This is a genomic window from Thermoanaerobacter sp. X514, assembly GCF_000019065.1.
Lineage (GTDB): Bacteria > Bacillota > Thermoanaerobacteria > Thermoanaerobacterales > Thermoanaerobacteraceae > Thermoanaerobacter > Thermoanaerobacter pseudethanolicus.
Genome location: NC_010320.1, coordinates 1 through 42,500 on the forward strand (window position 1 = coordinate 1; position 42,500 = coordinate 42,500).

Annotated in this window: 36 protein-coding genes, 5 tRNA genes, 1 other RNA gene, 2 pseudogenes, 2 riboswitches and 2 other annotated features (1 of these 48 running past the window's edge); of the genes and pseudogenes, 38 read left to right on the top strand and 6 right to left on the bottom strand. The window is 34.3% G+C overall.

All coding sequences use genetic code 11. The features are described from left to right. Nucleotides 1-194: 194 nt before the first annotated feature. The 6 genes from dnaA (at nt 195) to TETH514_RS00030 (ending at nt 6,740) form a co-directional block, all read left to right on the top strand. Complete coding sequence (gene dnaA / locus TETH514_RS00005; protein ID WP_009052052.1) at nt 195-1,526, top strand: chromosomal replication initiator protein DnaA; 1,332 nt, start codon at nt 195-197, stop codon at nt 1,524-1,526. Nucleotides 1,527-1,761: 235 nt separating this feature from the next. Continuing rightward, the gene (gene dnaN, locus TETH514_RS00010; protein ID WP_003867408.1) at nt 1,762-2,874 is read left to right on the top strand and encodes a DNA polymerase III subunit beta; all 1,113 of its coding nucleotides are present in this window, start codon (nt 1,762-1,764) and stop codon (nt 2,872-2,874) included. Between the two features lie 20 nt (nt 2,875-2,894). Then, complete coding sequence (gene yaaA, locus TETH514_RS00015; RefSeq protein ID WP_003867407.1) at nt 2,895-3,101, top strand: S4 domain-containing protein YaaA; 207 nt, start codon at nt 2,895-2,897, stop codon at nt 3,099-3,101. Nucleotides 3,102-3,111: 10 nt separating this feature from the next. After that, nucleotides 3,112-4,200, top strand: coding sequence for a DNA replication/repair protein RecF (gene recF / locus TETH514_RS00020; protein WP_003867406.1), 1,089 nt, complete (start codon nt 3,112-3,114; stop codon nt 4,198-4,200). A gap of 11 nt (nt 4,201-4,211) precedes the next feature. Next, nucleotides 4,212-4,469 (top strand): extracellular matrix regulator RemB, encoded by a 258-nt coding sequence (remB, locus tag TETH514_RS00025; RefSeq protein ID WP_003867405.1) that lies wholly within the window; start codon nt 4,212-4,214, stop codon nt 4,467-4,469. 12 nt (nt 4,470-4,481) lie between these two features. Then, complete coding sequence (locus tag TETH514_RS00030) at nt 4,482-6,740, top strand: glycoside hydrolase family 31 protein (protein ID WP_003867404.1); 2,259 nt, start codon at nt 4,482-4,484, stop codon at nt 6,738-6,740. Between the two features lie 17 nt (nt 6,741-6,757). On the opposite strand, the gene TETH514_RS00035 is transcribed toward TETH514_RS00030, so the two are convergent. Both TETH514_RS00035 and TETH514_RS00040 read right to left on the bottom strand, forming a co-directional pair. Next, entirely contained in the window at nt 6,758-7,489 is a 732-nt protein-coding gene (locus tag TETH514_RS00035; protein ID WP_009052051.1) for a type 1 glutamine amidotransferase, read from the bottom strand. Between the two features lie 11 nt (nt 7,490-7,500). Continuing rightward, entirely contained in the window at nt 7,501-8,841 is a 1,341-nt protein-coding gene (locus TETH514_RS00040) for a Mur ligase family protein (protein WP_009052050.1), read from the bottom strand. Between the two features lie 353 nt (nt 8,842-9,194). Here TETH514_RS00040 and gyrB point away from each other — a divergent pair, with 353 nt between their 5' ends. After that, complete coding sequence (gyrB, locus tag TETH514_RS00045; RefSeq protein ID WP_009052049.1) at nt 9,195-11,096, top strand: DNA topoisomerase (ATP-hydrolyzing) subunit B; 1,902 nt, start codon at nt 9,195-9,197, stop codon at nt 11,094-11,096. A gap of 14 nt (nt 11,097-11,110) precedes the next feature. Further along, entirely contained in the window at nt 11,111-13,534 is a 2,424-nt protein-coding gene (gene gyrA, locus TETH514_RS00050; RefSeq protein WP_009052048.1) for a DNA gyrase subunit A, read from the top strand. A gap of 25 nt (nt 13,535-13,559) precedes the next feature. On the opposite strand, the gene namA is transcribed toward gyrA, so the two are convergent. Next, on the bottom strand, nt 13,560-14,573 hold the full coding sequence (gene namA, locus TETH514_RS00055) for an NADPH dehydrogenase NamA (RefSeq protein WP_009052047.1): 1,014 nt from the start codon (nt 14,571-14,573) through the stop codon (nt 13,560-13,562). 275 nt (nt 14,574-14,848) lie between these two features. After that, nucleotides 14,849-15,087 (top strand) — a binding site (T-box leader). Nucleotides 15,088-15,126: 39 nt separating this feature from the next. On the opposite strand from namA, the gene ilvN reads away from it, so the two are divergent. The 12 genes from ilvN to ribE all read left to right on the top strand — a co-directional run bounded on the left by ilvN (nt 15,127) and on the right by ribE (nt 27,660). Beyond that, nucleotides 15,127-15,630, top strand: a complete 504-nt coding sequence (ilvN, locus tag TETH514_RS00060) for an acetolactate synthase small subunit (protein ID WP_003867397.1) — start codon at nt 15,127-15,129, stop codon at nt 15,628-15,630. After that, entirely contained in the window at nt 15,630-16,625 is a 996-nt protein-coding gene (ilvC, locus tag TETH514_RS00065) for a ketol-acid reductoisomerase (RefSeq protein WP_009052046.1), read from the top strand. Before ilvN ends, ilvC begins: the two co-directional genes overlap by 1 nt. A gap of 18 nt (nt 16,626-16,643) precedes the next feature. Then, the gene (locus TETH514_RS00070) at nt 16,644-17,840 is read left to right on the top strand and encodes a 2-isopropylmalate synthase (RefSeq protein ID WP_009052045.1); all 1,197 of its coding nucleotides are present in this window, start codon (nt 16,644-16,646) and stop codon (nt 17,838-17,840) included. Further along, a complete protein-coding gene (gene leuC, locus TETH514_RS00075; RefSeq protein ID WP_009052044.1) occupies nt 17,831-19,087 on the top strand; it encodes a 3-isopropylmalate dehydratase large subunit in 1,257 nt (418 codons plus the stop codon). Before TETH514_RS00070 ends, leuC begins: the two co-directional genes overlap by 10 nt. Further along, nucleotides 19,087-19,569, top strand: a complete 483-nt coding sequence (leuD, locus tag TETH514_RS00080; RefSeq protein WP_009052043.1) for a 3-isopropylmalate dehydratase small subunit — start codon at nt 19,087-19,089, stop codon at nt 19,567-19,569. Before leuC ends, leuD begins: the two co-directional genes overlap by 1 nt. Before the next feature lie 2 nt (nt 19,570-19,571). Beyond that, the gene (leuB, locus tag TETH514_RS00085; RefSeq protein WP_009052042.1) at nt 19,572-20,639 is read left to right on the top strand and encodes a 3-isopropylmalate dehydrogenase; all 1,068 of its coding nucleotides are present in this window, start codon (nt 19,572-19,574) and stop codon (nt 20,637-20,639) included. 5 nt (nt 20,640-20,644) lie between these two features. Further along, entirely contained in the window at nt 20,645-22,315 is a 1,671-nt protein-coding gene (gene ilvD, locus TETH514_RS00090; protein ID WP_038016318.1) for a dihydroxy-acid dehydratase, read from the top strand. Further along, entirely contained in the window at nt 22,312-23,976 is a 1,665-nt protein-coding gene (gene ilvB / locus TETH514_RS00095; protein ID WP_009052040.1) for a biosynthetic-type acetolactate synthase large subunit, read from the top strand. The genes ilvD and ilvB overlap by 4 nt, the downstream gene beginning before the upstream one ends. Then, nucleotides 23,974-24,088: riboswitch (FMN riboswitch) on the top strand. (Overlaps the previous gene by 3 nt.) Before the next feature lie 85 nt (nt 24,089-24,173). Further along, the gene (ribD, locus tag TETH514_RS00100; protein WP_009052039.1) at nt 24,174-25,256 is read left to right on the top strand and encodes a bifunctional diaminohydroxyphosphoribosylaminopyrimidine deaminase/5-amino-6-(5-phosphoribosylamino)uracil reductase RibD; all 1,083 of its coding nucleotides are present in this window, start codon (nt 24,174-24,176) and stop codon (nt 25,254-25,256) included. Between the two features lie 10 nt (nt 25,257-25,266). Beyond that, entirely contained in the window at nt 25,267-25,890 is a 624-nt protein-coding gene (locus TETH514_RS00105) for a riboflavin synthase (protein WP_009052038.1), read from the top strand. Between the two features lie 37 nt (nt 25,891-25,927). Beyond that, a complete protein-coding gene (locus TETH514_RS00110; RefSeq protein ID WP_009052037.1) occupies nt 25,928-27,118 on the top strand; it encodes a bifunctional 3,4-dihydroxy-2-butanone-4-phosphate synthase/GTP cyclohydrolase II in 1,191 nt (396 codons plus the stop codon). Nucleotides 27,119-27,195: 77 nt separating this feature from the next. Continuing rightward, nucleotides 27,196-27,660 carry a 6,7-dimethyl-8-ribityllumazine synthase gene (gene ribE / locus TETH514_RS00115; protein ID WP_009052036.1) on the top strand — a complete coding sequence of 155 codons (465 nt, stop codon included), beginning with the start codon at nt 27,196-27,198 and terminating at the stop codon, nt 27,658-27,660. Nucleotides 27,661-27,678: 18 nt separating this feature from the next. Here the strand turns inward: ribE and ytvI are convergent, their stop codons facing one another. The 3 genes from ytvI to TETH514_RS12655 form a co-directional block, all read right to left on the bottom strand. After that, nucleotides 27,679-28,746 (bottom strand): sporulation integral membrane protein YtvI, encoded by a 1,068-nt coding sequence (gene ytvI, locus TETH514_RS00120; protein ID WP_012268564.1) that lies wholly within the window; start codon nt 28,744-28,746, stop codon nt 27,679-27,681. A 147-nt stretch (nt 28,747-28,893) separates the two neighbouring features. Continuing rightward, complete coding sequence (locus tag TETH514_RS00125; protein WP_232195923.1) at nt 28,894-30,279, bottom strand: IS200/IS605 family accessory protein TnpB-related protein; 1,386 nt, start codon at nt 30,277-30,279, stop codon at nt 28,894-28,896. Nucleotides 30,280-30,586: 307 nt separating this feature from the next. After that, a complete protein-coding gene (locus TETH514_RS12655) occupies nt 30,587-30,757 on the bottom strand; it encodes a hypothetical protein (RefSeq protein ID WP_003867384.1) in 171 nt (56 codons plus the stop codon). A 137-nt stretch (nt 30,758-30,894) separates the two neighbouring features. Between TETH514_RS12655 and lepB the strand changes: the two genes are divergently transcribed. The 18 genes and pseudogenes from lepB to TETH514_RS00205 all read left to right on the top strand — a co-directional run. Next, complete coding sequence (lepB, locus tag TETH514_RS00130) at nt 30,895-31,425, top strand: signal peptidase I (protein ID WP_009052034.1); 531 nt, start codon at nt 30,895-30,897, stop codon at nt 31,423-31,425. A 48-nt stretch (nt 31,426-31,473) separates the two neighbouring features. After that, nucleotides 31,474-31,664: a binding site (T-box leader), on the top strand. 36 nt (nt 31,665-31,700) lie between these two features. After that, entirely contained in the window at nt 31,701-32,972 is a 1,272-nt protein-coding gene (gene serS / locus TETH514_RS00135; protein ID WP_009052033.1) for a serine--tRNA ligase, read from the top strand. A gap of 82 nt (nt 32,973-33,054) precedes the next feature. Further along, nucleotides 33,055-33,144, top strand: a tRNA-Ser gene (locus TETH514_RS00140). A 33-nt stretch (nt 33,145-33,177) separates the two neighbouring features. After that, a tRNA-Ser gene (locus tag TETH514_RS00145) sits at nt 33,178-33,271 on the top strand. Nucleotides 33,272-33,456: 185 nt separating this feature from the next. After that, nucleotides 33,457-33,533, top strand: a tRNA-Arg gene (locus TETH514_RS00150). A gap of 280 nt (nt 33,534-33,813) precedes the next feature. Continuing rightward, on the top strand, nt 33,814-34,539 hold the full coding sequence (locus TETH514_RS00155) for an SGNH/GDSL hydrolase family protein (RefSeq protein WP_003867381.1): 726 nt from the start codon (nt 33,814-33,816) through the stop codon (nt 34,537-34,539). Nucleotides 34,540-34,554: 15 nt separating this feature from the next. Continuing rightward, nucleotides 34,555-34,764 (top strand): annotated as a pseudogene (locus tag TETH514_RS12145) (DUF1646 family protein); the annotation flags it as partial. A gap of 118 nt (nt 34,765-34,882) precedes the next feature. Then, complete coding sequence (gene tadA, locus TETH514_RS00160; RefSeq protein WP_003867379.1) at nt 34,883-35,329, top strand: tRNA adenosine(34) deaminase TadA; 447 nt, start codon at nt 34,883-34,885, stop codon at nt 35,327-35,329. A 4-nt stretch (nt 35,330-35,333) separates the two neighbouring features. Then, nucleotides 35,334-35,424: transfer RNA gene (locus tag TETH514_RS00165), tRNA-Ser, on the top strand. 14 nt (nt 35,425-35,438) lie between these two features. Further along, a tRNA-Ser gene (locus TETH514_RS00170) sits at nt 35,439-35,532 on the top strand. 19 nt (nt 35,533-35,551) lie between these two features. Next, nucleotides 35,552-35,818: signal recognition particle sRNA large type (gene ffs, locus TETH514_RS12150), an RNA gene on the top strand. Between the two features lie 133 nt (nt 35,819-35,951). Beyond that, on the top strand, nt 35,952-37,850 hold the full coding sequence (locus TETH514_RS00175; protein WP_003867378.1) for an HD domain-containing phosphohydrolase: 1,899 nt from the start codon (nt 35,952-35,954) through the stop codon (nt 37,848-37,850). 58 nt (nt 37,851-37,908) lie between these two features. Next, nucleotides 37,909-39,465: a DNA polymerase III subunit gamma/tau gene (gene dnaX, locus TETH514_RS00180; RefSeq protein WP_009052032.1), complete on the top strand. Its 1,557-nt coding sequence runs from the start codon at nt 37,909-37,911 to the stop codon at nt 39,463-39,465. A gap of 66 nt (nt 39,466-39,531) precedes the next feature. After that, nucleotides 39,532-39,867 (top strand): YbaB/EbfC family nucleoid-associated protein, encoded by a 336-nt coding sequence (locus TETH514_RS00185; RefSeq protein WP_003867376.1) that lies wholly within the window; start codon nt 39,532-39,534, stop codon nt 39,865-39,867. 9 nt (nt 39,868-39,876) lie between these two features. Then, nucleotides 39,877-40,476, top strand: a complete 600-nt coding sequence (gene recR / locus TETH514_RS00190; RefSeq protein ID WP_003867375.1) for a recombination mediator RecR — start codon at nt 39,877-39,879, stop codon at nt 40,474-40,476. Nucleotides 40,477-40,524: 48 nt separating this feature from the next. Next, nucleotides 40,525-40,583, top strand: a riboswitch (Fluoride riboswitch). A 61-nt stretch (nt 40,584-40,644) separates the two neighbouring features. Next, entirely contained in the window at nt 40,645-41,049 is a 405-nt protein-coding gene (gene crcB / locus TETH514_RS00195; RefSeq protein WP_009052031.1) for a fluoride efflux transporter CrcB, read from the top strand. Beyond that, nucleotides 41,046-41,429: a fluoride efflux transporter CrcB gene (gene crcB / locus TETH514_RS00200; protein ID WP_009052030.1), complete on the top strand. Its 384-nt coding sequence runs from the start codon at nt 41,046-41,048 to the stop codon at nt 41,427-41,429. Before crcB (TETH514_RS00195) ends, crcB (TETH514_RS00200) begins: the two co-directional genes overlap by 4 nt. A 54-nt stretch (nt 41,430-41,483) precedes the next feature. Further along, a pseudogene (locus TETH514_RS00205) lies at nt 41,484-42,500 on the top strand (HD-GYP domain-containing protein); it runs 157 nt beyond the window's last position.

The following is a 42,500-nucleotide window of genomic DNA, read 5'->3' on the forward strand; positions in this document are numbered from 1 at the left end:
TTTTTTATCAGTTTTTTTATCAAAATATTTTTTATCAACAATATCTGCACATGTGTTTTTGCAAAAGTTATCAAATTAAAAAATTCACAAAACTAAATTTAACTTATTAACAACTAAATTATACCGATAATATATTATGCCACCCTTTTAAATAAATTATCCACATTTTATTGATGGGCTTAGGAGGTCATATAATGTATGGAGATCATCGTCAAATATGGGAGAGGATAGTGGAGGTCATAAAAAGCGAGCTTACCCCCACCAGCTACAACACCTGGCTAGTTCACATAAAACCCTTAGCAATTATTGATGATGTGTTATTTTTAAGCACTCCTAATACTTTTACAAAAAATATAATAAATGGAAGATATATAAATATTATCTACGACGCTGCTTCAAAAGCTACAAATAAATTATACGAGATAAAAATATTATCAGAAGACGAAGAAGAATATAGAGAAATCAAAGAATCTATTGAAAAAGAAAACCTAACTGAATCCACTACTCTTTCCACTCTAAATCCAAAATATACTTTTGATACTTTTGTAGTTGGAAACAGCAATAAACTTGCTCACGCTGCATGTCTTGCAGTAGCTCAGGCTCCAGCAAAAGCCTATAATCCTTTATTTATCTATGGAGGAGTAGGTTTAGGCAAAACCCATTTAATGCATGCAATAGGGCACTTTATCAATAAACATCAAAGTGGCTACAAAATAATGTACGTTACGTCAGAAACGTTTACAAACGAGTTAGTTAACTCCATAAAAGACGACAAAAATGAAGAATTTAGAAACAAGTACAGAAATATTGATGTTCTTCTAATAGATGATATTCAATTTATAGCCAAAAAAGAACGAACTCAAGAAGAATTTTTCCATACTTTTAACACCCTTTACGAAGCCAACAAGCAAATAGTTATTTCCAGTGACAGACCACCAAAAGAAATTCCAACTTTAGAAGAAAGGCTAAGGTCAAGGTTTGAGTGGGGTTTAATCGCGGATATACAGCCACCAGATTATGAGACAAGAATTGCAATACTTAAGAAAAAGGCTCAAACAGAAAATCTAAATATACCCGACGAAGTTTTAGCTTATGTGGCAGAAAAAATTCAATCAAATATAAGAGAGTTAGAAGGAGCATTAATAAGAATCGTAGCTTTTTCAAATCTTACAAAAGCCAATATAGACTTAGAATTAGCTAAGCATGCCTTAAAGGAAATTGTATCTAATAAAACGAGAGAAATAACTGTAAAACTCATACAGGAAGAAGTTTGCAAGTACTATAACATAAAACTAGAAGATTTCAGGTCCCGCAAGAGAACAAAAAACATAGCTTATCCGCGACAAATCGCCATGTACTTAGCAAGAGAACTGACAGATTTATCTCTTCCAAAAATAGGAGAAGAATTTGGAAAAGACCATACTACTGTAATACATGCTTATGAAAAAATTTCTAATGAAATAAAACAAGATGAACTTCTCTCAAGGCAGATTGAGGAACTTAAAAAGAGGATAAAAGGTTATTGACATATAAACAGGGATAACCCTGTTTATATGTTTTAAAATTTTTTGTCTGTGAATATTGTTAATAAATTTAACTGTTTACTCAGAAATTATTCACAGACAATTATCGACTTTTTCTCCGCTTCACAAACTATTACTAACAAACTAACATCTTCTATTACTATGACTACTAAACGCTTATCTTATCTATTATATGATTTGACTCAAAAAAATATTCTCAAAAACAGGAGTGAAAAAAATGAAATTTGTGTGTGATAAAAATTCATTATTTGAAGGAGTAAATATTGCAATAAGGGGGGTATCTTCCCGCACTACTCTTCCTATTCTTCAAGGTATAAAAATTTCGGCTTTGAAAGGTCAAGTCAAATTTTCAGGAACTGATCTGGACATAGGAATAGAGTGTCAAATTCCTGCAGTGATAGAAGAAGAGGGAGAAATAGTAGTACCTGCAAAAATTTTCTCAGAATTAGTTCGTAAATTGCCTGAGGGAGATGTAAAAATAGAAAGTGATTCTCAAAACACGGTAAATGTAGTTTGCGATAGTATAAATTTCACTATTGCAGGAAGTGACGCTGTAGAGTTTCCTGAAATTCCTCTAGTATCTAAAGAAAATTCTTTTAAGTTGACGCAAAATATTCTAAAAGACTTAATAAGAAAAACAGTCTTTTGTATTGCCCAGGAGCAAACAAGACCTATTTTGACAGGTGTTCTATTTGAAGTGTTTCAAACTGAAGTTAAAGCAGTAGCTTTAGATGGATTTAGAATGGCTATATATTCTTATCAGAGTGAGGAAAAATTCTTTGACGAGGATATAGAAAAATATTCTATAGTAATTCCAGGTAAAACTTTAGAAGAGATATACAGAATCTTAAAAGATGAGGAAACAGAGATAGAAATATACCACACTGCTAATCAAGTGTTATTCCAAATTGAAAATACAAAGGTAATATCGAGGCTTTTAGAAGGAAGCTTTATAAACTACAATGCTGTTTTACCAAAGGATTATAAGACTGAAGTGGTAGTCAAAAGAGAAGTTTTAACTGAAAGTATTGAAAGAGCTTCACTAATTGCAGAAAGCAAAAATAATTTGATTAAGTTTGAGATTGGTGATAAATTTATTACTGTCTCTTCTAATTCTGAAAAGGGCAAGATGATAGAAAAAATAGAAGTTGATGTAAAAGGAATGTTTCTTGAGATCGCTTTTAACTCAAGATATTTATTAGATTCTTTAAGAGCCATCGATGAAGAAGAAATAACGCTTTATTTCATAAATAGTATAAATCCGTTAATAATAAAACCTATAGGAAGTAAAGATTATCTTTATATGATACTTCCTGTAAAGCTCAATTGAAAATAAGAGGTGTTTTTTAAATGATAGAAGTGCCTATAGAGACGGAATATATTACCTTAGGGCAATTTTTAAAGTATATGAAAATATGTCAAACTGGAGGACAAGCAAAGCAATTTATTTTAGAAGGAAAAGTTAAAGTAAATGGCGCAATAGAATTAAAAAGAGGTAAAAAACTTCACAAAAATGATATAATTGAGGTAGATGGTAAAACTTATATCATAAAGTGAGGAATTTAACTTGTATGTGAAGGAGCTATTTGTCGACAATTTTAGAAATTTACAAAAGCAAAAAATAGAATTTTGCGAAGGAATAAATATATTTTATGGTTTAAATGCACAAGGAAAGAGCAATTTATTAGAAAGTATTAGGCTTTTAAGTATGGGAAGGTCTTTTAGAGGGAGCAAAACGACAGAACTAATAAAATTTGGAGAAGATTATTTTTATGTAAAAGCTATAATTTGTCAAGAAAATAACGATAAAAAAATAGAATTTGGATACAAGAAAAATGAAAATAAAGTCATTAAAGTAAATGGCAATAAAATAAAGTCGACTTCCGAACTTTTAGGTCAACTTTTGACAGTCATTTTTTCTCCTGAAGATTTAAACATAATAAAAGAAGGACCTTCCCATCGCAGAAAATATCTGGATTCTTGTATATCTGTTGTTGAAAAGAATTATCTTTATAACCTCATGCAATATAACAAAATACTAATGAATAGAAATAAACTATTAAAGAGCATAAAAGAAGGGAAAAGTAAAAGTATACTAGAAATTTTTGATGACCAATTAGTAGAATACGGGGCAAAAATAATTGTGATGAGACAAAATTATTTAAAAAACGTAGAAATTAATATAAAAAAATTTTTACTTGAAATTTCCAATGAGACAGCAGAAATTGTCTACCTAAATAGTGTAGGACTTAAAGATGCTTCAGATGAAGAAATAGTTAAAAAAAGATTAAAAGAAAAACTATCAAAGAATATAGATGTGGATTTAAGGTATTTTACAACACAAGTTGGGCCTCATAGGGAAGATTTTAAAATTATTATAAACGGCTATGATTCAAGAGTATATTCTTCTCAAGGTCAACAGCGAACAGCGGCTTTATGCCTTAAATTATCAGAGTTTGAAATTTTAAAAAAGGAGACTAGTGAAAAACCAGTACTGCTTTTAGATGACGTAATGTCAGAATTAGATGAAAATAGAAAAAAATATGTCCTAGAAAGATTAAAAGGTTTTCAGACTTTTATAACCCATACTACAAAAAGAGATTTAAAAGGAGATTGTTATTTTAAGATATCTAATGGGGTTGTTATTAAAGAATAGGGGGTCAAAAAATGTATGTCCATTTAGGCGGCAACGTGGTAGTTCCTGACAAAGACATTATAGCTATTTTTGACATGAGTGTTGTAACTACTTCGGAGGCTACTGTGCAATTTTTAAAAATAGCGGAAGAAGAAGGATTTGTGGTCAGAATTTCTGACGAAAAGCCAAAGTCTTTTATAATCACAGAAAGGGATAAGAGGAGTATTATTTATTTATCACCAATTTCTGCTTTTACCCTTATAAGAAGGACACAAAAAATAGAGGATTAGGGAGGTATTAAATTGTATCAAAAAACATCAGAAGGAATTGTTGTGAGAAATGAAGGAAAGAAGTTAGAGCTTAGAGTATTAGGTGATAAAATTATTAACGTTTTTGTAAGTGATAAAGAGGAAAAAAGAAAGGATACAATTGCGATAGAAAGGAAAGAATACGATATTCCTGAGTTCAGTGTAAGAAAAGAATTAGAAAGTATATTAATTGAAACTGATTCTTTAAAAGTAAAAATAAATAAAAATGACCTTTCTGTGAGTTTCTTAGATAAAAATGAAAATATAATTAATGAGGATTACAATGGAGGAGTAAAATTTAGTGAAACAGATGTTAGATGCTATAAAAAGTTAAGAGAAGACCATTTTTACGGTTTTGGAGAAAAAGCAGGATATCTCGACAAAAAAGGCGAAAGGTTAGAGATGTGGAATACAGATGAATTTATGACTCACAACCAGACTACAAAACTTTTATATGAGTCTTACCCTTTTTTCATAGGAATGAACGATTATCACACTTATGGAATATTTTTAGACAATAGCTTTAGGTCTTTTTTTGATATGGGACAGGAATGCCAAGAATACTATTATTTTGGGGCCTATGGAGGTCAAATGAATTATTACTTTATTTATGGAGAAGACATAAAAGAGGTTGTAGAGAATTATACATATCTCACTGGAAGGATAAATCTTCCACCTTTATGGGCATTGGGAAATCAGCAGAGCAGGTACAGCTATACTCCACAAGAGAGAGTACTGGAGATTGCAAAAACTTTTAGAGAAAAAGATATTCCTTGTGACGTGATATATCTCGATATAGATTACATGGAAGGATATAGAGTTTTCACATGGAATAAAGATACATTTAAAAATTATAAGGAAATGCTAAAGCAGCTTAAAGAAATGGGATTTAAAGTAGTGACGATTGTAGATCCAGGAGTTAAGAGGGATTACGACTACCATGTTTACAGAGAAGGAATTGAGGAGGATTATTTTGTAAAGGATAAGTATGGTATAACCTATGTTGGAAAAGTATGGCCAGGGGAAGCTTGTTTTCCTGACTTTTTACAAGAAGAAGTGAGATATTGGTGGGGGGAAAAGCACAGAGAATTTATAAAGGATGGAATTGATGGTATATGGAATGATATGAATGAGCCAGCTGTGTTTGAAACTCCTACTAAAACTATGCCAGAGGATAATATTCATATTTTAGATGGAGAAAAGGTACTTCACAAAGAAGCCCATAACGTTTATGCTAATTATATGGCTATGGCCACAAGAGATGGTTTACTAAGGATAAGACCTAATGAAAGGCCTTTTGTGTTGACAAGAGCTGCTTTTTCAGGAATACAAAGGTATGCGGCAATGTGGACAGGAGACAACAGAAGCTTGTACGAACACCTTCTTATGATGATGCCTATGTTGATAAATATTGGGCTTTCTGGACAACCGTTTGCAGGAGCCGATGTAGGGGGATTTGAGGGAGATTGTCACGAAGAACTTTTTATAAGGTGGATAGAGGCAGCTACCTTTACTCCCTTTTTAAGAGTGCATTCTGCAATAGGTACTAAAGACCAAGAGCCCTGGTCTTTCGGAAAAAGGTGTGAGGATATATCGCGAAAGTACATAAAAATGAGATATGAGATTTTACCTTACTTATACGATTTGTTTTACATCGCCTCCCAAAAAGGTTATCCTATAATGAGGCCATTGGTTTTTGAGTATCAAGAAGATGAAAATACTCATAAAATATACGATGAATTTCTGTTAGGAGATAATTTATTGGTTGCGCCTATATACTTACCTTCTAAAGAAAAAAGAGAAGTGTATTTGCCAAAAGGAATATGGTATGATTACTGGACTGGAAAAGAATTTAAAGGAGAAAGCTATTATCTTGTGGATGCTCCTATAGATATAATACCTCTTTTTGTAAAAGAAGGAGGAATATTATTAAAGCGTGAGCCTCAGTCCTTTGTAGAAGAAAAGGAAATAAAAGAGATAATAGTGGAAATTTATAGAGGAGAAGAAGGGCATTATCTCCATTATGAAGACGATGGAAAGTCCTTTGATTATACTAAAGGGGTTTATAACCTCTTCGATATAAGTTTTTGTTATAAAGAAGGAAGGATGGATATAAAATTTGATAAAATTCACTTTGGCTATGACAAAGGAGTTAAAAAGTATAAATTTATATTTAAAAATTTTGGTGATATTAAAGAGATTAAGATAAATGGTGAAAAAGTTGGGAAGGAAAATTGTGAAATTGAATTATAAAATAGAGGCAAAAGCCTCTATTTTTTTACAAATCTTTCTATTAAAGATTGTTTAGCTTGTTGTTCTAAGGAGTCATCCAAAGGAGTTAATTCTACTTTGCCATATTTTCTCTTTAAAGCAGTTTCAATTAAAATATCTGCAAATTCAGGATTTTTAGGAAGTACTGGGCCATGGAGATATGTTCCATACACATTTTTATAAATACATCCTTCTGTTTTATCTTCTCCGTTATTTCCCCTTCCAATTATTACTTTCCCTAAAGGACTAGATTTTCCAAGATATGTTTTCCCAGAGTGATTTTCAAAGCCCACCATTTTAAAGTTTTTTTCATTTATATTCGCATCGATTACTACATTTCCTATCATCCTTTTGGTACCAGCAACAGTCCACATATCTAATACACCAACGCCTTCTATTTTCTCACCTTTTGAGGTTTGATAATAATTTCCTAAAAGTTGGTATCCACCACATATACCTAATACAGTCAAACCGTCTTCAATAGCTGATTTAAGATTTTTACCCTTTTTGATTGTCAAGTCGTCGCTTACAATTTTTTGTTCTCTATCAGATCCGCCTCCTAAAAAAAGTATATCTATATCAGTAAAATTCGTATTTGAATCTACCGTAATTGATTTTACTTCGGTTTCAATGTTTCGCCATTCACTTCTTCTTTTTAATGTCAAAATATTCCCTAAGTCTCCATATAAATTTAATAAGTCTGGATACATATGGCCAATGACAAGTTTCATTCTTTTTCCTCCTATGAGTTTAAGTATTTATTTACATCATAAAGAGATGTATAATTGGGAAGTACTGCTATTAATTCTTCCTTAGTTAGTTCAGATATTGTATCAAGAGCTTTATCTACAGAGTTTATGACTTTTACTTTATTAATATCGAAATTTGCATATTTGAGTCTTACTGCCATGTCTTCAGCTCTTAAACCAGAAGTTATTATATAATTTACCTTTGTTTTTGATAAAAAGTCTTCTAGGTTTACGTCCCACAACCAAGATACATCTCTTCCATCCGCGTAGTTATCATTTATAGAGATTAAAAGGTTTAAAGGTTTGCTAAATTGAGATAGCATATTTAAGGTGCTTTCAAAACCAATAGGGTTTTTAATTAAATTTATTATAGCTTTTTTGTTTTTTATTTTAGTTTTTTGCAATCTTCCTTCTATTGGCCAATAGTTTTCTGTTGCTTTTGATATAGTGTTAAAGTCTATGTTCAACAAAATGCTAGCAGATATAGCTGCTAATAAATTATAAACGTTGTATATGCCTATTAATCTACTTTTAAATGTAAAGATTTTATCTTTATAGTATAGATTAAAATTTATTCCATCTTCATTTAAAAATATATTAGTAGCTTTAAAATGAGGATTTGGTCGCTTTTTGCCACAATTGGGGCAGTAATAGTCTCCCAGTTGCCCGTAATATATTCTTCTATATTCGTATTTGTGGCCACAAATAGGACAGTATTTTTGTTCAAAAGAAGATGAGTTAATTCCTTCAATGTTGTCATCAATTCCATAGTAAAAGACTTTTGATTTTATCTCATCTCCTATTGAAGCTGTAAAAGGTTCATCAGCATTTAGTAATATTATAGATTCTTGTGGCAGTTTTAAAAGGGCGTTTTTTACTTTTTCTACTGTTATATCTAATTCTCCGTATCTGTCTAATTGGTCTCTAAAAAAGTTAGTTATTATTACTATATTAGGATTTATATCTTCAATTACAATTGGCATGTTTGCTTCGTCTACCTCAAAAACGGCTGCTTCTTTTTTTAAATTTCCTAAAAAATCGCTGCTTTTTATTAAAGCAGTTGCAATTCCTGTTTTCATATTCGCTCCTTCTTTATTATGTACGACACTTTTTCCAGCGGTATTCAAAATATGGGCTATTAATCCAGAAGTTGTAGTTTTGCCATTTGTACCTGTTATCATCACTTTGCTTTCTTTTAGAGGTTCAATTAACTTTTTTATTAATCGAGAATCAGATTTAAGCGCTATTTTTCCAGGTAAAGATGTTCCACCTTTTCCTGTTATTTTACAAGATATGTTCACAAGTTTACCTAAGTTGACACTTAAAAATTTCACTATTTACCACCTTCTAGTAAATTTTATTTCCTATTTTTACTCTTCTTTCTGGTTAAAGCAATACTACATTTCCTTCTTCATCATCTACTCCTAAAACTTCGGATACGAAGTCAGCAATTTGTATATTCCTATGTCAAGTTTTAAAAAATCTTCAGAGGTAGCCATTGAATTCCCTCCAATTTAAGTATATTATATTATAGGTACATGTGTTAAGTATTATTATATTATAGGTAATAATAAAAATAAAATTATCTCATTTCCCGGGAAAATTTTTCGGGAAATATTTTGAATTGAGCAATTTTTAAAATAATGATAAAATAAAACTGTTGGATAAATTTGCGGAGGTTGTGAATATGGCAAAGGATGAAACTTATACTGCGAGTCAAATTCAAATATTAGAGGGTTTAGAAGCCGTAAGAAAGAGGCCAGGAATGTATATAGGTTCTACTGGCAGCAGGGGATTGCATCACCTTGTATACGAGGTAGTAGATAATAGTATAGATGAAGCATTGGCAGGGTATTGCAAAAATATAGTAGTTACTATACACAAAGATAATTCCATAACGGTTGAAGACGACGGGAGAGGTATACCTACAGATATACACCCAAAAGTTGGAAAACCGGCTGTAGAAGTAGCTTTAACGATGTTACACGCAGGTGGAAAATTTAATAATGATGCTTACAAAGTATCTGGAGGATTACACGGAGTAGGTGTTTCTGTTGTAAATGCATTATCTGAAAAATTGGAAGTTGTTGTAAAACAGCGTGGGAAAATTTTCAGGCAAACATATGAAAGAGGAGTACCAAAAACTGATTTAGAGATTATTGGGGAAACAGAAGAGACGGGTACGACTATTACTTTTAAGCCAGATAAAGAAATTTTTGAGGAAACTGTATTCAATTATGATGTATTAGCTCAAAGATTAAGAGAATTAGCTTTTTTAAATAAAGGTATAAATATCAGGCTTATAGATGAAAGAGACGGAAAGGAAGAGGTCTTTAACTACGAAGGTGGAATTATATCTTTTGTGAAATATCTCAATAGAAATAAAGAAGTTTTACATGAGGAACCTATATACATGGAAGCAAAAAACACTGATTATGAAGTAGAGGTTTGCATGCAGTATAATGATACGTATACTGAAAATATTTTTAGTTTTGCCAATAATATTGATACTAGAGAAGGTGGTACTCATCTTGTTGGATTTAAAAGTGCTCTTACTAAAGTTATCAATGACTATGCTAGAAAATACGGAATTATAAAAGATAACGAGAAAAATTTGCAGGGTGAAGATGTAAGAGAGGGCTTGACTGCTATTGTAAGTGTAAAGTTAAAAAACCCACAGTTTGAAGGCCAGACTAAAACAAAATTAGGAAATTCTGAAATGAGGTCTATTGTAGAAAATGTAGTGATAGAGAAACTATCGGCTTTTTTAGAAGAAAATCCCTCGGTTGCAAAAGTAATAGTAGAAAAGGCTACACAAGCTGCAAGGGCGAGAGAAGCAGCGAGAAAAGCCAGAGAACTCACTAGAAGAAAATCTGCACTTGAAAATACTACTTTACCGGGAAAACTTGCTGACTGTTCGGAAAAAGACCCTTCTAAGTGTGAGCTTTTCTTGGTAGAAGGTGATTCTGCTGGAGGTTCTGCTAAAACAGGTAGAAATAGTAGATTTCAAGCGATACTTCCACTACGAGGGAAAATTTTAAATGTGGAAAAGGCGAGACTTGACAAGATACTCTCTAATGAAGAGATAAGAGCAATGATAACTGCTTTAGGTACTGGAATAGGAGATGAATTTGATATAAGTAAGTTAAGGTACCACAAAGTAGTCATAATGACAGATGCGGACGTAGATGGAAGTCATATTAGGACACTGCTTTTAACATTTTTCTATAGGTTTATGAGACCTTTAATTGAAAATGGAAATGTGTACATTGCTCAACCGCCTTTATATAAAATTACAAAAGGCAAAAAGGTGTATTATGCTTACTCGGATAGAGAATTAGACAGGATTTTAAATGAAATTGGAAGGGAAAATTATACTGTTCAAAGGTATAAAGGTCTTGGAGAAATGAATGCTGACCAGTTATGGGATACAACTATGGATCCAGAGAAGAGGACGATGCTTAAAGTTACATTAGAGGATGCGATAGCTGCAGATGAAATTTTCACCATTTTAATGGGGGACAAAGTCGAACCAAGAAGGGAATTTATAGAAAAGCACGCAAAAACAGTTAGAAATTTAGACATATAAAAGAGGTGAAATAGATGAGTGAAGAAAAAGAGAAGGTAATCCCAGTAGGCATTGAAGATGAAATGAAAAAATCTTATATAGATTATGCAATGAGTGTAATTGTTGGAAGGGCATTGCCAGATGTAAGAGATGGTTTAAAACCAGTTCATAGAAGAATTCTTTATGCGATGAATGAGTTAGGATTAACTCCTGATAAGCCATATAAAAAAAGTGTTGCAGTTGTTGGTGAAGTTTTAGGGAAATATCATCCTCATGGTGATGCGGCTGTTTATGATACTTTAGTGAGACTAGCACAGGATTTTTCAATGAGAGAAACTTTGATAGATGGGCATGGAAACTTTGGAAGCATAGATGGAGACCCCCCAGCTGCCATGAGGTATACAGAAGCGAGGCTTTCAAAAATTGCCCTTGAAATGCTTACGGATATAAATAAAGAAACAGTAGATTTTGTGCCAAACTTTGACGAAACATTAAAAGAACCGGTAGTGCTTCCTTCAAGATTTCCTAATCTTTTAGTTAACGGGTCTCAAGGAATTGCCGTAGGTATGGCTACCAATATTCCTCCTCACAATTTAGGAGAAGTCATAGACGGAATTATCGCTTATATAGACAATCCTTATATTTCAGTAGATGAACTAATGAAATATATAAAAGGGCCTGACTTTCCTACAGGAGGAGTAATTTTAGGAAGAGACGGTATAAAAGAGACTTATGAGACAGGAAGAGGCAAAATTGTCGTTAGAGCAAAGGCAGAAATTGAAGAACACCACGGTAAGACGAGAATTGTAATTACTGAAATTCCTTATATGGTGCTTAAAGCTAAGTTAATTGAAAAAATTGCTGAGCTAGTTCGCGAAAAGCACATAGAAGGAATTTCTGATTTGAGAGATGAATCTGATAGAAATGGAATGAAAGTTGTAATAGAACTAAAAAAAGATGTCAATCCAAAGGTGATACTTAATAAACTTTACATGCACACGCAAATGCAGCAGACCTTTGGAGCTATAATGTTGGCTCTTGTAGACGGGGAGCCTAAGATATTAAACCTCAAGCAAATTATAGAAAAGTATGTAGATCATCAAGCGGATGTTGTAACGAGAAGGACTAAGTTTGACTTAAGAAAAGCGGAAGAAAGAGCACATATTTTAGAAGGGCTAAAAATTGCTCTTGACCACATTGATGAAGTTATAAACATAATAAGAAGTTCAAAGACAGAAGCAATTGCTAAGCAAAATTTAATGGACAAGTTTGGATTGAGCGAAAAACAAGCACAAGCGATAGTTGATATGAGATTAGGAAGACTGACGGGGCTTGAAAGGCAAAAAGTAGAAGATGAGCTTGAAGAGTTAATGGAAAAGATAAAAGAATTAAAAGGAATTTTGGCAGATGAAAGAAAAGTACTGGAAATAATTAAAAAAGAGCTTTTAGAAATAAAAGATAAATACGCTACTCCGAGAAAGACAAACATTGTGGCAAAAGAAGAAGAGCTAGATTTAGAGGATTTGGTTCAATTGGAAGATGTAGTTGTGACAATGACTCATTATGGATATATAAAGAGAATGCCTCTTGATACTTATAAGGCGCAAAAACGTGGGGGAAAGGGCATATTAGGTATATCAACAAGAGAAGATGACTTTGTACGGGATATTTTTATTACTACAACTCATGACAGATTGTTGTTCTTTACAAACAAAGGGAAGGTATATAGTTTAAGAACTATAGATATTCCTGAAACAGGAAGGCAGGCAAAAGGCACAGCTATTGTCAATCTCATACAGATAGGTCAAGGAGAAAAAGTCACAGCGGTTATTCCTCTTAAAAAGTCTCAAGATATTAAATATGTTGTTATGTGTACTAAAAAAGGCATAATTAAAAAGACTTCTATAGAAGAGTTTAGGTCAATTAAGAGAAATGGTATAATAGCTATCACGTTGGAAGAAAGTGATGAGCTTATAAATGTAAAATTAACAAATGGAGAAAGAGAAATAATAATAGGGACTGCCAGAGGCTATGCTATAAGATTTAATGAAAAAGACATAAGGCCTATGGGAAGGGTGGCAAAGGGTGTAATAGCTATTTCCTTGAGAGAAGATGATGAAGTGGTAGAAATGGACCTTGTTCACCCGGGTAGCGAAATTTTGGTAGTTACAGAAAAAGGATTTGGAAAAAGAACTGATTTAGAGGAATACAGGCTTCAAACAAGAGCGGGAAAAGGAATAATTGCAATAAGACTTAGTGAAAAAACTGGTAAATTAGTATCTATAAGGTCGGTAAATCCGGAAGATGAATTTATGATAATTTCTGCAAATGGAATTCTTATAAGAATGAAAGTGTCCGATATTTCTAAGATGCACAGAGATACAAGAGGAGTAACTCTTATGAAACTTGATGATGGGGACAGGGTTGTTTCTACTGCAAGAATAGAAAATGAAGAATAAAATAAGCCCTCAAATTTGTGGGGGCTTATTTTTTAAAAGCTCTTTCATATTGTTTTGGCCAGTCTTCCTTAGAAGTGTACGTATGTAAAACCCAATAGGGATTTCTTAAAAGTTCTCTTCCGAGTGCAACCAAGTCTGCCCTTTCATTTGAAAGAATTTCTTCTGCAAGCTCTTGTGTCGTTATTAATCCTACTGCAGAAGTTTTTATATTACAGCGTTTTTTAATTGTTTCAGCATATTTAACTTGATATCCGGGATATAGGTTTATATCAACATTTAAAAGTCCTCCACTGCTTACATCAATTAAATCAACTTTGTCTTTTATCATGTTGATATATTCTACCATCATATCTATGTTTATTCCGCCTTCCATGTAATCATCTGCAGATACCCGCACGAAAATAGGTTTGTTTTGAGGCCAATTTTTTCTAACTTCATCTATCACTTCAATTAAAAATCTTGCTCTATTTTCAATGCTATTGCCGTATTCATCTTTTCGTTTATTTGAAAGAGGAGAAAGAAATTCGTGGATTAAATAGCCGTGAGCTGCATGTATTTCAACTATATCATAGCCTGCTAAGTTAGCCCTTTTAGCAGCTTCTCCAAAAGCTTTTACTATAGATTTTATATCCTCAACTGATAATTCTCTCGGAAGTTTGTAGTGGTCTCCTGCTTTGATAGGGGAAGGCCCTACGACATCCTCGTAGGATATATTACATTTTCTTCCTGCATGAGCAAGCTGTATTCCCATCACAGCGCCATTTGCTTTACAAATGTCTACAATTTTTTTTAATTCTTTAACTTGTTCATCATTCCATATACCAAGGTCATGGTCAGTTATTCTTCCTCTGCTTTCAACAGCTGTAGCTTCTTGCATAATAAGTCCTACTCCACCAATAGCCCTTGTGGCATAATGAACTATATGCCAGTCATTTGGCATCCCATTTGTAGAAGCTGTGTACATACACATAGGAGACATCATGATTCTATTTTTTATTGTAATATCCTTTATCTTTAAAGGTATATGTAAAATACTCATAAACACTCTCCTTTCTTGAACTTTCTAATTTTAATCATAATACATATCTTTTTAAAAACCAAATTTAGCAAAAATGTTTAAGCTGCATGTGATTAAAGCAATTTTTAATGATAGTTAAAAAAAGAGCAATTTTTTTGGGAGATATTTAAAATTTTTTAGTAAATGTAAACGATAGATTATTGAAAATTTACAAATAATTTAGTTGACTAAAGTAAAAGATGCTGTTAAAATAACAAGTAACTTTATTCGGATTTGCATTTTTAAAATGATAAAGGATAAAAGCGATGAAGGTGAGTGGTATGTGCGTAGGCTTAAGAGAGCCGGTGGGTGGTGCAAACCGGTGCCAAGGCGCATATTAGCTCGCACTGGAGCTGTATAGCTGAACGGCGAGTTGCTTATTAGGCTATACCGGGATTGCCCGTTACAGTTCAAGTTGTAAAACTTGGTGAGGCTATTGCCGTGAGGTAATAGCGAAAACAGGTGGTACCGCGTGGAGAAAATCCTCGCCCTGTAATTTAGGGCGGGGATTGATTTTTATATAGGGGGTGATAATTTGCACATTATATCTGTCCTTGTGAACAATCATCCAGGAGTCTTGTCAAGGGTAGTAGGTCTTTTTTCAAGGAGAGGCTACAATATTGAAAGCCTTGCAGTAGGAACGACTGAAAGAGAAGATGTATCCAGAATAACTTTGACGGTGGGAGGAGATGATTACACCGTCACACAGATGATAAGGCAACTTAATAAACTTATAGATGTGTTGAAAGTACAAAACATAGGAGCAAGAGATAATGTTTCTCGAGAATTGCTGTTAGTTAAAGTAGGTTACGATTCAAATACAAGGGATGACATAATGCATATTGTAGATACTTTTAGAGCAAAAGTTATAGACATTTCCATCGACTCATTAATCGTAGAACTTACCGGAGATAGTGAAAAGATAAACGCTTTTATAAATTTAATTAATAAGTTTGAGGTAAAAGAACTTGTCAGGACAGGACTTGTATCTTTAGAGAGAGGCAATAAAACACTAAAAGAATATGAGGGGGAATTATAATGGCAAAGATGTATTATGACAAGGATGCAGATTTGAATTTGCTTAAAAACAAGAAAATCGCAATAATAGGTTTTGGAAGTCAAGGTCATGCTCATGCACTAAATTTAAGAGATTCTGGACTTGATGTAATAGTTGGTCTTTACGAGGGAAGTAAATCAAAAGAAAGAGCAGAAAAAGAAGGGCTGCGAGTTTATACAGTTGAGGAAGCAGCTAAAGTAGCAGATATCATAATGATGCTGATACCGGATGAAAAGCAGGCAAAAGTCTATAAAGAAAGCATAGAAAAAAATCTTACAGAAGGTAAAGCTCTTGCCTTTGCTCATGGGTTTAATATTCACTTTAAACAGATTGTTCCTCCAAAAAATGTGGATGTGTTTATGGTAGCTCCAAAAGGACCAGGACACCTTGTAAGAAGGGTATACCAAGAAGGAAAGGGAGTTCCAAATCTTGTAGCAGTGTATCAAGATTACACAGGGAAAGCTTTTGAAATAGCTTTAGCCTATGCAAAGGGAATAGGAGGTACAAGAGCAGGTGTCATTGAGACTACTTTTAAAGAGGAGACAGAAACAGACCTCTTTGGGGAGCAGGCTGTCCTTTGTGGTGGAGTTACTGAACTCATGAAAGCAGGATTTGAAACATTGGTAGAAGCTGGTTATCAGCCAGAAATAGCTTATTTCGAATGTGTGCATGAAATGAAACTTATAGTTGACCTCATATACGAAGGCGGTTTTAGTTATATGAGATATTCTATTTCGGATACTGCAGAATTTGGAGACTATATGACAGGTAAGAGGATAATAACAGAAGAGACTCGAAAAGAGATGAAAAAAGTTTTATCAGAAATACAATCAGGAAAATTTGCAAAAGAGTGGCTTTTAGAAAATCAGGTAGGAAGACCACAGTACAATGCTATAAAAGATAAAGAGGCAAATCATCTTATTGAAAAAGTCGGCAAAGGTTTGAGAGAAATGATGGCTTGGATTAAAAAAGAATGAATAAGGAGGTAGAAGACAATGGGGGTCAAAAGAGTCATTGTTTTTGACACTACGTTAAGGGATGGTGAGCAGACTCCTGGTGTGAATTTTAACAGCAATGACAAGTTTGAAATAGCAAAGCAATTGGTAAATTTAGGGGTAGATGTCATAGAAGCTGGATTTCCCGCGGCTTCAAATGGAGATTTTGAAGCAGTCAAAAATATTGCTGACAAATTAAGAGGGGTTACTATTGCTGCAATGGCAAGGTCTGTAAAAGAGGATATAGACAGAGCTAGCAGCGCTTTGAAAAATGCTGAAAGGTCGAGATTACACGTTTTTATCGCAACTTCTGATATACATCTTAAATACAAACTTAAGATGTCAAGAGAAGAAATGCTTGAAAAAGCCGTTGAAATGGTAAAATACGCAAAAGGAAAATTTGATGAGATTCAATTTTCAGCAGAAGACGCTTCAAGGACTGATTGGGATTTCTTAGTAAAAGTTTTTAGTGAGGTAATTGATGCAGGAGCAAATGTAATAAATGTGCCCGATACTGTGGGATATGCGATGCCAAGAGAATTTGGAGAACTCATAAAATACATCAGAAATAATGTTCCCAACATCGATGGAGTAATGATAAGTGCTCATTGTCACAATGATTTAGGAATGGCTGTAGCGAATTCTTTGTCTGCCATAGAAAACGGAGCAACTCAAGTAGAAGTGACTGTAAATGGAATAGGAGAGAGGGCAGGAAATGCAGCCATGGAAGAAGTAGTAATGGCTTTAAATACTAGAAAGGATTATTTTGGCCTTGTTCACGGTATAAACACCAAAGAGATATACAATACAAGCAAATTGGTAAGCGAACTTACAGGAATTAAACTCCAACCTAATAAAGCAATTGTAGGTGCTAATGCTTTTAGACATCAAGCGGGAATTCACCAACATGGAGTTATAAACAACAGAGCTACTTATGAAATAATGAAACCAGAGGACATTGGAATAATTCCAGATACTTTTGCATTAGGTAAGCTTTCAGGAAGAAATGCTTTTGAATTGAAAGTCAGACAATTGGGGTACAATAATCTTTCACCAGGAGAATTAAGTGATGCTTTTAGAAGGTTTAAAGATTTGGCAGACAGAAAAAAGGTCATTATAGATGAGGATATAAGATTTGTGGTAGAGGAGACATTAGAAGAATTTAGAAGTTTTAAGGAGGGAGAAGCTTGGGCTTAACATTGACACAAAAGATATTGTCAGCAAAAATTGGTAGAGAGGTCAAAGCAGGAGAGTTAATAGAAGTAGATGTAGATATGGTGTTGGGCAATGACGTCACTGCTCCTGTTGCTATAAAGGAATTTGAGAAAATAGGAAAAGAAGAGGTGTTTGACAAGACTAAAATTGCCCTTGTTCCTGACCATTTTGTTCCTAATAAGGACATAAAATCGGCAGAGCAAGTGAATATAATGAGAAAATTTGCAAAAAAACATGGAATAGTGAATTTCTTTGAAGTAGGGCAAATGGGGATAGAGCACGCTCTTTTACCCGAGAAAGGACTTGTACTTCCCGGGGATGTGGTGATAGGTGCCGATTCTCATACATGCACTTATGGCGCTCTTACCTGTTTTTCTACAGGTGTAGGAAGTACTGACATGGCGGCAGCAATGGCTACTGGCAAGGCATGGTTTAAAGTACCGGAAGCTATAAAATTTGTATTAAAAGGCAATTTACAAAAATGGGTAAGTGGAAAAGATGTTATCTTGTATATAATCGGAAAAATAGGAGTTGACGGAGCTTTATACAAATCTATGGAATTTACAGGGAATATAAAAGCTTTGTCAATCGATGATAGATTCACAATTGCCAATATGGCAATAGAAGCAGGGGCTAAAAACGGTATTTTCGATTTTGACGAAATTACCGAGGCATATGTTAAGGGGAGAGCAAAAAGAGAATATAAAGTGTTTGAAAGAGATGAAGACGCCGAGTACAGTGAAGTTTATGAGATAAATTTAGATGAGATAAGACCTCAAGTAGCATTTCCTCATTTGCCTGAAAACACTAGAAGCATTGATGAGGTTGGAAAAGTGAAAATAGATCAGGTAGTTATTGGCTCTTGTACGAATGGACGTCTCTCAGATATGGAGATAGCGTATAAGATACTAAAAGGCAAAAAGGTTCATCCTGATGTAAGACTTTTAATTTTCCCTGCCACACAGGAAATATACCTTGAATGTGTCAAAAGAGGTTACATTGAAGAGTTTATAAAAGCAGGCGCCGCAGTTTCTACTCCTACTTGTGGACCTTGCCTTGGCGGGCACATGGGAATTTTGGCTAGAGGAGAAAGGGCGTTGGCAACTACTAACAGAAATTTTGTAGGAAGAATGGGACATCCTGAAAGCGAAGTGTATCTTTCAAGTCCAGCTGTTGCGGCTGCTTCGGCTATTGCAGGATATATCGTAAGTCCAGAGGAGGTGGAATGATGCAAGGGAAAGCCATAAAATATGGGGACAATATAGATACAGACGTTATAATACCAGCGAGGTTTTTAAACACTTCAGATCCACAGGAATTGGCACAGCATTGTATGGAAGACTTAGACAAAGACTTTAAGAATAAAGTTAAAGAAGGAGACATATTGGTGGTAGGTGAAAATTTTGGTTGTGGCTCTTCCAGAGAGCACGCGCCAATCGCTATTAAAGCATCTGGTATATCCTGTATAATTGCTAAGTCGTTTGCAAGAATTTTTTTCAGAAATGCGATAAATATAGGGCTTCCGATATTAGAATGCAAAGAGGCAGTAGATGGGATTGAAGAAGGTGATATTGTTTTGGTTGATACAGATAATGGAATTATAAAAAATTTAACTAAAGGGACAGAATTTAAAGCTCAACCCTTTCCTGACTTTATAAAAGAAATAATGAAATATGGTGGACTTATAAATTATGTCAGAGAGAAGGTGTGACATTGTTTAAAATTGCAGTGCTGCCTGGAGATGGAATTGGACCTGAGGTCATAGAAGAAGGGTTAAAAGTTTTGTCTGCTATAGAAGACAAGTACAAACTTAAATTTGATGTAAAAAAGTATCCTTTTGGGGGAGAAGCTATAGACAAATATGGCGTTCCCTATCCGGAAGAGACAAAAAATGCATGTCTTTCTAGTGATGCTGTTCTTTTGGGAGCAGTAGGGGGGCCTAAATGGGATGACCTTGAGGGGGATAAAAGGCCAGAAGCGGGTCTTCTGGCTTTAAGAAAAAGCCTAGGGGTTTATGCAAATCTAAGACCTGCTGTTCTTTATCCTCCTTTAAAAGAAGCTTCTCCTTTAAAAAACGAGTTATTACAAGAGGGTTTAGATATTCTTGTGGTAAGAGAACTTACTGGTGGTATTTATTTTGGACCAAGAGGAATAGTTGCTATAGATTATGGCTTTAAGGCTTATGATACAGAAGTGTACCAGACTTCAGAGATAGAAAGGATAGCGGTTATTGCCTTTGAAGCGGCTTTAAAGAGGAAAAAGAAAGTCACTTCTGTAGACAAGGCAAACATTTTAGATTCTTCAAGATTGTGGAGAAAAACGGTAGAAGAAATAAGTAAGAGATATTCTGATGTTGAGTTAAACCATATGTATGTAGATAACTGTGCTATGCAACTAATTAAAAATCCTTCTCAATTTGATGTAATTCTTACTTCCAATATGTTTGGCGATATTTTAAGTGACGAGGCTTCCCAACTTACAGGTTCTATAGGTATGCTTCCTTCTGCTAGCTTAAGAGAAGATAAAGTGGGACTTTATGAACCTATACACGGTTCTGCTCCAGATATTGCTGGAACAAAGAAGGCAAATCCTTTAGCTACAATACTGTCAGTTGCTATGATGTTGGAATATTCTTTTAATCTACTTGATGCTGCTAATGACATAAAGGATGCAGTAAATAAAGTTTTAGAGGCAGGTTATAGGACTTTTGATTTAGGAAAAGGAATAATTTTAAATACCCAACAAATGGGAGATAAAGTGGTGGAGTATATAAAGGGGTGAGGATATTGATAAGTGATAGCATAAAAAAGGGAGTTGAAAAGGCGCCACATAGGTCACTTTTATATGCTTTAGGCTTGACTTATGAAGAAATAAAAAGGCCGATTATCGGTGTAGCAAATTCAAAAAACGAAATTATACCAGGTCATATGAATTTAGACAAAATAGCTGAAGCTGTAAAAGCAGGCATCAGAATGGCAGGAGGAACTCCTATAGAGTTTTCCACTATTGGTGTTTGTGATGGCATTGCCATGAACCATAAAGGTATGAAATACTCTTTAGGTAGTAGAGAACTTATTGCAGATAGCATTGAAATCATGGCAATGGCCCACGGCTTTGACGGGCTTGTGCTTATACCTAATTGCGACAAAATAGTGCCGGGAATGCTTATGGCAGCAGCACGACTTAATATTCCTGCAATAGTTGTAAGCGGAGGCCCAATGCTTGCAGGAAATTGTAATGGAGATACCTGTGATTTGAGCAGTGTTTTTGAGGCGGTAGGGGCTCACAAGGTTGGTAAAATCACTGAGGAAGACCTCTACAGAATAGAGCTTAACGCTTGCCCTACCTGTGGTTCCTGCTCTGGTATGTTTACCGCAAATACTATGAATTGCTTGACAGAAGCTTTAGGATTAGGACTTCCGGGAAATGGCACAATTCCAGCTGTTTATTCTGAAAGGATAAGACTTGCAAAACAAGCTGGAATAAAAATCATGGAGCTTGTAGAGAGAGGAATTAAGCCTTCTTATATACTCACAAAAGAGGCATTCATAAACGCCTTTAGTTTAGACATGGCTTTAGGCGGTTCCACAAATACAGTATTGCACTTAAAAGCTATAGCTCATGAGGCAGGGGTAGAAATATCTCTTGATGAAATAAACGATATAAGCGGGAGAGTACCTAATTTATGTAAATTAAGTCCTGCAGGTAAATACCACATAGAGGACTTGCATTTTGCAGGGGGAGTATCGGCTGTTTTAAAAGAACTGACGAAAGCTAATCTTATAAATACTGAAGTGTTAACAGTTACAGGAAAGACATTGGGAGAGAATATAAAAGACGCGAAAGTTTTAAATCATGATGTGATAAGGCCAATAGACAACCCTTACAGCAGTACTGGAGGTCTTGCGATACTGTACGGGAACATTGCAAGAGAAGGAGCTGTTGTAAAAGCATCTGCTGTAGCAAAAGAGATGTTAAGACATGAAGGACCAGCAAAGGTATTTAATTCTGAAGAAGAGGCTATTGAAGCAATATATGGTGGGAAAATACAGAAAGGCGATGTAGTTGTAATAAGGTATGAAGGGCCAAAAGGTGGGCCGGGAATGAGAGAAATGTTAAGTCCTACTTCAGCCCTTGCAGGTATGGGACTTGACAAAGATGTCGCTCTTATAACAGACGGCAGGTTTTCAGGTGCAACAAGAGGGGCTTCAATAGGACATGTATCTCCAGAGGCTATGGAAGGGGGAGAAATAGCGATTATTGAAGATGGGGATATTATTGAAATTGATATTCCCGCAAGAAAAATTAATGTGAAATTAACTGATGAGGAGATTAAAGAAAGAATGAAAAGATGGGTAAGACCTGAACCAAAGATAAAAACTGGTTATATGGCAAGATATGCAGAACAAGTGACTTCTGCAAATACAGGTGCAGTTTTTAAGGGGGGAGGTATATGAAGTTAAAAGGAGCGCAAGTAATTATAGAAGTTTTAAAAGAGATGGGCGTTGATACTATATTTGGCATACCAGGAGGGGCAGTTATTCCCATTTATGATGCTCTTTATGACTCTGATATAAGGCATATTTTAGCTACTCACGAGCAAATGGCAGCCCATATGGCAGATGGTTATGCGAGAGTTACTGGAAGAGTAGGAGTTTGTTTTGCTACCTCTGGCCCCGGTGCTACTAATCTTGTGACGGGTATAGCCAACGCTTATATGGATTCTGTACCTGTTGTGGCGATAACAGGACAGGTGCCTACAAATCTTATAGGAAAGGATGCTTTTCAAGAAGTAGATATAACAGGTATTACAATGCCTATAACTAAACACAACTTTATTGTAAAGTCTCCTGATAAATTAACAGATACTATAAGACAGGCATTTGCAATTGCTAAGAGTGGAAGACCAGGTCCTGTATTAGTAGATATTCCAAAAGATATACAAAACGCCGATATAGAATATGTAAAGGGAATAGGAGATAGTATTGATATAAAAAACGATATCAATGGAGTAGTTTCGCAAAAAGAATTAGACAAAGCTATAGAGCTTATTTTACAAAGTAAAAAACCTGTAATCTTTGCAGGAGGAGGAGTGATTTGGGGAGAAGCATCAAACGAACTCGTAGAATTTGCCGAGAAGACCAATATACCTGTTGCTACTTCTTTGATGGGATTGGGAGCTTTTCCAGAAGACCATCCTTTGTCATTAGGTCTTATTGGTATGCATGGAAGCAGATTTGCGAATTTGGCTGTGTATAAATCAGACCTTGTGATAGCGATAGGGACGAGATTTAGCGACAGAGTTGCTGGCAAAGCAGGAGGACTTGCACCAAATGCTAAAATAATCCATATTGATATTGACCCTGCAGAATTAGGGAAAAATGTAGAAGTAGATGTAGCAATTATAGGTAAAGTAAAAGAAGTTTTAAGACTCTTAATGAATAAACTTTCATTCATTGAAAGAAAGGAATGGTTAGAGGAAATTTCTTTCTTGAGAGAAAAGCACGGATTAAAGTATAAAAACGATGAAGTTTTAAGGCCTCAGTGGATAGTAGAAAAAATTCAACAGCTTTCAAACGATGACCTTATAATAGCCACGGAAGTGGGACAAAATCAAATGTGGGCTGCGCAGTATTATAAATTTAAGCAGCCGAGGACTTTTGTTACCTCAGGAGGACTCGGGACAATGGGCTTTGGGCTTCCTGCTGCAATAGGTGCACAGGTGGGAAAGCCAGACAAAAGGGTTGTGAACATTGCAGGTGATGGAAGTTTAAGAATGAATATACATGCTTTGGAGACAGCTGCAGTATACAATATTCCGGTTATAACGGTATTACTCAACAACCGGACTTTAGGTATGGTAAGACAATGGCAAAATCTTTTGTACAATAAAAGATTTTCGCAGACAGATTTAAATGCAAATTTAAACTTTGCAAATCTTGCCAATGATTTTGGAGTAGAAGGAATAAGAGTGACAACAAAAGAGGAATTTGAAAACGCTTTTAAAAAAGCCTATAGTCAAAAAAGACCTTTTATGATAGAATGTATTATAGACAAAGACGAAATGGTGCTTCCATTTATCCCCGCAGGTGGAACTGTTGAAAATACAATTGGATAAAACCTTCAGGGATCGGTGAAATTCCGTACCGGCGGTATAGCCCGCGAGCCTTTTGGCAGACTCGGTGAAATTCCGAGGCCGACAGTTAAAGTCTGGATGGGAGAAGGAGAAATATTCCCCAGGGAATATGTTCTCTGGGGGTTTTTTTAACCCTGGAGGTTTAACCTTCAGGATTTTTTAGTATAGGAGGGATTAAATTGGAAGAATATATGAAAAGGGCTTTAACGCTGGCTAAAAAAGGATGGGGATACACAAACCCTAATCCACTTGTGGGTGCTGTAATAGTTAAAAATGGAAAAATAATAGGTGAGGGTTATCATGAATATTTTGGAGGGCCACATGCTGAAGTAAATGCATTAAAAAATGCAGTTGAAAATGTTGAAGGTTCTACTATGTTTGTAACACTTGAACCTTGCAGCCATTATGGCAAAACGCCTCCTTGTGTTGAAGAAATAATTAAATCTGGCATTAAGAGAGTGTATATAGCGATGGAAGACCCAAATCCTAAGGTTAGCGGGAACGGTATAAAAAGGTTAAAAGAGGCGGGAATAGAAGTACATGTGGGGATGATGGAGAAAGAAGCGAGGAAACTCAACGAAATATTTGTTAAATATATTACGACAAAATTCCCCTTTGTGATATTAAAATCTGCTATGAGTATTGATGGTAAGATTGCTTGTTATAATGGAAATTCTAAATGGATTACAAATGAGAAATCAAGAAAATTTGCTCATAAAATAAGAGGACGGGTATCCGCCATTATGGTTGGGGTAAATACAGTAATTAAGGATAACCCAATGCTTACAACAAGGTTGGAGGGGTATAAAAATCCTGTAAGGATTATTGTGGATAGTAGAGGTAGAATTCCACTTGACTCAAATGTAATAAGAGACAAAACGGCAAAAACGATAATTGCTACAACAGAACTTATGCCAAACAATGTGAGAAAGAAGCTTGAAGATATGGATATTGAAGTTATTATATTAAAGAACGACAATGGAAAAGTACCTTTAAAAGAGCTAATGATAAAACTTGGAGAGAGGGGGATTGATAGTGTATTGATTGAAGGCGGTGGGACATTAAATTGGTCTGCACTTAAAGAGGGAATTGTTGATAAAGTTATGTTTTTTATATCACCTAGAATAATAGGAGGAAAAAATGCTTTAACACCTGTAGAAGGTATAGGTTTTTCGGATATAGGAAATTCAATAGAATTAAAAGATGTGGAGATTGATAGAATAGATGATGATATACTAATAACAGCATATGTAAGAAAGTAGGTTATGGCGTATGTTTACTGGAATTATAGAAGAAACAGGAACTGTTAAGAATATTACACATGGTACTTTTACAAAAATTGTTATAAAATGTAGCAAAGTCCTTGAGGAAACAAAAATAGGTGATAGCATAGCAGTTAACGGTGTATGTTTAACTGTTACTAATATATCAGACGAAAGTTTTGCGGCTGATGTTATGCCTGAAACCATGAGGGCAAGTAATTTAAAAGATCTGAAAACTGGAAGCATTGTCAATCTTGAAAGAGCACTTCAAGTTGGAAGGAGAATGGGCGGGCATATTGTAACTGGCCATATAGATTGCGTTGGAAAAATCATAGAGAAAAGGCAGGAAAAAAATGCTTTTATATTTAAAATAGCTATCAATGAGAAATTTACAAAATACATTGCCCGTAAGGGAAGTATTGCGGTTGATGGTATAAGTTTAACGGTTGTTGAGGATGGATATGATTATTTTACTGTTTCAGTTATTCCACATACAATGCTTAAGACCACATTGGGTTATAAAGGGGTAGGAGATAGTGTAAATATCGAAGTTGATATACTTTCTAAGTATGTAGAAAAACTAATAGGGAAAAAGGATATAAAAGATTTATTAAAAGAAAATGGATTTATATAGATGTTGATGACTTTTCTAAGTTAAGGAGGAAAGACCAATGTTTGATAGGATAGAAGATGCAATAGAAGATATAAAGCAAGGGAAAATGATTATTGTGGTAGATGATGAAAATAGGGAAAATGAAGGCGACTTAGTTATGGCAGCAGAAAAAGTTACAGGAGAACACATTAATTTTATGATAAAATATGGACGGGGTCTTGTATGTGTTCCGATGACAGAAAAGAGACTTAATGAGCTTGGCATTTACCAGATGGTTGAGAATAATACTGACCATAAAGAAACTGCTTTTACTGTATCTGTAGATTATAAAGAATGTACCACTGGTATTTCTGCATTTGAAAGAGCGCTGACAGTGAAGAAATTAGTAGACGATAATTCAAAGCCGGAAGATTTTACAAAGCCAGGACATATCTTTCCTTTAAGAGCCAAAGATGGTGGTGTATTAGTAAGGGCAGGGCATACAGAAGCGGCTGTAGACCTTGCAGTTCTTGCAGGACTCAAACCCGCTGGAGTAATATGCGAAATCATAAAAGACGATGGAAATATGGCAAGGTTGCCTGACCTTTTAGAGTTTGCAAAAAAATTTGGATTAAGAATCATATCTATTGAAGATTTGATAAAGTACAGAATGAAAAATGAAATACTTGTGAGAAGGGTAGCACAGGCGAAACTTCCAACGAAGTATGGAAATTTTGAAATTGTTGGATATGAAGAAATATTAACAGGAAAACAGCATGTAGCTCTGATTAAAGGAGATGTAAATAAAGAACCTGTACTTGTAAGGATACATTCTGAATGTCTTACAGGGGATATATTAGGGTCGCTAAGATGTGACTGTGGTGACCAGCTTCATGCGGCAATGGAAAGAATAGGACAGGAAGGAGGAATACTAGTTTATCTGAGGCAGGAAGGAAGGGGCATAGGACTTTTAAACAAGATTAAAGCGTATCATCTGCAAGATCAAGGGCTTGATACTGTTGAAGCGAATATTAAGCTTGGTTTTCCACCCGATTTAAGAGAGTACAATATAGCTGCACAGATTTTGAAAGATATAGGAGTTAAAAAGATAAGGATTATGACAAATAATCCGCAAAAAATTACGGAATTATCAGACTATGGCCTTGATGTTGTAGAAAGGGTTTCTATAGAAATTTGTCCAAATCATTATAATGAAAAATACCTCAAGACAAAAAAGGAAAAAATGGGACATCTAATTTTGGAAGTGTAAAATGCTACAAAAAAATGAATTAAATGTAATTATTAAGTATATAATGAAAGAATATTAATAAGGAGAGTGTATAGTTTATGAAAATATATGAAGGAAAACTTATAGCAGAAGGAAAGAAATTTGGAATTGTAGTAAGCAGATTCAATGAATTCATAACGAACAAACTTCTCGAAGGGGCCCTTGATGCCCTAAAAAGGCATGGTGCTTTAAATGAAAACATTGAAATTGCGTGGGTACCTGGAGCATTTGAAATACCGCTTATAGCTAAAAAGATGGCTGAATCTAAAAGATATGATGCAGTAATTGCACTTGGAGCAGTAATAAGAGGAGAGACACCCCATTTTGATTATGTTGCAAATGAGGTATCAAAAGGTATTGCAAAAATATCTCTTGATACAGAAGTTCCAGTTATATTTGGTGTTCTTACCACAGATACAATTGAGCAAGCTATTGTAAGGGCGGGAACAAAAGGTGGCAATAAAGGTTTTGAGGCAGCCGTTACCGCAATAGAGATGGCAAATCTAATGGAGGAAATAAAATAAGGGCAAAATGCCCTTATTTTATTTCCAAGGAGGGATAATTTCTGCTCTTTGGAGAGCTTTAAATACTACCACAAATACAGGTCCTATTATAAGTCCTAAAGCACCAAAAAGTTTTACACCTATAAACATAGATAAAAGCGTAACAAGAGGATGAAGACCGATACTCTGACCTACAATCTTAGGTTCTATCATCTGTCTTACAACTACCACCAAAATGTATAATATTAAAAGATATATTCCTACCATGTAATTTTTTATTATGATAATATTGTAAAGGGCCCATGGTATCATAACAGAACCAGAACCTAGTACGGGCAATGCATCTACAATGGTTACAAAAAGGCCCAATAAAAATGGATAGTCAAAGCCTATTATTACAAGACCAATGGATACTTCCAAAAATGTTATAAGCATTATTGCTGCTACTGCTCGAAGGTATCCGAAAAATGTTTTTAAAAGGTCTATCTGTATATTTTTTGCATGTTGTGCCCAATGGGATGGAATTTGCCTTTTTATAAAATCTAGTATAAGATTTTTATCCTTACTTATAAAAAAAGTAGCTACGAGTGTGATCAAAGTCATGAAGAAAAAATTAGGCAATTTTGTTGCAAAGTTCAAAAGCCATGTAGCAAGATTCTTTGCAAATAAAGATATATAATTTAAAATAGAATGCATGTTGCTTTCAATAAGGGAGGTAATATTTGGAGGCAATGATATGTAATAGGTCCTTATTCTGTCAACAAGATTTAAAATTGCATCATTAATAGTATTTGCGTAATTTGTGCTTATTTCTGCAAGAGAACTTAGTTCATATATAAGTTGTGTTATTGATATTGCAATAAGTGATCCTATCACACCTATTAATATCAAAAGTAAAATAAAGGATGCTAATCCTCTCGGCACCTTTAATTTTTTCTCTAAGAAATTTACACCAGGATCGATTATCACAGCGAGAAGTAAAGCCACTACAAATGGCATCAAGAAAGGAATAATTTTAAATATGATTAAGTAAAATATAATAAAAACAGCAACAATGAGCAGTGTTTTTTTTATTATATCACCGTATCTCAATAGAAAATTATTCACCGTTTTAACCTGGTTACCCAAACTGTACAAAACTGACAGTTTAGGCAGCTGGGGTATTTGTAGTCCGCCCTTCAGGCTTTCCCAGCCCCAGCAGGCGGTTTTTGGAAAAGCCATAGCCCCTGCCCCAAGAAGCAGGAACTTGCGCCCTTACGAGTCTCCCCACTTGCCCTGAATTAATAATTCCTTCAGGACAGAGAAGTCTCTTGGTACTTTCTCAGGGGAGAGTGGTGTCACCACCGCTACCTTGAGAACTTGCCAGAAATCATAGGTACTAAAACTTGTTTCGTACAGAGGTCTTAGCACCCTTTCTGACTCACTCCCAAGGCTTTGTATAAATTTTATTGCTTTGTTTATTTCCATTAAATGCTTTTTCTTTAAATGCTTATTTTTGACTGTATATTTTACATGTTCTTTTAACTCTTCTAATTCCTTTTCAGTCAATGTGTTGAGGAAGTTTACATAGTTATTCGGTATCTTTTCTTCTTTGCCTAATCCTCTTCTTGCTATTACATAGGCTGCTGCTATGTCTTTTGTTGTCATATACTGTGGTGCATATTTTAACATCCCTATTATTGAGGTGTAAGAAGGATTGACTTCTATTACTTCTATCCCTTCTCTTTTTGCTAGTGTTTTTATTTTTGAAAGAAGTGATTTGTAGCTAAAGTTATGTCTTATTCTCCTTGATTTTCTTCCTGAAAAGTCTCCTCTTTTTCCTTTTTCTTTTATGTCCAATTCTTCAATCACAATCGCTTTTCGTTTTTCTTTTGCTATTTTTACTATCTCATGGGCATACTGCCATCTAAAGTATTCTCTTTTGTCTTTATTTCCACTTGATAGCTCTGGCATTGGTATCTTATCATAACTTATTAGATTTCCTTTTTCATCTGTCTCTGCCCATGATATGTTGTCTGGATATGCATTTACATCTATTCCTATGACCCCTTTTTCTTTTGTTATTTTTGTTTCTGGATATTCTTCTTCAATAGAAAAATAGGCGTATATGCTGCCATTTTTGAGTTTTAATTCTACAGAGTAAGGTATGTTTGATTCGGCGATTTCCTGTAGGAGTTCTTCTCTGCTCTTATTCTTTTTATAGCCTGCTTCTATTTTGGCATATATGTATTTTCTTTTTCCCACATTTATCCTTAAAAAAATGCCATTTTCTTTTACTTCTATTCTTGTGTTGAGATTTCCTTTCTTGCTTTTATCTCCTCTTGAATAGAGATTTCCTTTTCTTTTCTCTTGCCATTTTGTTTTTAGCTTTTGATACTCTTTCCCAGTTATATGGCGTTTTTGAAGTTTTTTAAATAAATCTTTCTCTCCAAAAATTACTTTCTTTGGATTATTCCCTAATTCTTTGGAGGATTCTAATACGCTTCTTGCTTTCATTATTGCGTCATCTACGTATCTTGAGTTTAAATTGAAAATTCCCTGAAGGTCTCTTTTTAATGTGTTTCTATCATAGCCTTGTAGAAGCCTTTTGTACGCAAATCTTATACATGATGACCATCTTCTCATTAAATCCAGCACTATTTGTTTGTCTTGTTAAGTTAGGAAAATAAGTTTAGCCTGTATTACTATCATGTTTTTTTGCCCCTTTGTCTTTTTGATGTTCTAACAAGTATTGTCAATCTTCCTTTTTCTTCGATTCATTAATGTAATTTTGTTTATATCGCATAGTTTTAATCTTTTTATGTTTAATAGCACTTATCATCACTTAATTAAAACTATACCGTTTTTTACTTTTTATTTCAACTGTTGATACCTCCTTTCTCTTTATTATAATATGAGAATTAATGAAAGTCTATTGTAAAAATAAAAAATCCGCCGAAACGGATTTTTAAAGGGCGGTTTTTATTTTTGCTATTTCTTTTGACTTTTGGGCGAGCTCCCTTCGCGTTATAATTCCTTTTTCTACTAATAAATCTATTAAAGAAAGTAAAGCCAGCAAGTTTTTGTACTCTGTATCTTTTATTTCTGCCAAATCTAAAAGATATTCTATTTCTCTCATTTTACATCTCTCCCAAATAATTCTTTAATTTTATTATTGACATATATTAGAAAAATATGCATACAAAATAAAAAAATTAGAATTTGTTTGAAGTTTATGCTATAATATCACTGTACTTTTAAGTGAGGAGAGAAAATATGAGCAAAAACATAAAAAAGGAAATATTAAGCTGGATATTTACTATAGCTCTTGCTTTTTTGATTGCACTGTTTATAAGGACTTATGTTTTTGAATTGGTAGATGTACCCACAGGTTCAATGTTAAATACTATTCAAATAAATGATAAATTCATTGTAAACAAGTTTATATACAGGTTTGAACCTGTAAAACGAGGAGATATTGTAGTATTTCGCTTTCCTGACGACCCAAAAGTTAATTTTGTAAAAAGAGTTATTGGCATTGGTGGAGATGTGATTGAAATAAAAAATGGTCAGTTAATAAGAAATGGAAAAGTAGTTAAGGAGCCCTATATAAAAGAACCTATGAAAGGCAATTTTGGACCATATGTCGTTCCACCGGGTCATTATTTTATGTTAGGTGATAATAGAAATGAGTCTATGGACAGTAGATTTTGGCAGCACAAGTATGTATCAAAAGACCAAATTTTGGGCAAAATAGTTTTTAGAATTTGGCCTCCTGATCGAATTGGTTCTATGTCTGGAAAATAGTTATTGAAAGTAGTGTTATAAAGTAGTATAATATTAAAAAACATAATATTGTCGGCAATGAAGGGACGAGTAGTAAGTATAAACTTTTAAGAGAGCTGGTGGTGGGTGCGAACCAGTAAGTTTTACTTATGAATTCCATCCCGGAGCTAAGGTATAATGACCTTCGGGCGACCGTTAAATCATGTGGAGGGCTTATTTAAGCCAAAAGAGGGTGGCAACACGGCATTCCCGTCCCTTTATGGGACGGGAATTATTTTTAAGGGAGGTGTGGTAAAGTGTTAGACGTAAAGAGGATAAGAAATAATCCAGAGGCTGTAAGAATAGCTATAGAGCTTAAAGGAGAAAAAGCAGATATAGATAGGTTTTTAGAATTAGACGAAAAAAGAAGACAAATGCTAGTGGAGTTGGAAACATTAAAAAATCGTAGAAATGTGGAATCAGACAATATTGCAAAACTAAAAAGAGAAGGCAAAGATGCTAGCGATTTGATTGCTGAAATGAAAGAATTATCGGATAAGATTAAAGAAATGGAACAAGAGGTAAAAGAAGTAGAAGAAGAATTAGAGCGAATTTTATGGACAATCCCTAATATACCTCATGAGAGTGTTCCAATTGGCGATAGTGATGAAGATAATGTTGAAATAAGGAGATGGGGAGAACCGAGAAAATTTGACTTTGAACCAAAACCTCATTGGGAAATAGGACAAGAGTTGGATATTTTAGACTTTGAAGCTGCAGCGAGAGTAACAGGCTCAAGGTTTACTTTTTACAAGGGACTTGGAGCTCGTTTGGAAAGAGCGCTTATAAACTTCATGCTGGACTTACACATTGAAAAACATGGCTATACTGAAGTGTTTCCTCCCTTTATGGTACATAGAAGAAGCATGTTTGGCACAGGTCAACTTCCTAAGTTTGAAGAGGATGCTTTTAAAGTTTACGGCACAGACTATTTTTTGATACCTACAGCAGAAGTGCCTGTAACCAATATGTACAGAGATACAATAATAGATGGAGACAAGCTTCCAATATACCACTGTGCTTATAGCGCTTGTTTTAGACAAGAGGCAGGTTCTGCAGGGAGAGATACGAGAGGGCTTATAAGGCAGCACCAGTTTAATAAAGTTGAGCTTGTCAAATTTACAGAGCCAGACAAATCCTATGAAGAGTTAGAAAAAATGACTAGAGATGCTGAAGAAGTATTGCAGGCGTTAGGACTTCCTTACAGAGTAGTGGTCATATGCACAGGAGATTTAGGCTTTACTGCTTCTAAAAAATACGATATAGAAGTGTGGATGCCAAGCTATGGACGATATGTAGAGATATCTTCTTGTAGCAATTGTGAAGACTTTCAAGCAAGAAGAGCTAATATAAAGTATAGGCCTAAAGATGGTGGGAAGGCACAATATGTCCATACTTTAAATGGCTCTGGAGTTGCTGTAGGAAGAACTTTTGCTGCAATATTAGAAAATTATCAACAAGAAGATGGATCTGTTGTAATACCAGAAGTTTTAAGGCCCTACATGAAAGTAGATGTGATAAAGAAATAAATATATTGTTTTCCAATATTATACTATATAAGCATATTGACAATAAAGCTGGGGTATGATATACTTTATATCGTCCCAGCGGGGAGAGGTGTCCGAGTGGTTTAAGGAGCTGGTCTTGAAAACCAGTGACTCCTTCACGGAGCCGTGGGTTCGAATCCCACCCTCTCCGCCAGAAAGTTAATATTTTTTTATAAGCAACCAACGTGGAGAAGTACCCAAGATGGTGAAGGGGCGGTCCTGCTAAGACTGTAGGTCGGGGATAACCCGGCGCGAGGGTTCGAGTCCCTCCTTCTCCGCCATTTTATTATGTGGTTGCTCTATTTTATTATTTTTTATCTTTTCCAAGTATTACTGTTACATCTACATTTGCATCAGGTGAGATATCTTTTTCTACATTGGTTATAAAAGTGTTTTTGCAACTTTTTTAGCTTTTTCTTCATTTGCAAACCTGTTTAAAATGTGCTATTATATATGATAGACTTTTGCGCCCGTAGCTCAGTTGGATAGAGTGTCTGACTACGAATCAGAAGGCCGGGGGTTCGAATCCCTCCGGGCGCACCATTGTATAAGCGGAGTCGAAGCCCTTAGATAGAATTATCTAAGGGCTTTTTTGCTTTTACTATAAAAAGCTCTAATTTAACTTAATTTTTTATTGTTTTTTAACGTGAAGGCTGAGTATTAATGTAAATTGATATTTTGGTAAAAATTTTTTCTATTTGTGTAAAAGATTATTAGTGGTATAATGATGATGAAATTTAGTTAAAAACTAATTTTTGCTTACAAGTAGGTTGATGCCCATTAATGTTTTGGTAAATAAAAAATTTATGGGGAAGTGATAAAAATGGCCGGCATGACATTGGAAAATTATTATGATATCGTTGTAGCAGGGGATTCTATTTCAAAGGGTGTAGTATATAGTAAGGAAAAAAGTAAATACGTTATATCAGACGTAAATTATGTAAATTTACTAAAGGACAACATAAAAGGAACAGTAAAAAATATTGCTAAGTTTGGAAATACTCTTTTAAAAGGTATTGACATTTTAAAGAGGTATTTGTTAAAAGATAAACCTGATATAGTTCTGATAGAATTTGGAGGAAATGACTGTGATTTCGATTGGGAAGAAATTGCGAAGAATCCTTATGATGAGCATAGCCCCAAAACAGATTTTTATATTTTTAAAGAAAAGCTCAAAGAATTGATAAAATCCTTAGAGGATGCAAACATAATTCCTGTGTTAATGACATTACCTCCTTTGGATGCTGACAGATATTTTAAATGGATAAGCAAAAACAGTGAAGAGATGGGCAAAAACATTTTAAAGTGGTTAGGCAGTGTTACTAAAATATATTGGTGGCAGGAAAAGTATAACTCAGCTATATTAAGTATAGCAGAAGAAACAAAGACAAGGCTTATTGATATAAGGAGCGCTTTTTTAGATTATCCCGATTTTAGGCAATTTATTTGCACTGATGGTATTCATCCTAATGAGAAGGGACATAAAATAATAGCACATAAGATATATGAATATCTGCAAAGAAATTATGCATATCTTTTAAAAGAGTGAGCATATAAAGATTAAGCCGAAATTTTTTCCTCAATGACGCCGGAACAGATAAGAGCTATTTTAATGGGAATGCTTATTAGTGGAGGAATGTTAATTCAAGGTAATATCCCAAACATCATTTCAGCGGGCAAATTAAAAATAAAAAGTACTGAAAGGGCACGAATTGCTGTTCCTCTAGGTGCAATACTTTTGATAGTGTATTATATTGTATTGTTTGTGATTTAAATAAGTCAAGGAGGAGCATACTTGACACTTAAATAATTCTCTGATAAAATACCTTTATGCAGAGGACAAATAAAAAGCAAAAATAAGAGTGTAGTTACTTTTGCTTGCGGTGGAGTATATGATTAATAAGTTTATGGAGGCAGCTCTTTTAGAGGCGAAAAAAAGTTACCAATTAGGTGAAGTACCTGTTGGAGCTGTCATTGTAAAAGAGGGACAAATAATTGGAAGAGGATTTAATCAAAAAGAGTCTACAAATGATGCTACAGCCCATGCAGAGATTATAGCGATAAAGGAAGCTTGTAAAACTCTTGGCAGTTGGAGACTTGATGACTGTAGCATGTATGTGACTTTAGAGCCTTGTCCCATGTGTGCGGGAGCTATTTTAGAAGCTCGCATAAAAAGAGTGTATATAGGGGCAGAAAGTGATAAATCTGGTGCTGCAGGTACAGTAGTTGATATTTTAAATAACAGCTATTTAGGAAGTAAAACAGAAGTGTATTTTGGAATAATGGAAGAAGAATGCAAAACTCTTTTAAAAGACTTCTTTGAAAATTTAAGGGAATAGGTGCGGAGAGATGGCTGAGTGGTCGAAAGCGCTCGCCTCGAAAGCGAGTGGGCGAATTTTTCGCCTCGTGAGTTCGAATCTCACTCTCTCCGCCATGAAAAATAAATGTGGAGAGATGACCGAGTGGACGAAGGTGCACGACTGGAAATCGTGTGTACCCTTTAAAAGGGGTACCGAGGGTTCGAATCCCTCTCTCTCCGCCATGAAAAAGGTAATTCTTGGCCGTACTAGATGGGGAGGTAGCGGTGCCCTGTAACCTGCAACCCGCTATAGCAGGGTCGAATTCCCAGGCTGAGGCCTGACCATTGTAAGGTCTGGCATAAGTAAGTGGCGTTGATACTTGAGTCCTGCGCAACGGAAATTTGCGAACCCCGTCAGGTCCGGAAGGAAGCAGCGGTAAGCAAACACTTCCGTGTGCCGCAGGGGAGCTTGAGTGGAGCTAACTGCTTATGTAACGCTTATGGTGGCAGGTCGAAGCTGGGTGTACGGCCTTTTATTTTTGCTCTTTTACTGGAAAATATTTCTTATTATTTTTTATAACTTTTACTTAAAATTTGAAGGCTTTTAGCCGAAATAAATATAGGGAACTTATTCTTACAAAAGAAAAGAGATGGAGGATAGTATGTTTAAAAGAAATTATAATACACGGATATTTTTTGTTTTATTTGGGATTTCTGTAATTGTTTTCTCATTGTCATTAGCTTATTTTTTGTCAGGGTTTGAAAATAGAGTTTTTATAGGGGGAATAATTTTATTAATTTCGCTGGGGTTATCGAGTTTTTTATCTAAAAAATTGTCTGAACCTATTGAAAAATTAAACGAAGCTGTTAAAAGGATTTCTCGGGGGGATTTTGATTATCAGTTAAATATTACTGATTCAAAAGAGCTTAGAGAACTTTCAGAGAATTTTAATTCCATGGCTAGAGACTTATCTCAAAGTTATAAAAAATTAAAAGAACAAACAGAAAGTTTAATACAACAAAATGAAGAATTACAGGAGTTTAACGCGGAATTAGAAGCTTCCTACGAGCAATTAGAGGCTTTGACTCATGAATTAGAAATTTCTGAAAGAAAGTATCGATTGTTAGTAGAGAATATTCGGGATATTTTGTGGGTGACTGATAAAAATTTTATTATTGAATTTGTCAATTCACGAGTTATAAGGTATTTAAATTATACTCCGCACGAATTGATAGGAAAAAGCATTTTTGAAATTGTAGATGAAGACAGCAGAGAAATCTTGAAAAACATGATGGAAGGTAAAATTAATTTTTCAGAAATCAATTTTAAAAGCAAAGAAGGCTTATTGGTTATAACAGAAACCTATGTTAAAAGGCTAAAAATTGATGAAGAAGTGGTAGGCATTCAAGGCATTTCTCGAGATATTACAGAAATATATTATGTAAAAAAACAGATAGCTGAAAAGAATAATGAAATATTGGCTATTAGTGATGTAGGAAAGCTACTTACATCGGGAAGTGACATAAAAGAGGTATTGAATAACATAGTAGAAAAAGTTGCTGAATTGTTAAATTCACCTTTGTGCACTATAAGAGAATATAATCCGTATTTTCATAAGTTTGTTTTACTTGTAAAAGGGGGAGAATTAAAAGATTATCCTGTCTCTGAAGAAATTAAATTATCAGAAGAGGACATAAATGAATTAGTAAATCTAAAAGAAATAAAAATAAAAGATATAGAAGAGTTTCCTTGTAGTGAAAAAATAACACCTATTTTTGCAGCTAAAGATGTTTATTCAGTTGTGATAGTGCCTTTAATTTTTAGAAATGAAACTAAGGGAATTTTAACAGTTTGGACTGCAACAAATACGGTCAAAAATATGAGTTTATTGAGATCTATTGCCAGCGCAGTGTCTGTGGCAATTGAAAATTCCAAACTGTATGACGAGATTAAAAAAGTCTATATAAAGACTATAGAAGCTTTAGCTTATGCAATGGAAGCAAAGGATTTATATACGAAAGGACATTCTATGAGAGTATCTCAATATGCTGTTTTAATAGGGGAATATATGGGCTTTTCAAGGGAAAAAATAGAACAATTAAGGATTGCAGGGATATTACATGATATAGGAAAGATAGGTATATCTGATACTATTCTTCTAAAGAAAGGCAAACTCTTGGAAGAAGAGTATAACGTTATAAAAAGTCATCCAGAGATATCAAAAAAAATTTTAATGCCTATAGATCTGCCGAAAGAAATATTAGAAGCTATTTCCAAACACCATGAACGATATGATGGGAAAGGTTATCCTTATGGTTTAAAAGGCGAAGAAATCCCTATAGAAGCAGCAATTCTTGGTGTGGCTGATGCCTTTGACGCGATGACTTCTGATAGAGCTTATAGAAAAGGAATGACTATTGAAGAAGCTATTAATGAGCTTTTAAAATATAAAGGAACACAATTCCATCCTGAAGTGGTAGATGCCTTTATTTCTCTTTACATGAATGAAAAACACAGACTAGAAGAGATAAAAAATCAAGTTTTTTCAAATGCTTCTTAAGAGATATAGAAATATCTCTTTTTTTTTGTTACAATTGAATATAACGAGGTGTTAAAGTATGTATCAGTCTTTATATAGGAAGTACAGGCCCAAAAGCTTTAAAGAGGTGGTGGGGCAAGAGCATATTGTAAAAACTTTAAAAAATCAGATAAAACTTAATAAGATAGGACATGCTTATCTTTTTACAGGTACAAGAGGAACAGGAAAAACCAGTGTAGCTAAGATTTTTGCAAAAGCAGTTAATTGTTTAAATAATACAGATGGAGAGCCTTGTAATTCTTGTGAGATTTGTCAAGCTATAAATAACAACACTACGATGGATGTTTTAGAGATTGATGCTGCGTCTAATAACAGTGTAAATGATGTAAGAGAATTGAGAGAGTCTGTAATTTACGCTCCTTCTCAAGCTAAGTACAAAGTATATATAATTGATGAAGTGCATATGCTTTCTACAGGGGCTTTTAATGCTCTTTTAAAAACGTTGGAAGAACCTCCTCCTCATGTGATTTTTATTCTTGCTACTACTGAACCGGATAAATTGCCTGATACTATTTTATCAAGGTGTCAAAGGTTTGACTTTAAAAGAATACCTACGCGGTTAATTGCTCAAAATCTTGATAGAATTTGCAATGACAGTGGAATAAAAATCGAAGAAAAGGGACTTAAAACTATTGCCATCTATGGAAATGGTTCTATGAGAGATGCGATAAGTCTACTAGAACAATGTGCTTCTTACAAAGAAGGCCTTATAACCTATGAAGATGTATGCGAAATGTTAGGTGTAGCTAATGATGAAGTGTTATTTTCCCTTTTGGATTACATGAATGCTAAAGATGTAGCAGCTTCATTGAAACAATTAGATAAAATTTTGTCTTATGGAATAGACGTGGGAAATTTTTTAAAATCCTTAACTTATATTTTGAGAGATATGGTGCTTTACAAAACAGGAGGAGAAGAATTAAAAGAAATTTTGTATAGCGATGTAGAAACTATAAAAGAAAGAGTACAAAACTTTGGTACAGCTTTTTTGACTAACGCTTTAGAAAAATTTACAAATCTGCAAAAAGAAGTTAGATATGCTATATCTCCGTTAACCCTCTTAGAAGTAACTATTTTGAGGTTGATAAAACCGGAAATTTCTTACGATATGATGAGTTTGTTAGCAAGAGTAGAACAAATAGAAGACAAATTAGAAAAAGGCCAATTTTTTTTGAAGGAAGAAAAAAAAGAAGTCGAAAATAAGAAGATAAATATTTCGCTAGAAAAAGAAGAAAACGTGACACCGCAAATAGTACAGCAAGAGGATATAGATCTAGAAAAGGTGTGGGCTGAAGTAAAAGAAATGATAAAAAAAGGAAGAATAGCTTTGTATGCCTTTATAGAAAAAGGGACTCCTTATTTAAAAAAAGGAACAATTGTGGTAGAATATCCTGAAGAATATGCTTTATTAAAGGAGGAATTGAGCAAAGCGGAAAACAAAAGTTTTATTGAAGGAATATTAAAAGAACTAGTTGGGAAGGCAATTCCTTTAAAGTTTGAATTAAGAAAAAATGAAGAGGAATTACTTGTACAGCAAGTTAAAGAGTTTTTTGGTGAAGATATAGAGATAATATAATTTTCACAAATCATTTAAAAAAGCATATAAATATTTTTAGAATAAAATTTAGGAGGTTATAGTGTTATGGCAAAAGGCGGATTTCCGGGCGGGTTTAATATAAATAATATGATTAAACAAGCCCAGCAAATGCAAGAAGAAATAAAGAAAATGCAAGAAGAGCTAATGCAAAAGACTGTAGAAGCTACTGTCGGTGGTGGGATGGTAAAAGCAGTTGCAAATGGCAGAAAAGAACTTGTAAGTATTGAAATAAATCCTGCTGTTGTAGATAAAGATGATGTAGAAACGTTAGAAGACCTTGTATTAGCTGCGGTTAATCAAGCGTTAAGGAATGCAGAAGAAATGATTGCTTCTGAAATGGCAAAGATAACCGGAGGATTAAACATTCCTGGACTGTTTTGAGGTGAAAAAATGAACTATTATTCTACTTCTATAGCGAAGCTTATAGAAGAACTGTCAAAGTTGCCTGGTGTAGGCCCTAAAACAGCACAAAGGCTTGCTTTTTTCATAATAAACATGCCTTTAGAAGAGGTAAAAAGCTTGTCTCAAGCGATTATTGATGCAAAAGAAAAGATAAAGTATTGTAGAATTTGTTATAACATAACTGACACAGAGGTTTGTAACATATGTAGTGATAAAGAAAGAGATCATTCTCTTATATGTGTTGTTTCTCATCCTATGGATGTTGTCGCAATGGAGAAAATACGAGAATATAAAGGAGTGTATCATGTACTTCATGGTGTTATTTCTCCGATAGAAGGCGTTGGCCCTGAAGATATAAAAATTAAAGAACTTTTAGACAGAGTAAAAAATGGAAATGTAAAAGAAGTCATACTTGCTACAAATCCTGACATAGAGGGAGAAGCGACAGCAATGTACATTGCTAAGCTATTAAAACCGTTAGGAATAAAAGTCACAAGGATTGCTCATGGGGTGCCGGTAGGCGGTGACCTGGAATACACCGATGTTGTAACTCTTTCAAGGGCTCTTGAAGGTAGAAGGGAATTGTAAAAGGTATTGCATTTTCATTTGTAGTTTATTATAATAAATTTGTGATAAATACCATAAGGCGATGGAGCTCGCCATAAATGCGGAACGCTGATGGCTCCTATTAGGAGGATATAAGGCCTAATAGGGGCCTTTTTATTGCCCCAAAATGTAAACGGAAAGGAGATTTTCATGGAATACATCTATATAGGGATTGGAGGATTTTTTGGAGCAGTACTGAGATATTTAATAACAATTTACTTTACAAAAATGTATCACACTGTATTTCCCTTTGAAACTTTTATAATAAACATTTTAGGTTCCTTTTTGTTAAGTTTTATTGCTAATTTTGCTATGGATGAGTACAAGGTAAATACTAATTTGAGGTTAGCGATAACAACAGGATTTATTGGAGCTTTTACAACATTTTCCACGTTTAGTATGGAAACAATAAATTTATTAAAAGCAGGGAAAGATTATATTGCTCTAAGTTATATGATTTTATCGATAATGGGAGGCCTTTTGATGTCTTATTTAGGATTTGAATTTGCTGACAAAATTTTTGACTTATTAAAGAAACGGGAGGAAGAACAGTGAAAAATATACTGTATGTGGGGATTGGAGGAATTTTTGGAGCAATATTGAGATATGAAATGTCGCGGCATATAAAGGAAAACCGAGAGATAATTATTCCCATCGAAACTTTTATTATAAATGTATTAGGTGCGTTTTTATTAAATTTCTTATCAAGTCCTAAAATAAATGTAAATTTAAGCTATGATGTTAAACTTTTTCTGACAACGGGATTTCTAGGTGCTTTTACAACATATTCAACTTTTTCACATGAGACAGTATACTTAATCAAGGATAAAAAATATTTTCATGCTTTTATATACATGTCATTGACAATTATATTTGGACTAATAGGGGGAATATTGGGATATTATATCGGATTTTATATAGGAAATTTAATTTAGTTAGTGTATAATATATATTAGTTGAAAATAAATATCAGTTAGGAGGAATAAAATGTGAATTTGAATTATAATAATCTGCTGTCTGCTTTATTTTTGGCCCTTGACGTGCAAGAGTATAAGAACATGGGACATGCAAGAAGAGTGGCTTATATTTCTTTAAGGATTTCAGAGATGTTAAATTTAAATGAAGAAGATACAAAAAAAAGTGTACTATTCTGCTTTGTTACATGATATAGGACAAGGAGATGTATACGAAGATTTTAACAAAGACGAATGGTGGAAACACAGTGAAAGAGGAAGTGAGATTGTAAAGAAGTTGCCTTTTGGAGAAAATTTTTCGGATATTATAAGATATCATCATGAAAATTACGATGGAAGCGGACATTTTAAACTAAATGGGGACTCTATTCCTTTAGGAGCTCAAATTGTTTTTATATCTGATCAATTTGATATACGGTACACCTCATTGGTTGGGAAAGAAAGTGAGTATAATATTCGGAATAATATCAAAGAATGTATAAAAAGTGGTACTGGCAAGATGTTCAATCCTGTGGTTGCAAAGGCATTACTTGACCTTACAAGACAAGAAAAATTTTGGCTTGATTATAAATTTTTTGATATAAAAAGTTTATTAAAAAGGATTGAACCTAAAGACACAATTATCATAGGAATTAAGGAATTAGAGGATATAGCAGAAGCTTTCGCACAGATTATCGATAATAGAAGCCGTTTTACCTATAACCATTCTAAAGGTATTTCAAAGTTAACTTATGAAATGGCTAAGGTGATAGGATATGATGAAGAAACTTCTCGAAAAATAAGAATTGCTGGGTTGCTTCATGACCTTGGAAAGCTAGCTGTACCTAATTCTATTCTTGATAAACCGGACAAGCTTACTGAAGAGGAATTTATGGTTATAAAATCTCATACCTATTATACTAAAGAAATACTCAAAGAAATAGATGGAATAGATGATATAGCAGAATGGGCCGCAAATCATCACGAGAAATTAGATGGAAGCGGGTATCCTGAGGGATTAAAAGGTGACGAAATTGGAGAGATTGATAGACA

Excerpts from the sequence above, each read along its gene's own strand:
- dnaA (WP_009052052.1), top strand. The coding sequence starts at position 195 with ATGTATGGAGATCATCGTCAAATATGGGAGAGGATAGTGGAGGTCATA.
- dnaN (WP_003867408.1), top strand. The coding sequence starts at position 1,762 with ATGAAATTTGTGTGTGATAAAAATTCATTATTTGAAGGAGTAAATATT.
- yaaA (WP_003867407.1), top strand. The coding sequence starts at position 2,895 with ATGATAGAAGTGCCTATAGAGACGGAATATATTACCTTAGGGCAATTT.
- remB (WP_003867405.1), top strand. The coding sequence starts at position 4,212 with ATGTATGTCCATTTAGGCGGCAACGTGGTAGTTCCTGACAAAGACATT.
- TETH514_RS00035 (WP_009052051.1), bottom strand. The coding sequence starts at position 7,489 with ATGAAACTTGTCATTGGCCATATGTATCCAGACTTATTAAATTTATAT.
- gyrB (WP_009052049.1), top strand. The coding sequence starts at position 9,195 with ATGGCAAAGGATGAAACTTATACTGCGAGTCAAATTCAAATATTAGAG.
- gyrA (WP_009052048.1), top strand. The coding sequence starts at position 11,111 with ATGAGTGAAGAAAAAGAGAAGGTAATCCCAGTAGGCATTGAAGATGAA.
- namA (WP_009052047.1), bottom strand. The coding sequence starts at position 14,573 with ATGAGTATTTTACATATACCTTTAAAGATAAAGGATATTACAATAAAA.
- ilvC (WP_009052046.1), top strand. The coding sequence starts at position 15,630 with ATGGCAAAGATGTATTATGACAAGGATGCAGATTTGAATTTGCTTAAA.
- TETH514_RS00070 (WP_009052045.1), top strand. The coding sequence starts at position 16,644 with ATGGGGGTCAAAAGAGTCATTGTTTTTGACACTACGTTAAGGGATGGT.
- leuD (WP_009052043.1), top strand. The coding sequence starts at position 19,087 with ATGCAAGGGAAAGCCATAAAATATGGGGACAATATAGATACAGACGTT.
- ilvB (WP_009052040.1), top strand. The coding sequence starts at position 22,312 with ATGAAGTTAAAAGGAGCGCAAGTAATTATAGAAGTTTTAAAAGAGATG.
- TETH514_RS00105 (WP_009052038.1), top strand. The coding sequence starts at position 25,267 with ATGTTTACTGGAATTATAGAAGAAACAGGAACTGTTAAGAATATTACA.
- TETH514_RS00110 (WP_009052037.1), top strand. The coding sequence starts at position 25,928 with ATGTTTGATAGGATAGAAGATGCAATAGAAGATATAAAGCAAGGGAAA.
- ribE (WP_009052036.1), top strand. The coding sequence starts at position 27,196 with ATGAAAATATATGAAGGAAAACTTATAGCAGAAGGAAAGAAATTTGGA.
- TETH514_RS12655 (WP_003867384.1), bottom strand. The coding sequence starts at position 30,757 with ATGAGAGAAATAGAATATCTTTTAGATTTGGCAGAAATAAAAGATACA.
- lepB (WP_009052034.1), top strand. The coding sequence starts at position 30,895 with ATGAGCAAAAACATAAAAAAGGAAATATTAAGCTGGATATTTACTATA.
- TETH514_RS00155 (WP_003867381.1), top strand. The coding sequence starts at position 33,814 with ATGGCCGGCATGACATTGGAAAATTATTATGATATCGTTGTAGCAGGG.
- tadA (WP_003867379.1), top strand. The coding sequence starts at position 34,883 with ATGATTAATAAGTTTATGGAGGCAGCTCTTTTAGAGGCGAAAAAAAGT.
- TETH514_RS00175 (WP_003867378.1), top strand. The coding sequence starts at position 35,952 with ATGTTTAAAAGAAATTATAATACACGGATATTTTTTGTTTTATTTGGG.
- dnaX (WP_009052032.1), top strand. The coding sequence starts at position 37,909 with ATGTATCAGTCTTTATATAGGAAGTACAGGCCCAAAAGCTTTAAAGAG.
- TETH514_RS00185 (WP_003867376.1), top strand. The coding sequence starts at position 39,532 with ATGGCAAAAGGCGGATTTCCGGGCGGGTTTAATATAAATAATATGATT.
- recR (WP_003867375.1), top strand. The coding sequence starts at position 39,877 with ATGAACTATTATTCTACTTCTATAGCGAAGCTTATAGAAGAACTGTCA.
- crcB (WP_009052031.1), top strand. The coding sequence starts at position 40,645 with ATGGAATACATCTATATAGGGATTGGAGGATTTTTTGGAGCAGTACTG.